This window comes from Burkholderia sp. YHN3-13, assembly GCF_055810675.1.
The window spans coordinates 1018371-1073582 of sequence record NZ_JBVVNQ010000001.1 but is presented as its reverse complement, the minus strand read 5'-3'; the positions used below and the strand labels follow the sequence as shown (position 1 = coordinate 1073582).

Below are 55212 nucleotides of genomic sequence, written 5' to 3'. Positions count from 1 at the left end.
TTGAGCGTGCGTGCGGTGCCGCCGGTCGCGCTGAAGTCCACGGCGTTGCCGCCGGTGTTCGCGCCGACCGTGATGTCGTCACCCGGATTCGCCTGTTGCACGAGACCGCTGGTCCCGCTCTCGAGCTTGCTCAGCTTGTCGTCGATGTCGCTGATCTGCGACGTATGTCCGGCGACGGTGCTGTTGGTCGACGAGAGCCCGGTGCTCAAACCCGCGACGGCGCTGTTGGTCGACGAGAGCCCGGTGCTCAAGCCCGCGACGGTGCTGTTGGTCGACGAGAGCCCGGTGCTCAGGCCCGCGACGGTGCTGTTGGTCGATGAGAGGCCCGTGCTCAGGCCCGCAACCGTGCTGTTGGTGGCCGAGAGGCCCGTGCTCAAGCCGGCGACCGTGCCGTTGGTCGACGAGAGGCCGGTGCTCAAACCCGCGACGGTGCTGTTGGTGGCCGAGAGCCCGGTGCTCAGGCCGGCAACCGTGTTGCTCGTCGTCGACAAGCCGGTGCTCAGGCTGGAGACCGTGAGGTTGGTCGCGGCGATCGCGTTGTTCGTCTTCGTGAACTCGGCCGTCATCTGGCCGAGGTTTACCGCGTCCGTGTCCTGCGTGCCGGCGGCGACGTTGGTGATCTGCCGACGCAGCGCCGACGAGCCGACCGAAACGCTGTTGTTGCGATCGGTGGCCGCGCCGGCGCCGAGCGCCACCGAGTCGGTATGGGACGCGCTTGCGTTGACGCCCAGTGCAACGCCGTGCGAGCCGCTTGCGTTCGCGCCATTGCCGACCGCGACGGCGGCGCCGCCCGCACTGCTGGCCTGGAAGCCGAGTGCCGTGCTGTTGTTGCCGCTGGCGAGTGCGCTGTTACCGACGGCCGTCGCGTAAGATCCCGAGGCGCTCGTGTTCGTGCCGATCGCAAGCGCGGCCGTACCCGCTTGCGCGGCGACCGTGCTGTTGCTCGTATCGATCTTGACGTACGTATCGTCGACCTTCGTCGACAACTCCGTCTTCATCTGGCCGACGTTCACGGCATCGTTGTCTTCCGTGCCGGCGGCGACGTTGACGATCTGGCGCGTGAACTTGTTCCCGTCGATATTGGGAACACCGGCACCCACGGATACGGTGTTGTCCCGATCCGCAACCGTGCCGAAGCCCAATGCGACGGCGTTGTTGGCGCCGGCGCTGGACGTGGTGCCGATCGCGACCGAGCCGGTTCCTGTCGCCACCGCCGCCCGGCCGGTGCCGATGGCGCTGCCGATGGCAACGCTATAGTTCCCGGTTGCCGTCGAATTGCCGCCGAGTGCCATGCTGGCAGTGCCGGTCGAGGTGGCCGACGTGCCGAACGCAGTCGAATAATTGCTGGAGGCGGACGCATTGGATCCGATGGCGGCCGAGTTCGCATTCGCCACGCGTGCGTTCATCCCGAGCGCGACGGCATTGTTTGCGCCGTTGGCGATGGCTGCTGACTGGCCGATGGCCGTCGAGCCCGTGCCGCCCGACGTTGCAGTGGCGCCGATCGCCACCGCGCCGGTGTTCGTTGCGGAAGAGGCGCGTCCGAATGCCAGAGCGTCTTCGACGGTTGCAGATGCCAGGTAGCCCATCGCGATCGTGTACCTTCCGGTGGTTTGCGCTTGGCTGCCGATTGCGATTTGCCGGTCGCTGGCGTCTGCGTTCTTTGCTCCTGAACCAAGCGCAACCGAGTGCAGGCCGCTGGCCGTCGTGTTGGAGCCGATGGCAACTGAACTCGAACCCGCGGAAGTCACGGTTTGACCGATGGCGACCGCATTGGCGCCGGTTGCACTTGCAGGATTTGCAGTAGCGTTGACCTTTACGAAGGTCGTATCGTCAGTCGCCATCGTGCCGACGGTGCCCATCATGCCGATCGCACCACCGCCTGCCTCCGTGCATACCCCCGCCGCATCGACCGTTCCGCTCGACCCGTCTGCCGTCGTGCACGCTTCCGCCGCGGCCGCGCTGCCGATCGCCGCGCCACCTAGCGCGATCGCGATCACCGCTTGCCGCGCCGCGCGCGCCGATCCCTTCGAATGCGACTTCGCCGTTTCCGCGGCGGCCGTCCATGTGTTGGTCACGGCGTTCCAGACGCTGCGATAAGTCTTGTTCATGCCCCTACTCCTTTCAGTTTGTCAGTTCACAAACCGATGGTAGGGATCGGCCTCGTCCTAATCAGTCGTCCAGGGCTGATTCGAGATAGCGACCGTGTAGGCCCAGTCCTACGCGCGCGCCGACGCGCCGCGGGCATGCGCCGCAGAACGAAAGGCGAGGGATCGGGGAGGCCGGCGCGCGAGGGCCGGCCGTGCGGGAATCAGGCAGTCGGCGCCTGCGTTGCGCGCCGTCGCAGTGCTTCCCGCGCGAGGGCGTCCGCGTCGGCGAGCCGCGCATCGAACGACGTCAGGTCGCCGCCGTGCACGATGGCTTGCAGTTCGCCGATCGCGTCGGCCACGGCATGTTCGTGAATCGTCGCGAACGCGCCGCGCAGCGAGTGCAGTTCGTGACGCAGCGCGGCGATATCGTTGCGTGATGCCGCGTCGTGCATCGCCGCGACCGATTGCGCTCGACTCGTTTCGAGCAACGCGTGCACGTCCGGCGGCAGCGGACCTTGCGCGAGATCGACGAGCGTGCGCGCGGCGGGCGCCTGCGCCGCTGCCGTCTGCGCGTAACGCCGCACGGTGCGATCGATCGTATCGAGCAGCACCGGTTTCACGAGCACGGCGGCGATGCCCGCTTCCGCGCAGCGCGCATGCTCGGCCGCGCTCGCGTGCGCGGTGACGGCGACGACCGGCAGCCCCGGATATTGCGCACGCAGCACGCGCGCGAGCGTATAGCCGTCCATCCCCGGCATGTTGAGGTCGGTCATCACGAGGTCGTGGCGCGTCTCCGCGCAGCGCCGCAACGCCGCTGCGCCATCGTCGGCGGCATCCGCCGCATAGCCGAGCGTGACGAGTTGCCCTTGCAGCAGCGTGCGGTTCACCGGGTGATCGTCGACGACGAGCACGCGCGCGGCGACGGCCGGCAGCGCGGTATCGTCGGCCCGCGCGGCGTCATGTTCGGCAACCTGCGCATCGGTGGCCGCGCGCAGCGGCAGCGTGACGACGAACGTGCTGCCCTTGCCGGGTTCGCTCTTCACGTCGACCGTGCCCTGCATCATCTGCGTGAGCTGCTTCGTCAGCGCGAGGCCGAGCCCGGTGCCGCCGTAGCGGCGCGTGATCGACGTGTCGGCCTGCGTAAACGGGCGGAACAGCGCCGCGCGCTGCGCGTCGGTCATGCCGATGCCCGTGTCGCTCACGCCGATCGCGACGGGCGATTCCGGGTTCGTGTCGTCGCGCAGGTAGACCTCGAGCGTGATTTCCCCGTGGTTCGTGAACTTGATCGCGTTGCCGACGAGGTTCGCGGCGATCTGCCGGATGCGCGTCGGGTCGCCGACGTAGCGCGACGCGAGCGCATCGTCGACGAACACGTCGAACTGCAGCCCCTTCGCGGCCGCGAGCGGCTCGAACATCGCGCCGGTCTGCCGGACCGTCTCCGCGAGATCGAACGGGATCGCCTCGATCGTCATCTGGCCGGCTTCGATCTTCGACAGGTCGAGGATGTCGTTGATCAGGTCGAGCAGCACCGACGACGCGCCCTCGACCGTATGCAGCCGCTCGCGCTGCGAATCGGCGAGCGGCTCGCGGCCGATCAGCTCGAGGTTGCCGAGGATCGCATTGAGCGGCGTGCGGATCTCGTGGCTCATCGTCGCGAGGAACGCCGATTTGGCGTCGTTCGCGGCGTCGGCGGCGCGCGCCGCTTCGTCGAGCCGGCGCTCGATGTTCTTCTGCGACGTGATGTCGGAGAAGTTGCACAGCACGACGTCCATGTCGCGAAAGCGCGTGCGCACCAGATTGACGAGCAGGTCGACGGCCTCGCCGGCGGCGGTGGGCAGCGTCACGTGCAGATCGGGTTGCCACGCGGCGGCGGCGGGCGAGCGGTCGAAGCGTGCGAGCAGCCGCGCCGGCAACGAAGGTTCGCCCGCACGCCGCGCATCGTAGTCGCGCATCGTGTCGTTTTGCAGCAGCACCGCGCCGTCGGCGAGCGACAGCAGCGCGATACCGGACGGCGCTGCCTCGACGATCGTCCGGTTCAGGTTCTCGCTGTCGATCACGCGGCGCGTGCGCGCGTCGTCGGGTTTCAATACGCGGCGGTCGAAGCGCACGAGCAGCCACCAGACTAGCGCGATCACGGCCAGCATGACCGCGACGTACCAGCCCGCGTGCAGCCCGATCGTCGCGAGCAGCGAGCGCAGCGTGAACGCCTGCACGAGCGTCCAGTCGGTTTCGGGAATGGGCTGTCTCAGCGAGAACAGCCCGTCGCCGAACGCGGTGCGCGGCCCGCTGCGATTGGCTGCCTCGTGCGTGGGCGCGCCGAGGCGTTCGAGTGCGACGCGGGTGGCGTCGTCGTCGGCCGCGATGCCCGCGCGCAGCAGCGTGCGGCCGTGCGCGTCGGCGACGATCGCGGCGTCGGTCGTGCCGCCCGTCGACAGACGGGTGCGCAACACGTCGACCGGCAGCGTCGACAGGAAGACGGCGCGGGGCGCACGCGCATCGTAGACGGCACCGGCGATCCGGAACACGTCGCGGCGCTGTACGGGATCGTAGACGGGCGCATACCATTGGTATTGGCCGGGCGGCGGCGTGTCGATGCCGGCGGCGACTTTCGCGACGAGCGTCGCTGCATCGGTGGCGGGCGACGCGGTGAGCGGATCGGGCGGGATCGGTTCGGGGATGACGACGGCAAAGCTGTGGTCGGGGCGATAGGCGTAGCCCGCGATCGCGCGGTCGGCGTCGTGCTTGGCGACGTACGCGCCGACGCGATAGCTCATGTCGCTCGCCATCGCGAGATCCTGCGCGTAGCGCGCGGCCGGTTGCGCGGGCGACAGGTCGGCCAGCACGAGCGTCGGCGGGAAGGCCGGGCTGCCCTGGATCACGAGCCGGCCGCGGCCGGCCTGGAGTGCGGCGACGCGCGCCGGATCGGTCGCGCGCGTGTTCCATACGGCTTCGTCGTGCGTGACGAGCGTGTCCATGCCCGTCGTGCGCATCTTGAATTCGATCTGGACGAGGAACTGGCGTACCGCGAACGTCGTATAGCGCGCCTGGATCGCATCGCGCGCTATCGTATACAGCATCAGGCCGCTGGCGAGCAGGATCGCGACCGTCACGGCCGCGCCGCCGGCATAGAGCAGTGCGCGCTGGCGGCGGCCGATGCGGGTCGGCGCGGCGGACGCGTGTCCGGCGGCGGCGCGGGCGTGATCGGGTGTGGCGCGGTGGTCCATCGGGAGCGGGGCGGTCGGCCTGGGTGCCCCCATGATAATGGAGTCCGATCAGCGCGCAATGGGGCCTGTCAGGGTTGCGGGGTCGCGCGGCGTCATTGCGGCGGCGCGCCATCGGAATCGAGCCCGCCCGGTTCGCACGCGACGAGCCGATACCCGACCCCGTACATCGTCATCATCCGCACGCCGTGCCGCCCGTCGAGTTCGAGCCGGTCGCGCAGATACGCGACGTGCGTGTCGAGCCGCCGGCTGGATGCCGCGACGAGCGAACCCCACACGAGCTGGCTCACGTGCGCGCGGTCGAGCGCGCGGCCCATGTTGAGGAAGAACGCGGTGATGATCTGGAAGTGTTTCTCCGTCAGCACATGCTCGCGGCCAGCGACGATGACGCTGCGCGTGGCCGTGTCGAATTCGAAGCTGCCGATGCGCCAGTGGCGATGATGGATCGCGCGATGATGGGACCAGCGCAGCCACGTTGCCATGCTGGCGACGAGCAGGTCCGGCGGCACGGCGTACGGCAGATGCTCGTTCGCGCCGGCCGTGAAGCAGGCGGATCGCGCGAGTTCCGTGTCGCGCTGACTGATCGACAGGATCGCGACGGTGCCGGCGAAACGCGCGCGCAGCGCACGGATCGCGTCCGTCGTGCGGCGGCAGGCCGTCTCGCATTGCACGATGAACAGATCGAACGCGCGCGTGTTGCAGGCTGCGAGCAGATCGGGCAGATACTCGAAGCGCGACGGCCGGTAGCCGGCGCGGCGCAGGATGTCCTCGATGCGCAGCCGGTCGTAGCCATGTCCGGCGCGGCGCAGGCGATCGTCGAACGAGCCGCGGCTCGGGTGGTCGATCGTCAGGATCGCGATGGCGGTGGAGGAAGCGTCGGTCACGATGTGGACGGCCCAGGCCGGTGTGGCGCGGTGGCGGGATGCATGCGCGATCGGATGAACGGAAGCGGGATCATGGCCGGACGGGTTCCGGGCAGGGTTCGGCGTGACGCCGTCCAAAAAAATTCCCGCCAGGGGAGGCGGGAGAAAGTATCGACTATGGAGCCTGTGCTCCCGGAGGCTCCGGAGGACAGGCAGGCCGATTGTGTTCGGTTCGGAGTGGGAAGAAAATCAGCCTGGTCTGAAATTACGCGGGGTCGGCCGCGATCGTGTTCGCGGTGCGACCCGGTGCGGGCGCCGCCGTGCGAGTGGAGGTGCGAGACGATGTCGTCGACGCGGCACGGCCATTCGCGAATGGTGGCCGGATTTGGGACGGGTCTGACGGCAAACATAACGGCATTCGGACCACGGGAAGTGCCAACTTGCCGACAATGAGCGCAATCGATCCGGCGCGCAGGGACGGCACTTTGTCCCATGCGCGCGCTCGTCGTCACCCTCAACCGCTTCGCTTGCCGCGCGGCGCGACCCGTACCCGTCGCGCATGGCCGCATTACCATCGATCATGAAACCGTCCGTCCGACTCGCCGCCTTGGCTGCGTGGCTCGCGTTGAGCCTCGCCGGCACCGCGTTGGTCGTCTCGCGCGCCGTCTCCGACGCGTACGACCGCTTCTTCCAGGATTCGAGCATCACGATTCGCCTGCTCGCGCAGAAAGCCGCGCAGCACGAGGCGATTCTCGCGACGCTCGGCGCGTCGTCGCTCGCTTCGCCGCCCGCGCATATGCTCGACAACCTGCGCGAACGCATGCCGCAACTCGGCGGGCTCGCGTACTGGCGGCCCGGCGCGGGCTGGCAGACCGATGGCGGGCCGGCGCCCGCCGCGCTGCCGCAGCGGCGGCCCGGCAAGCCGTTCACGCTGGCATTCGACGGCCCCGCTGCGTACTGGCTCGTCGCCGGGACCGGCTGGGCCGTGCGCGTCGATCCGCGCTGGATGCTGCAGCCGGGGGACTGGTCCACGACAATCTCGTCGGCGGCGCTGGAATTGCGCGACCGCCGCATCGACCTGCTGTCGCCCGCGCCCGGCGATGCGCAACCGCTGTGGACGATGCATCTCGAGAAACACCTGCCCGCGCAGCCGCAGGCCTTCGTGCTGCGCACGACGCGCACGCTGACGGCCGCCGACCTGCCGTGGCTGTCGATCGCGCTGTGGAACGCGGTGGCCGCGTTGCTCGCGGCCGGTGCGCTCGGCGCATGGCGGCTGCGCGAGGCACGGCGCCGTGCCGATGCACGTGCGCGCCTCGACCGCTTCGGCCGCCTCGACACCTTCGGCGAAATGGCCGCCGGCCTCGCGCACGAGCTGAACCAGCCGCTGACGGCGATCGTCAGCCACACGCGTGCGGCCGAACGCATGCTCGACCAGCCGGCCGAGCGCGACAGCGTGCGCCGTGCGTTGCAGACGAGCGTCGCGCAGGCGAAGCGCGCGGCGGCGATCCTGGAGCGCATGCGCGACGCGGTGACCACCGCGCACGGCGGCGAGCGCCGCACGCTCGATCCCGACGCGATCGTGAATGCGCTGCTGTTCCTGTACCGCGACGACTGCGCGCGCGAGCACATCGCGCTCGGCTGGCACAACGCGGCGGCGCGCGCGCGGCCGTTCGCCGAGCCGATCGCGGTCGAGCAGATCCTGCACAACCTGATCCAGAACGCGCGCGACGCGCTCGCCGGCGCGCGCGCATCGCGCGGCGAGATTCGCATCAGTGGCGCACGCGTCGGCGGGCATTACCGCTTCAGCGTCGTCGACAACGGCCCCGGCGTGCCGGAAGACGCGCTGCCGCGCCTGTTCGAACCGTTCTTCACGACGCGTGCACGCGGGCTCGGACTCGGGCTGCCGCTGTGCGACACGCTCGCGCAGCGGCAGGGCGGCACGCTGACGCTGCGCAATCGGCCGTCGGGCGGCGTCGAGGCCGCGCTGCTGTTGCCGCTGGCAGGGGAGGCCGCATGAACGATTCGCGGCATTCGACGCAGGACGCATCGGTCGTCGCGATCGTCGACGACGACGAAGCCGTGCGCGACGGGCTCTCGCTGCTGCTGCGCACGGTGGGTGTCGCGACGCGCCGTTATGCGGACGCATCGGCCTTTCTTGCCGATGCGGATGACGTGGCGCTCGGCTGCGTGCTGCTCGACATCCGGATGCCGGGAATGAGCGGCCTCGACGCGCTCGACGCACTGCGTGCGCGGCGCGACCTGCCGGTGATCGTGATGACGGGCCACGGCAACGTCGACGCGTGCCGGCGCGCGTTCAAGCGCGGCGCGCTCGATTTCCTGCGCAAGCCGGCGGACGACGACGAGCTGATCGACGCGGTCCAGCAGGCGCTGCGCCGGCAGGCCGCGCGGCGCGGGCAGGGCGATGCGGACCACGTGCGTGCGGCCCGTGTCGCCACGCTGAGCGCGCGCGAACGCGAGGTGCTGGACGGCATCGTGCGCGGCTGGAGCAACAAGGCGATCGCGCGCGCGCTCGGGCTGTCGCCGCGCACGGTCGAAACCTATCGCGCGAACGTGTTCGACAAGCTGCAGGTCGCGTCGCTGGTCGAGCTGGTGCGCGATTACGCGGCGCTCGCGGGCGGGTCGCCTCCGTAGCGCTACGGAGGCGCGACCCGTACGCGACCGGGTGCAACGATCGTCGCGCGGTTCCTACGATGACGGCTTCTCCGACAAGCCATTCATCGTCAAGGAACCGGATTCATCATGATCAAGCGCTTTGCCCTGCCCTCCACGCTCGCCCTGCTGTTCTCGGGTGCCGCTTTCGCCGACAACGTCGCCGTGCCGGAACCGAAGAAGGCCGCCGACACGAGCGACGCCGGCTACTACGCGACGGGCCGCATCATCGGCGCGTTCGACAACGCGGTGAACATGGAGCTGACGAGCCCGCGCGTCGCGAGCCGCGTCGGCGGCCCGGAGACGGGCTCGAACGTCACCGGCTCGCTCGGCCTCGGCTACCAGTTCGGCAACGGCTGGCGCGCGGAAGGCGAATACGTGTTCAAGCGCAACAACAACTTCGTCAGCTATTGGGCGCCGTTCGATGCGAACGCGAACGAATTCCACGTGTCGGCGCAACGCCTGATGCTGAACGGCTACAAGGATGTCGATCTCGGCCGCGGCTTCTCCGTGTACGGCACGCTCGGCATCGGTGTCGCGATCGTGTCGGCCGACGGCTGGCAGACCAACGACGCGCGCCGCTTCGCATCGAAGACGCAGACCAACCTCGCCTACTCGGCCGGCGCCGGCGTGAGCTATGCGATCAACAAGCGTTTCTCGATCGACCTCGGGTATCGCTATGTCGACATGGGCAACGTCGAGACAGGCTTCAACACGTTCGCGAACCGCATCAACGCGCGCGACGAGCAGCTGAAGGCGAAGCTGTCGTCGAACGAAGTGTTCATCGGCCTGCGCGGCCGGTTCTGACGGCGACGTCGGCGGCGCGGCGACGCATCGTCCGCTCCGGTCCCCGGGGGCGGTAGGACCAGGCTGACTGCCGGATCGGACTGAAGGTGACGCAGTCCGATTTACCGCAACCGGTGCGACGGCGATACTCGGAGCCATTCGTTCAACTACGGGAGCACGGATTGCGGCGGCGGAGGTCGCGCAATGCGTCGTCGACATCATGAGCATGCAGGACATCACCGGGCAATACGCGATTCCGCTCGCACTTCCGTTCTCGGACGTGCCGCCGCCGTACGGCCGGCGACGCCGGCCGTTCGTGGCGAGCCGTCGGCCGACGCCGGTCGTGTTCGATCTGACGCGCGCGCGTCACGCGGCGCCGCCGGCCTCGGCGCAGGCCGCGGTCGCGTCGCGCGCAACGAAGGCGCACAAGGCCGCGAAGGCCGTGCGCGCGGAGGATTTCGGTTCGGATAACCGCGCGTGGGTCAGGCCGCATCCGTTGCGCCGGCGCTGGCGGCTGACGCTGATGGCGTGCGCGCTGTTCGGCGCGGCGTGCATCTTCGCGACGCATTTCGTCGATGAACGTCAGCATGCGGCCGGGCACGGCGCGGTGTACGAGGCGTCGATCTCGGTGGCGCCCACGGCTGCGGTCGCCGCCACGGAGGTTGCGCAGGCGACCGGCCGATCCGCGGAAGTCGCGATCGTATCGGCCGATCGTGCTGCGTCGGCGGGTGAACAGGCGGCCCGTGCGGCGACCGTCGTGGCGAAAACCGTGTCCGCGGAATCGCGTGCGGCGCAGGCGGGCCGCGCGTCGGCGAGCGCGCCGGTTGCCGTTGCGATGGTCATCGCATCGGATGCCGTCGTTGCGGAAGCCGCGGCGCCGGTTGCGGAACGCGCATCGCCGGCAAGCAGGAAGCCGGTCGCGGTCGCGATCGCGGCGCGTGCGGCGGCGAAGCCTGCCGCCACGTTGCGCGGCAAGAAGGCGCGGGACGCGGCGCCGAACGCAGCCACCGCGTCCCGCGAGGCGACGCTGCAGGCGCAGCCGGCCGCACGCGTGGCGGACGCGCCGGCAGTCGCGCCGGTGTCGAGTTCGGCCCAGGCCGTCGGCATGACTGCCGCCGAGTTCACGCAATGGCTCGCGGTGACGCGCGACACGTCACGGCCGGCCGCGGGCGGCGCCGATCTGTCGGTCGATCTGCCGAGCCACACGCGATTGATCGGGCGCTGACCTAGACGCGTGGCGCGCGGGCCCGGCGCATCTCTTCTCGGGGACAGCGCGCTCTCGGGCGACGCGCGCCTCGACGCGACTTCCCTGGTTTCCATATTTCGACTATTATCGAATAATGGAAACGAACCAGACCCTTGCCGCTCTCGCGGCGCTCGCGCACGAGTCGCGCCTCGCGGTGTTTCGCGCGCTGGTGCAGGCCGGGCCGCAAGGCATGCCGGCCGGCCAGATCGCCACGCTGCTCGAGGTCCCGCCGTCGTCGCTGTCCTTCCACTTGAAAGAACTCGCGCATGCGCGGCTCGTGACCAGTCGGCAGGAAGGCCGCTTCGTGTTCTATTGCGCGAACTTCGCGACGATGAACGGCCTGCTGGCCTACCTCACGGAGAACTGCTGCGGCGGCCATCCTTGCTCGCCGGTGCCGGCATGCGCGCCGTCCGGCGCCTGCGAATCCTGAAGCGCGCTCGCGCCCGCCTTTCATGACCACGAACGTCCTGATCCTCTGCACCCACAACTCGGCCCGCAGCGTGCTGGCCGAGGGCATGCTCAACCATTGGGCCGCGAAACTCGGCAAGGACGTGCGGGCCTACAGCGCCGGCAGTGCGCCGAGCGGCCGCCTCAATCCGTTCGCGCTGGCGGCGCTGACGAACGCGGGCGTCGACGTCGACGGCTACCGCAGCAAGAACTGGGATGAATTCGTCGGCGACGGCGCGCCCCGCATGCGCGTCGTCATCACCGTGTGCGACAGCGCGGCGTCGGAGCCGTGCCCGTACTGGCCCGGCAGCCCCGTGAAGATCCATTGGGGCTATGCCGATCCGTCGAACGCGACGGGCGGCGACGAAGGCAAGCGTCTCGCGTTCGAACTGACGCGGCAGGCGATCGGTTACCGGATGCTGCAGTTGCTGGCGCTGCCGCTCGATCGCATCAGCGATGCCGAACTCCAGGCAGCGCTGGTCGAGATCTCGCAAAACTGATCATGCGCCGCGCGGCGTGCGCGACACGCGACCGCCGGCGGCTTCGAAAACGAACCTTGTCAGATGAACACGTCCCCCGTCACGCCGCCCGGAGCGGCCGCCGCGCAACCCGCGATCAGCTTCTTCGAACGCTACCTGACGGTCTGGGTCGCGTCATGCATCGTGGCAGGCATCACGCTTGGCCAGTGGCTGCCCGGCCTGTTCCAGCAGATCGGCCGGATGGCGTACGCACAGGTCAATCTGCCGGTCGGGCTGTTGATCTGGGTGATGGTCATCCCGATGCTCGTCAAGGTCGACTTCGGCGCATTGCGTGACGTGCGCCGGCACGTGAAAGGCATCGGCGTCACGCTCGTCGTGAACTGGCTGGTCAAGCCGTTCTCGATGGCGTTCCTCGGCTGGCTGTTCATCCGCCATCTGTTTGCACCGCTGCTGCCGGCGGAACAACTCGACAGCTACGTCGCCGGGCTGATCCTGCTGGCCGCCGCACCGTGCACGGCGATGGTGTTCGTCTGGAGCCGGCTGACGGGCGGCGATCCGCTGTTCACGTTGTCGCAGGTCGTGCTGAACGACAGCATCATGGTGATCGCGTTCGCGCCGCTGGTCGGGCTGCTGCTCGGCATGTCGGCGATCACGGTGCCGTGGGCGACGCTGTTCACGTCGGTCGTGCTGTACATCGTCATGCCGGTGATCCTCGCGCAGATCCTGCGCAAGCGGCTGCTCGCGCACGGCAACGCGGCGTTCGACGCCGCGATGACCAAGATCGGCCCGTGGTCGATCGCCGCGCTGCTGGCGACGCTCGTGCTGCTGTTCGCGTTCCAGGGCGAAGCGGTCCTGAAGCAGCCGCTGGTGATCGCGCTGCTCGCGGTGCCGATTCTGATCCAGGTGTTTTTCAACTCGGCGCTCGCGTACTGGCTCAATCGTGCGGTCGGCGAGCAACATGACGTCGCATGCCCGTCGGCGCTGATCGGCGCGTCCAACTTCTTCGAACTGGCGGTCGCGGCCGCGATCAGCCTGTTCGGCTTCCATTCCGGCGCGGCACTGGCCACCGTCGTCGGCGTGTTGATCGAGGTGCCGGCGATGCTGCTGGTCGTGCGCATCGTCAACCGGTCGAAGGACTGGTACGCGCGCCGGACCTGAGCACACACCAGGGAATCCAGACATGACCGACCACGTGAACGATCTGCCGCAACTCGATGCCGCGCTGTTTCGCGTGCCGGACGCCGCCCGGCTGCGGCCGGCGTCGCCCTCGACCCATCCGCCGCGACTGCTGCTGCTCTACGGTTCGTTGCGTGAACGTTCGTTCAGCCGCCTGCTGGTCGAGGAAGCCGGGCGCCTGCTGACGGCGATGGGCGCCGAGGTGCGCGTGTTCAATCCGAGCGGCCTGCCGCTGCCCGACGACGCGCCCGAGCATCATCCGAAGGTGGTCGAGCTTCGCGAACTCGTGATGTGGTCGGAAGGGATGGTGTGGTGCTCGCCGGAACGGCACGGCGCGATGACCGGGATCATGAAGTCGCAGATCGACTGGATCCCGCTGTCGGTCGGCGCCGTGCGGCCGACGCAGGGCAAGACGCTCGCGGTCATGCAGGTGAGCGGCGGTTCGCAGTCGTTCAACGCGGTGAACCAGATGCGGGTGCTGGGGCGCTGGATGCGCATGCTGACCATCCCGAACCAGTCGTCGGTGGCGAAGGCGTTCATGGAGTTCGACGAAGCCGGGCGGATGAAGCCGTCGGCGTATTTCGACCGGGTGGTGGACGTGATGGAGGAACTGGTGAAGTTCACGCTGCTGACGCGCGACGTCGGCCCCTATCTGGTCGACCGGTACAGCGAGCGGAAAGAAAGCGCGGAGGCACTGTCGAAACGCGTCAATCAAGCGCGTATTTAGCGTTCGTTGTCGAATCAACGCCGAGACGCTCAGGCACGTTTCGTTGCGCGGCGTTGGATTGGCCGGAGCGTGCTGGATCCAGCGACGTCACTGCAAACCGGGAGTGGAACCATGGTACCTGTTCGTCAAGCGACCGAGTCCGATCTGGCCTCGATCGAAGCACTGCTTCGAGCCAGCGGCTTGCCGACCGAGGGCGTCGCCTTGTCTCTGCCGCATTTCGTTGTGGCCGACGCGGCATCCGGCATCGTGGGGTGTGGCGGAATCGAGTTCCACGGACGCCATGCGCTCGTGCGTTCGATCGCCGTCGTCGAGCACGCGCGTCGCGCCGGCGTCGGGCGGATGCTGGTGGCCCGCCTGCTCGCGGAATGCCGCGCGCGGGCCGTCCGGTCGATCGGGTTGCTGACCACGACGGCGGAAGACTACTTCGCCGGGCAGGGTTTCGTCCGTATTGTCCGCGAGGATGTGCCCGAGCCGTTGTTGGCGTCCAGCCAGTTTCAGGGTGTCTGTCCGGGATCGGCCGTCGCGATGCTGATGGTCTGCGACGACAGAATCGGACTCGGCTGATTCCCTTCCCGGTTCACATTCCCGACAATTCGGTTTCTGCGGCCCGGCATACCCCGTGTGCCGGATCATGGAGATATCTCCTCTTCGCGGCCGGTCTTCTCGACTGGCCGCTTTTTTATTCCCGTTCGTCACCGGAGAGCACGATCGCGATGCAGCTCGACCGCCTGATCCCTGAAATCCTGTTCGGCTTCACGGGCCTGATCGGCATCATCAACCCGTTCGGCATGGCGTTCGTGTTTCTCGAGCGCACGCAATCGCTGACCGAAGCCGAGCGCGCGACGCTGTCGAAGCAGCTCGCGACGAACGTGTTCTTCACGCTGCTCGTGATCTTCTTCGTCGGCGCGCCGGTGCTGAACTTCTTCGGGATTTCGATGGAGGCGCTGCGCATCGGCGGCGGCTTCGCGGTGGCGGTGGCCGGCTGGTCGATGCTGAACGCGCCGGACGTGCCGGCGGGCGGCGACGTTGCCGTGCATGGTGACGACTTGCAGAAGCTGATGACGCGTGCGTTTTTTCCGCTCACGGTGCCGCTGACGATCGGGCCCGGCTCGATCGCGGCCGGTATCGCGCTGCATGCGAACCGCGCGCATACGGCCGCCGACTACCTGTTGTCGGGTGTGGTGTCGGTGGCGGTCGCGGCACTGGTCGCGTTCGCGATCTGGCAGATCTACAGCCGCGCGACGACGCTCGCGCGTTATCTCGGTGGAGAAGGCACGAAGGTCGCGATGCGCGTGTCCGCGTTCCTGTTGCTGTGCGTCGGCGTGCAGATCATGCTGACGGGCCTGTCGGAGTTCGTGAAGACGTTCGGCGGGCAGGGCGGATGACGAAGAAGGGGTTGGCACCCGTGCCGGTGGTCGCGGAGTCGAGCTGAAGCGGCCCGGTCTTATTCCGCCGGTGGCGTGGCCGGGCGTGAATCGTGCGCCGCGGCACCGGCCGCATCGTCCTTCGGCAACACGCTGCCGCAATGCGGACAACAGCCGGCACGTGCATCGCCCGCGCGCTTGCGCTCGAGCGCCGACGCGACGAGTTCCGCGCCCATGATCCCCGTCGGAAACGCGATGATCCCGTAGCCGAGCAGGATCGCGCACGACGTGATCAGCCGGCCGAGCGGCGTGACGGGCGTGAGATCGCCGTAGCCGGTCGTGCTCATCGTCACCGCCGCCCAGTAGACGCCCACCGGAATGCTCGTGATCCCGTGCTCGGGCCCTTCGACGAGAAAGATCACCGTGCCGAGAATCACGACGAGCACGAACATCCCGCCGATGAACACGAAGATCTTGCGACGCGCGCGCGCGAGTGCGCGGATCAGCATCTGCCCTTCCTCGAGATAGATCGACAGCCCGAGAATGCGGAACACGCGCAGCAAGCGCAGCAGCCGCACGTCGATCAGCGCATGCAGGCCGGGGAAGAAGAACGCGAGATAGGTCGGCAGTACCGACACGAGATCGACGATGCCGAAGAAACTGCGCGCATACGCGGCGGGCCGCTTCGCGGTGAACAGACGCAGCAGGTATTCGGCCGAAAACAGCAGCGTGAACGCCCATTCGGCCGCGTAGAGCGTGCGGCCGTATTGCGCGTGCAGTTCCTGCACGCTGTCGGCCATCACGACGAGCACGCTCGCGACGATCAGCGCGAGTACCGCGACGTCGAGCTTGCGGATGAACGACGGACGATGCACGCATTGCCGCACGGCATCGCGTACCGTGTCGAAGGCGGTCGGATTCAGCGAATTCATGCGCCCGAGTGTACGGACGACGCGCCGCAGGGCCTATCGGACGTGTCTGATTCCGGCGCCGCCCAACCGGCCGCTCCGCGGGCGTTACTGCCCGAAGCGTTGCGCGATGGCGTCCTTCAGCCGCGCGGCGGTCAGCTCGCCCATGTGCGACTCGACGAGTTCGCCTCGCGCGTTGAAGAACAAGGTGGTCGGCAGCCCGCGCGAGCCGTACGCATGCATCGCATGCAGCGACGGATCGAGCAGCACGTGATCGAAGCGCAGGCCCTTTTGTTCGAGGAATGCGCGCACGACCTGCGCATTTTCGCCCTGGTTGAGCATCAGCACCGTGATGCCGGGATGGTCGCGCTGCGCCTGTTCGAGAATCGGCATTTCGCGCTGGCACGGCGGGCACCACGTCGCCCACAGGTTCACGACCACCGGCTTGCCGACGAAGCTTGCCGGCAACACGGGCGCGGCATCGAGCGCGCGGAGTTGCAGCGCGGCCAGCGGCGCGGCGCTCTGCTGCAACGTCGCCAGCGTGCCTTGCGCGATCCCCCACGCACCGAGGCCCGCGACGATGCCGGCCAGCACCGGTCGACGCAGCGCGGGCAGGCGGCGCAAGCGCCAGCCCGCGAACACCAGGGCGGTTGCAACACCGATACGCCAGTCGAAACCGCCGTCGCCGAGCGCGACGATCGAGCGCGGCGATGCCGCATAGTCCGGCCACCACTGCGCGACGTAGCCGGCGCGCGCGGCGATCAGCCCGAGCAGCAGCACGTCCAGGATCAGGCTCGAGGCGGTCTTGTGATGTCCGTCAGGCGGGCGCCGCTGGATGAAACGCGCGACGAGCCACGCCAGCAGCGCGGCGACGGCGACCGCGACGACGCGAATCGAGAAGGGACCGATGCTCAGCATGAAAGGGATGAGTGGAGGTGAACGAGCGGGGAAGGAGAAGGGATTGTCCGCCGCGGCGATGAAACCGTCGACGGTCATGCGGCGTTTCGACCGGTTGCCGCGCAACGCGGTTCCCTTCGAGAACGTAACGGCGTGTTGCGGATTCGGTGAACGCGCGTGGAGCAGGACCGTGACCGACATTCGGAAGGGCTGCGAATCAGACTGGTCTGATGGTCAGCGGAATACCGCTCGTCAACAATACGCATACCGGCGAGATGTGGTGTCCTCCGGTATCCCGAACAGGGATCTCTCCTTGACGGCCGCTCCTTTTGCGAGCGGCCGCTTTTTCAGCGCGGTGCATGCGGGCGTGAATGCCTTGTGGCGGTCGGTGGGCGCGGCCGCAATCCGGTTCATATCGGCTGGTTCAACGGAATAGGAACGCTGCCACATGCGAGCACAGGGCATTCACTCGCGCATTGCTTGACGCCCGGCTTGCGCTCGGCGCGGCCGTTCGTCGGCGGCGGCACGGGGATGCCGCGGTGGCTCGACGCGCCGCGCATCCGCGGCCCGTCGAGCGTCGAGTCTTACAGCTTCTTCGAAGCAGCCGGTGCCGCGTCAGCCTGCTGCGCGCCGGCCGCCGGTTCGAGCGTGGTCAGCGTCTTCTCGGTGAACTTCTCGTACAGCCAGTTCATGCGCGTATCGTCCATCCCGCCGGCGATGCCGCCGAGTGCATACGATGCCGACACCTTGAAACGGTCGATCGGGTGGTTGTCGGCGTCGAGCAGCGTCACGGTGCCGTCGACGTGATCGTTGCCGGCCATGAAACCGAACATGACGGCGGAGAAGCTCGAGCGCACGCGAATACTGTTGACTTCGACGTTCAGATGCATGGCATCGGTCGAATCCGCCTTTGCCAGCAGCTTGCGTGCATCCAGCGCGCTTTCGATTTTTTCCTGCAGTTTCTTCGCGTCGAACTTCAGGTTGTCTTTCAACGCTTCCTGCGCGGCATTGTCGAGCGTGACCTTCACGATCACGGGTTTCGTGCCGAATTTCGTCGTCGATGCGGTCACGGCGGCCCCGGCCGGATCGCTGGCGTCGCGTGTCACGCTGCTGGCGCAGCCCGACAGGAAGCCGATCGTCACGAATGCCAGCGCGGCGTGGCGGAAAAGAGATTTCATGATTTGGTCTTTTGATCTGGGTTATTTGAATTGGCTCTGTGGCCGGGCGGGAATTTAACACGGGGCGACCGGATTCAATTCGACGAATAGATCGAAAATCGAATCGGTGTTTATTCGTCGCGGTGTGAGTACGCCAATGAATGGCCGGGACAATGCACGGTGAGTGGTGAACGGCGATGGGGATTCGCCATTGCGTTTGCGAGGTCGTCTATTGACGAGCGATTACTGGCCGTTGCGGGATGCCGATTCGCCTAGCCGATACGCGGTGAAGAACTCGTACCACGGCGACCCTTCCGTAACCGGTACGCCGAGTGCCGACGTCCGCCGTTTCAGCGCGCCGAATACGTCGTTGATGAGTGCGATCCGCGCCGGGTCGCCAAACGGTACCGGTTGCGCCCGCCCCGCGGCGAACGTCCCGTACGCGATTGCCAGCAGGCGTGCCGGGTCATCGGTGCCCGCGATGGCTGCGTCGATCCTTTCGACGAGACGCGGCCGGTCTTCGGCGCGCGACCCGGACAGGCACAGGAACACGAGCGCCGACAGTTCATGCAGGTCCTTGACCTGCAGCAACGCCGGCAGCCGCGCGACGATCCGCTCGACCGGTTCGTCGCGCAGCGCATCGCCGAAGTCGAGCACGGCGGTCATCGGATTGCGGTCGGCATCCAGCCGATCGAGCGCAGGCACGCTGGCGGGCGCGGCTGCCGGTGCAGATCGCAGCGCGTCGGCCACCTGCTGCGTCCATGCCGGAAAGATCATCCTGACGTTGCCGAATTGCTCACCGCCTTCCGCCGCCGGATTCCACCGGTACACGATCGTGCCACCGTGAATGAACGGCGAATACAGGTGCTCGGGCGTTTGCGGCAGCGGCCGCCGGTTGATCGGCAGCCACGCGAGCGTCAGCCAGTCGTAATGGCCCGTCGCCGGCACGGCGGGGCTCGAACTCGCGACGACCTGCCACGTGCCGCGATTCGCGTAGCGGCGGCGCGCGTCGGGCACCGGGACGGTGCGGCCTTTCGCGGTGTCGAAAACCGTCGTGCCGGTGACGTTCTGCCCGCTGTCCTTTGCCGGCGTGATGGTCGAGATGACCCACGACGCGCCGTCCGCCGCACGGTAGTCGGACGGCTTCAGCGTCGCGACGTCGCGCACCATGCGCGTTTCCGCCGCGACGGCGCTCGGCGGGAGATCGGCGGGGGCGGCCAGGATGCTCGGCATGGATTTTCCTCGGAATCGGGTGCGCATCGTCGAACGGGGCGATGCGCGGCGGCACGGGTTGTTTGCCGTAACTGTAGGACGTCGCGGCCGGAAACGGAAACCGGCCGGATGGCCAATCCGCCCGCGCCGTTCGCCGCTTCGGCTTACCATGCGCATCCTGGGCAACGACGAATACCGGGCGGAAGCGGACATGACGAACACGAAAGCCATCACCGAACACTGGACGCAGGTGGCCGACCAATGGATCGGCTGGGCCGGCAAGCCGGGCCACGACGCATTCTGGAAATACCGCGCCGGGCTCGCGGCCTACATCGGCCGCGGCACCGGCACCGCCCTGGAGATCGGCTGCGGCGAGGGCCGCGTGAGCCGCGAGCTGAAGGCGCTCGGCTACGACGTGACCGCGAGCGACGCGGTGCCCGCGATGCTCGACGCCGCGCGTCATGCCGATTCCGCGCATCGCTATCAACTGGCCGACGCGGCGGCGCTGCCGTTCGACGATGCCAGCTTCGATCTCGTGATGGCGTACAACGTGCTGATGGACCTCGACGACATGCAGCGCGCGTTGCACGAGGCGCGCCGCGTGCTGAAGCCGGACGGGCTGCTGTTCATCTCGCTCGTGCATCCGTTTCGCGATCGCGGCGGCTTCGCGGGGCCGCAGCCCGACGCGCCGTTCGTGCTGAAGGGCAGCTATTTCGGGCGCGCGCATTTCGACGGCGTGGAAACGCGCGACGGGCTGTCGATGCACTTCGCGGGCTGGTCGCTGCCGCTGCAGGCGTACATGGAAGCGCTGGAAGCGGCGGGGCTCGCGATCGTGTCGCTACGCGAGCCGCCGCCCGATCACGCCGATACGGATCAACTGAAGCAATGGGCGCGCGTGCCGCTGTTTTTGTGGATCAAGGCGCGGCCGGTGGGGTGAGCGCGGGCGGTCAAGGTCGGGCGACGACGATGGGTTCGCCTGTCCGGATGAGAACATGAATTGACGCGTTGAACGGGTAGCCGTGGGGATGCAGAAACCGATGGAATGACGGATCTCGTATCCCCTGGGCTACTGTGGCTTGTCGACGTGAGACGGCCAGCATTCCGACACCCGTTTTCATCCCTTTCAGCGCGACAACTCCTTCCGGTAGAGCACGGCCCCCGGCTTTTCCGCGACGGTGTCGTACAGCCGCATCGCCGTGTGATTCGTCTCGTGCGTCTGCCAGTACACGCGTTCGGCGCGATGCGCACGCGCGGTGTTGTACACGGCCTCGATCAGCGCGCGGCCGACGCCCTGGCCGCGCTCGCTGTCGAGCGTGAACAGGTCCTGCAGGTAGCAGGTCGGTCCGGCCAGCGTCGTGCTGCGGTGATACAGGAAATGCACGAGCCCGACGAGCCGGCCTGCGCGTTCGGCGACGAGCGCATGCATCGGTTCGTAGGCGTCGAAGAAGCGCGACCACGTGAGCTGCGTGATGCGCATCGGCAGGGCCGTGTCGTCGAAACGGCCGTAGAAGCGGTTATAGCCGTCCCACAGCGGCAGCCACTGGTCGTAGTCGTCTTCCGTGACCGCGCGTACGGTCAGTCCGGTGTCGTCGGCATTCATGTTGGCGGGCCTTTCGATGAGAAGGGCGCGCGCGGCCGATCCGGCCGACGCGTCGCAGGTCTCCACGATAGGAAGTTCACGGCACCATGGGTAGGCCCAGGCCGGCGGCATTTCATGGTGCCACGGCCAACCCGCAAGCAGCCGCGCAACAGGATCATGACGACCCGGCAACACGTTCGGGATGCGCGGACGGGTTCGGCGCGGAGGCTTACCCGCGCAGCGGCGGGTTCAACCGCGCGAACGCCGCCTGCCGGCGATACGGGAAGTACGGATAAGGCGCTTCGACCGCACTCGCCGCATCGAGCTTCGCGACCTGCGCATCGGTCAGCGCCCAGCCGACCGCGCCGAGGTTCTGCCGCAACTGTTCCTCGTTGCGCGCGCCGACGATCACCGACGACACGGTCGGCCGCTGCAGCAGCCAGTTCAGCGCGATCTGCGGCACCGTCTTGCCGGTTTCCTCCGCGATCGCGTCGAGTGCATCGACCACGTCGTACAGGCGTGCGTCGTCGACCGGCGGCCCGTAGCTGGCCGTTTCATGCAGGCGGCTGCCTTCGGGCAGGGGCGCGTTGCGGCGGATCCTGCCGGTGAGCCGGCCCCAGCCGAGCGGGCTCCACACGAGTGCGCCGAGGCCCTGGTCGGCGCCGAGCGGCATCAGGTCCCATTCGTAGTCGCGGCCGACGAGCGAGTAGTAGACCTGGTTGGCGACATAGCGCGACCAGCCGTGCCGATCGGCCGCTGCGAGCGATTTCATGATCTGCCAGCCGGCGAAGTTCGAGGCGCCGATGTAGCGCAGCTTGCCCGCGCGCACGAGATCGTCGAGCGTCGACATCACTTCCTCGACCGGCGTGCCCGCATCGAATGCGTGCAGCTGCAGCAGGTCGATGTAGTCGGTGTCGAGGCGGCGCAGTGCGTCGTCGACGGCGCGCACGAGCCGCGCGCGCGACGTGCCTGCATCGTTCGGACCGTCGCCGGTCGGCAAGCCCGTTTTCGTCGAGATCAGCACCTGGTCGCGACGCCCCTTGATCGCCGCGCCGAGCACGCGCTCGGACGCGCCGTCCGAATACACGTCGGCCGTGTCGAACAGGTTGACGCCGGCTTCGAGGCAAATGTCGACGAGGCGGCGCGCTTCATCGACGCCCGTGTTGCCCCATGCGCCGAACAGCGGGCCGGTGCCGCCGAAGGTGCCTGCGCCGAAGCTCAGGACGGGAACCTTGAGGCCGGAACGGCCGAGCGTACGGTATTCCATCTGCGTTTCCTTTGGTCGGGTGAGCGAGCGGGGCCGCATGTCGATCGTCGGCCACTCAATGTATCGTTTGCGACTTTTCCTGATAATCCTGAAGATAGCGAAAATATCCTTCGGAAGAGGCGAACAATGCTGCTCGACAATCTCGCGCTGTTCCTGCGCATCGTGGAGAAGGGCGGGCTGGCCGCGGCGGGTCGCGAGGTCGGCCTGTCGCCGGCCACGGTGTCCGAGCGGCTGACGGCGCTCGAGCGCCACTACGGCGCGGCGTTGCTCACGCGCACGACGCGCGCGATCAGCCTGACCGACGAGGGCCGCACGCTCGTCGACGGCGCGCGGCGCCTGCTGGCCGAGGCCGACGAACTCGAAAGCCGCGTGCGGCTCGGCGTGCAGACATTGTCGGGGCCCGTGCGGCTGAGTGCGCCGGCCGATCTCGGGCGCGAGCGCGTGGTGCCCGTCGTCGATGCGTTTCTGGCCGAGCATCCAGGCGTGACGGTCGACCTGCATCTCGGCGACGGCTACGTCGATCTCGTCGGCCAGGGGCTCGATTTCGCGATCCGCCGCGGCACGCTTGCGGACAGTTCGCTGCGCAGCCGTTTGCTCGGCCGCGCGCGGCGCGTGGTGTGCGCGTCGCCTGCGTATCTCGCCGCGCACGGCACGCCGGTGCATCCGGACGAGCTCGCCGCTCACGACTGCATCGTGATGCGCTTCGGGCCGGACCTGTATGCCGAATGGCCGTTCAGCATCGATGGCGAACCGAAGCGCGTGATGGTGCGTGGCCGCCGCGTGGCCAACGACGGCGCGCTCGTGCGCGCGTGGTGCATCGCGGGGCATGGCGTTGCGCTGAAGTCGCTGGTCGACGTCGAACAGGATCTGGCGTCCGGCGCACTGGTCGAGGTGCTCGGTGCGTTCTCGCCGGGCGACGTCGATCTGCAGATCGTCTATCCGGGCAGCGCCGCGCAGCCGAGGCGCGTGCGTGCGTTGATCGACAGGCTGGCGCAGGCGCTGGCGACGACGTGACACGCGAGCGACGCGGTGCCCGCGATGCTCGACGCCGCGCGTCATGCCGATTCCGCGCATCGCTATCAACTGGCCGACGCGGCGGCGCTGCCGTTCGACGATGCCAGCTTCGATCTCGTGATGGCGTACAACGTGCTGATGGGCCTCGACGACATGCAGCGCGCGTTGCACGAGGCGCGCCGCGTGCTGAAGCCGGACGGGCTGCTGTTCATCTCGCTCGTGCATCCGTTCCGCGATCGCGGCGGCTTCGCGGGGCCGCAGCCCGATCACGCCGATACGGATCAACTGAGGCAATGGGCGCGTATGCCGCTGTTTCGGTGGATCAAGGCGCGGCCGGTCGGGGTGAACGTCCGACGTGGCACACCTGGCGCAACGGCCTTCCCGTCATCCGGCCCGGCTGTTTTCGGGCGGCGGACCGACCGGTCCGCGGATCGGTGGCGTCGTATTCAGCTTCTCCGACAGCATCCGCTCGTACACGCCGAAGTGCAGGTCGACCTCCTTCTGCGTGACGGGGGTGACCGTGATGTTGATCTGCTCGGGCAGCAGGCCCAGCACGACCGCCACCGCCGCTTCAAGTTGCGGTGCACAAACCTGGTCCTCCGCCATCGTCGTGCCGACCAGCACGTCGTAGGTCCGCTCCTGCCGGCAGACGACTTCGACGAGCCGCGCCCGCGCGCTCATGTTGTGGTCGATCGCGAGCCGGACGACCTCGGTCACGGTGCGCATCGTTTCGGTCGGAAAGCCTTTCGTCGAGCGCAGCCGGACGCGATGCCTGCCCAGCGTGAGCCAGTCCGTGTCGAATTCCATGACGTTCTCCGCATGCAGTTCCGGGTCGCTGCGATGATAGGTTCCAGCACCGGAATTTCAAGTGCGAAAATCCGCCGGCCCGGCTTGAAATTTTCCGCGGAGTGCCTATCTTGATTTTCGCTTAGGCAGACGCGCGAGTGACCTCATCCCGCGCGCTGCGTGTTTCGATTTGTTTGCCGGCAGTCCGGCAGGCGAACTGGAGCGCGTAGGCCCGTTCGCCTCCCGGCTGCACTCGAGGAGGATACGATCATGAGCGATCTTTACTTCGGAACCGACTTCTTCGGCGAGTTGGACCGCCTGCAGCAGCAGATGGCGCAACGCTTCGGCGGCTTCCCGTCCAGCATCCGCGCCGGCCGGTCCGGCACGTTTCCGCAGATCAACATCGGCGCGACCGACGAGTCGATCGAGATCGTCGCGTTCGCGCCGGGAATCGATGCCAACGAACTCGATGTGTCGATCGACAAGGGACTGCTGATCATCAGCGGCGAGCGGCGGTCGACCCAACCCGACACGGGAAGCGAGACGCGCACCTATGCGCAGGAGCGCTTTGCCGGCACCTTTCGGCGCGTCATCGAGTTGCCCGACACGGCCGATCCCGACAAGGTCCAGGCGCGCTACGACAACGGCTGCCTGTCGATCAGCGTCGGCAAGCGCGAGTCGTCGAGGCCGCGCGCCATCTCTGTCCAGTAACGCAAGGAGGCGATCATGAACGACACGACCCAACTGGCTGAACGCGACCCGTCCGCCCTCACGCGTCGCGCCACGGAACAGCCCGCGCGCCGGATCACCCTCACGCCGGCCGTCGACATATACGAGGACAGCCAGGGCATCACCCTGTGGGCGGATCTGCCCGGCGTGACGAAGGACAAGCTGGACGTCAAGGTTCACGACGGCAGCCTCTCGATCGAGGCCGAGGCGGCGGTGCCGACGCCCGCCCAACTGCGCCTGCAGCATGCGGAGGTCCGGGAGCCGCACTTCGCCCGGACGTTCACGCTGTCGCCGGACTTCGACACGTCGAAGATCGAGGCGAGCCTCCGGGACGGCGTGTTGAAACTGACCCTCCCACGTCGCGACGAGGCGCGCCCGCGGCGCATCGAAGTCAAGACCGGTTGACCTTCGGCAACGGCAAATCGGGAGCCTGGGCGGCCGCGACCGTGCGGCCGCCCGTCGCGAACCGGACGCAGGGGGCACCGGCGTCCGCTGTCACGCGGCAATCCCGGGAAAGGACATCATCGGAGGACGCCATGAATACCGATCCGAAAAAATGGAACCCGTTCAAGTTCCTGCGCGGCGCGGCCCGCAAGTCCGACGGGGACGGCCCGGAAAACCCGCAAACGAGCGAACCGTGGCAGGCCTCGTGGCCCGACATTCCGCGACTGCTCTCGCGGGAGCCGTGGCGTGTCGTGGAGACGTTCCTTCATGACCCGTTCGCCGGCCGTGGCGCGCTCGAACGATGGTTCGGCGACTTCAGTTCGTCGCGCTTCCAGCCGCGCATCGACGTCGTCGATGAAGGACCGGTGCTTCGCGTGACCGCCGAACTGCCCGGAATGGCGCGCGAGGATCTGAAGGTGAGCGTCGAGGACGGCGCGATCGTGCTGCGCGGAGAGAAAAAGCAGGACGTGCGCAGCGAGGAAAACGGCTGTTACCGGCTGGAGCGTGCCCATGGAAGCTTCGTGCGCACGATCCCGATGCCGGAAAACGCCGACCCCGACCGTACCTTGGCGAAGTTCGACAACGGTGTGCTGACGCTGACCGTGCCGAAATCCGAGCCGGCGCGGACCCTGAGTCGCACGATCGAGATCCACTAGGCCAGACCGGCAACGTGCCGGGGCGGCGGCCGGATACCGGGCGCGCCGGGCGGTTGGCGCAGGCCGCGGCGCGGCCGGTTTTTTGTCCGCCGGTCAGGAGTGACGCACGGGCGTGAAGCCGGCGACGCTCGACGCATGTCTCACGGCATCGTCCTTCGGCCCCGGTGCGATCTCGCACCAGAATTCCTGATGACGGGCACCGAGCCGACGGGCCGCCTCGTAGCGGTGAAAGTGACTGGCGAGCCAGAACCGGCAGCCGTCGAAGAACACTTTCATCGCCGGCCGTGCCGCGCGCATGGCGCCCAGCCGGATCGCGGTTTTCGCTTCTTCCAGCGCTTCGACGTCGCTTGACGCGTTGCCGAGAAGCGCGTCATCGACTGCCAGTTGCAAGAACGTCAGGTAGTCCCGCCCGAGCACGCCGGCAGGCAGCCCCATCGACGAGCGGACGGACGAACGAGGTTCGCTGGGCATGGTGATGTCCGATTCAGCGGGATGGCAGGACGATCGAGGCGCGCGCCTGTGACGCCGCAGCCTCGGCTCCGGCCCGATGGGCCGGTCGAGTTCATTCGCCGGCCATGAGATGCCGGATGACCAGCGCCGGGTCGGCGATATCCAGAATCAGGCGGCGAAGGATGCGCCTGCGCATGTGCTCTTCGTCGAGGCTCCAGGGCTCGCCCTGTTTGCCGAGATAGCGCGCGAGCGCGTCCCGGTTGTCCGTGCCCGCGGGCAGGTTCAGCCGGGCGGCCAGCAGTCCGGCCACGACGTCGTCGAGTTCGATGTCGAGCCGTTTCGAGTCGATGCAGAGTTCGAGTTTCATGTCGGTCGCCGGAAAAAAAGCGGCGCCGCGTGAATGGCAGCGTGCGGCGCCGAACGAATGGCGCCGGCCGCGACTGTTGGCCGGCGCGTGCACGACCCGCTGCCGGGTCAGTACTCGAGTTCCGGTGCGGCGGCTTGCACCGGCTTTTCGTCCTTCGGGGCGTCGGCGACCGTTGCATCCGTCGTCAGGATCAGCCCCGCGATCGACGCGGCGTTCTGCAGCGCCGTACGCGTGACCTTGGTCGGGTCGACCACGCCTGCCTCGACGAGATCGCCGTACTCGCCGGTCGCCGCGTTGTAGCCGAAGTTGCCCTTGCCCTCGAGCACCTTCGCGATCACGACCGACGGTTCGTCGCCCGCGTTCGACACGATCACGCGCAGCGGTGCCTCGAGCGCGCGCAGCACGATCCGGATGCCGGCATCCTGATCGGCGTTCGCGCCCTTGAGGTCCGACAGCGCCGCGCGTGCGCGCAGCAGCGCGACCCCGCCGCCGGGCACGATCCCTTCTTCGACCGCCGCGCGCGTCGCATGCAGCGCATCGTCGACACGGTCCTTCTTTTCCTTCATTTCGACTTCGGTGACCGCGCCGACCTTGATCACGGCGACGCCACCCGCGAGCTTCGCCACGCGCTCCTGCAGCTTCTCGCGATCGTAGTCGCTCGTCGCTTCGTCGATCTGCACGCGGATCGACTTCACGCGCGCATCGATGCGCGCCGCGTCGCCCGCGCCGTCGATGATGATCGTGTCGTCCTTGCGCACCTCGACGCGCTTCGCGCGGCCGAGATCGTCGAGCGTGGCCTTGTCGAGCTGCTTGCCGGTTTCGTCGGAGATGACCGTCGCGCCGGTCAGGATCGCGATGTCCTCGAGCATGGCCTTGCGCCGGTCGCCGAAGCCCGGCGCCTTGACGGCGGCGACCTTCAGGATGCCGCGCATCGCATTCACGACGAGCGTCGCGAGCGCTTCGGCCTCGACATCTTCCGCGACGATCAGCAGCGGCTTGCCGGCCTTCGATGCGGCCTCGAGAATCGGCAGCAGATCGCGAATGCTCGAGATTTTCTTGTCGTGCAGCAGGATCAGCGCGTCGTCGAGATAGGCGGCCTGCTTGTCCGGATCGTTGATGAAGTACGGGCTGACATAGCCGCGATCGAACTGCATGCCTTCGACCACGTCGAGCTCGTTGTCGAGCGACTTGCCGTCCTCGACCGTGATCACGCCTTCCTTGCCGACCTTCTCCATCGCGTCGGCGATGATCTTGCCGATCGCCTCGTCCGCGTTCGCGGAAATGGCGCCGACCTGCGCGATTTCCTTGTGGGTCGAGATCGGCCTCGACAGCGTGCGCAGCTCGTCGAGCACCGCGCCGACGGCCTTGTCGATGCCGCGCTTCAGGTCCATCGGATTCAGGCCGGCCGCGACATGCTTCATGCCTTCCTGCACGATGGCCTGCGCGAGCACGGTGGCGGTCGTCGTGCCGTCGCCGGCCACGTCGGCGGTTTTCGACGCGACCTGCTTGACGATCTGCGCGCCCATGTTCTCGAAGCGCTCCTTCAGCTCGATTTCCTTCGCGACCGACACGCCGTCCTTGGTGATCACGGGCGCGCCGAAGCTGCGCTCGATCACCACGTTGCGGCCCTTCGGACCGAGCGTCACCTTCACCGCATCGGCCAGCACGTTCACGCCCTTGACGATGCGGTTACGCGCGCCGTCGCTGAATTTCACGTCTTTTGCAGCCATTTTGATTGCTCCGGAAAAAGTCGTTGATCGGAATGCCGCGCACACCGGGCCAACACCGGTGCGGCGCGGTCGAAGCGGGTGTCAGGCCGCTTGTCGGGCGGCTTGCGAGCCGGGTTCGAGTACGCCCATGACGTCCTCTTCGCGCATGACCAGCAGTTCCTCGCCGTCCACCTTGACGGTCTGGCCCGCGTATTTGCCGAAGAGCACCTGGTCGCCGACTTTCAACTGGAGCGCGCGCAGCGTGCCGTCCTGCAGCAGCCGGCCGTTGCCGACTGCGACGATTTCGCCTTGTTCCGGTTTTTCCGCCGCCGAATCGGGTATCACGATGCCCGAAGCCGTCGTCCGCTGCGTTTCGATTCGCTTGACGATAACCCGGTCGTAGAGGGGACGAATCTGCATTTCCATCTCCTGAGCGATTAAAGGATCACCAATAAGGGAATCCGGCTGCGGGTAGCGGGGCGCGTGGAACGCCGCCATGCAGCCGAGCCAATGTCTGGCGGATTGCGAAATAGAGGCGCCCGTCGCGCGCTTCAAGAGGGGGTGAAAACGGCTGTTTGTAACAAATTGTTTCGTGGCGATGGCAAGAGGTGAGGGACCGTGCCGAGGGCATATGAGGCGCGATCGCGTCGCATGGCGGTGCCCCTGAACGGCGAACGACATCGCCCGCCGACATCGCCGTTCGCCCCCTTGCCCACGTTTCGTCATTTAGCTAATATTCAAAACGTCAAACGAAACCGCATCTCATGGACGACGTCTCCCGCATCAGCGCCCTGGCCAACGAAAGCCGTCTGGCCGTGCTGCGCTGGCTCAAGCAGCCGCGCGAGCATTTCCCGCCGCAGCCGCACGGCGATATCGACGCGCTCGGCGTGTGCTGCACGTACATCACCGAGAAGCTCGGCATCGCGCCGGCCACGACCACGCGCCACATGCGCATCCTCGCGGATGCCGGGCTCGTGCGGGCCACGCGTGTCGGCAAGTTCACGTACTACAAGCGGATCGACGGCGCGCTCCAGCAGCTCGGCCGCGATCTCTCGCAACTCTGACGCACCGCTGATTCCCACCGAGGCAACCGACATGGACGAACTCGCACTGCTGGCCGACGCCGACCGGCGCGCGCACGCGTATCTGGCTGCAACCGCCGACCGGCGCGCGTTTCCCGACGCGGCCGCGCTGGCCGGCCTCGCCGCTTTCGACGAACCGCTGCCCGATACGGGCCGCCCGGCCGACGACGTGCTGCGCCTGCTCGACGAGCGCGGCACGCCCGCGACGGTCGCATCGAACGGCCCGAACTACTTCGGCTTCGTGATCGGCGCGACGCTGCCGGCTGCCGCCGCGGCCGAACGATTGATGCTTGCGTGGGACCAGTGCGCGTCGTCGTATGCGAATTCGCCGGTGGCCGCGACGCTCGAACGGCAGGCCGCGCGCTGGGTCGTCGACGTGCTCGCGTTGCCCGAAGGCAGCGCGGTCGGCTTCGGCACGAGCGCGACGGCCTGCACGCTCGTCGCGCTGGTGGCCGCGCGGCGCGCATTGCTCGCGCGCAAGGGCTGGGACATCGACGAGGACGGCCTGACCGGCGCGCCGGAAGTGAAGGTCGTGATCTCCGCGCTCGCGCACATCACGGTGAAAAAGGCGCTGCGCGTGCTCGGTTTCGGGATGAAGCGCATCGTCGTCGCGCCGGTCGATGCGCACGGCCGCATCGACCCCGCGCAGTTGCCGCCGCTCGACGACATGACGATCCTCTGCGTGCAGGCCGGCGAAGTGAACACCGGCGAATTCGATCCGTTCGCGGCGCTGATTCCGCCCGCGAAGGCGGCCGGCGCCTGGGTACACGTGGACGGCGCGTTCGGCCTGTGGGCGCGCGCGTCGGCGAAGCGCGCGCTGACCGACGGCATCGACGGCGCGGACAGCTGGACGACCGACGGCCACAAGTGGCTCAACACGCCGTACGACGGCGCGATGGTGATCTGCCGCGACCCGGCCGCGCTTGCCACCGCGATGAACAGCGACGCCGTCTACCTGAGCGGCGCGCACGATGCGCAGAAGAACCTGAACCTCGAATTCTCGCGGCGTGCGCGCGGCATCCCCGTCTGGGCCGCGCTGCGTGCGCTCGGCCGCGCCGGCGTGGCCACGATGGTCGAACGGCATTGCGCGCAGGCGGCGCGGGTCGCGGACGGGCTGCGGGCGGCCGGCTACGACGTGTTGAACCGCGTCGTGCTGAACCAGGTGCTCGTGCGCGCCGGCACCGACGCGGAAACCGCGGCGGTCCTCGACGCCGCGCAGGCCTCGGGCGACGTATGGTTCGGCGCGACCGTGTGGCAGGGGCGGCCGGCGTTCCGGATCAGCGTGTCGTCGTGGCGCACGGAAGATGCGCACATCGACCGGCTCGTCGCATTGCTGACGGAGCTGCGCGGCGTGCACGTGCGCTGAGCGTCACGCGTCGGCCGTGGCCGTGATGGTTGCGGATGCAACTTTCAGGCATTCGATGAGGTGTAGCGCGGCCGGTGTCAGCCATGCATGCCGCCGCATCACGATCGCAACCGTCAACGCGGGCATCGGCTCGGCGAGATCCAGCGTGACGATTCCGCGCGACTTGCGTTCGACGTCCGCGAGCGGCCGCGCGAACACGCCGAGCGCATCCGTCTGCGACACGAGCCCGAGCGTCGCGGCAAACGACGGGCAGTGAACCACCCGCTTCGGCACGTCGAGGCCGAACGGCGTGAAGATCGAGCACACCAGATCGTCCCCGCCTTCGCCGTAGCGCGGCACGCACCAGTGCGCATCGACGAGCTCGCGCAGCGAGCGGGCGCGCGCGAGCCGATGCCGGTTTCTCGCGACGACCGCGAACGCGGTCCGGAACAACGGAATGCTCGCGAACGCGTCGGGGTCCGGCATCGCGTTCGACAATTGATGCGTGACGATGAAATCGAGCGAACCGTCGCGCAGCCGCGCGAGATCCGTCGCGGTGAGCGCGTCGTCGACGTTCAGTGTCGCGTCGGGCAGGTCGCGCGTGAATGCGGCGAACGCGCGCGGCAGGATCGTCAACGCGACGGTCGGACTGACCGCGATCGACACCGAGCCGGTCGTGCCTAGCCGCAACTGCTCGATCTCGTCGCGCGTGCGCTGGATCTCCTCGACGATCAGCCGCGCGCGAATCGCGAACGCGCTGCCGTAGTCGGTCAGTTCGATCCCTTTCACGCTGCGCACGACGAGCGGCACGCCCAACTCCTGTTCGAGCTCGCGCACGATGCTGCTGATGGCCGGTTGCGTGACGCCGAGCGCGCGCGCCGCGCCGCGAATGGTGCGATGCTCGGCGACCGCGAGAAACGCATCGAGTTGCTTGAGCTTCATGACCGATCGATCCGGTTGCGGGGAAGGCGCGGGGTGTCGGGTGGAACCCCGAGTGACAAGGAAAAGTTATCGTCCACAACGAAATCTTGGATTTTTCTTATTGGGTCGAGTGTATATGCTCGGGGCTTTTCAGGAGCGGTCGCGATGATTCTCGTTAACCAGCAACGGCTGTGGGATTCGCTGATGGAGATGGCGACGATCGGCGCGACCGCGCACGGCGGGAGCTGCCGGCTCGCGCTGACCGACGACGACGCGCGGGGCCGGCGCCGCTTCATCGCATGGTGCGAGGCAGCCGGCTGCGAGGTCCGCATCGATCCGATCGGCAACGTGTTCGCGCGCCGGCCCGGCACGCAGCCCGACCTGCCGGCCGTGATGTGCGGCAGCCATCTCGACACGCAGCCGCTCGGCGGACGTTTCGACGGTGTCTACGGCGTGCTGGCGGGCCTCGAAGCGATCCGCACGCTGAACGAGCACGGTATCGAAACGCGGCATCCGATCGACGTCGTCGCGTGGACCAACGAAGAGGGTTCGCGCTTCACGCCGGGCATGATGGGCTCGGCCGTTTATGCCGGCTCGCTGGATCTCGACTACGCGCTGGCCCGCCCGTGCATGCAGACGGGCGTGCTGCTGCGCGACGAACTCGAACGCACCGGCTTCGCCGGCCCCGCGCGCGAGCGGCAGATGCCCAACGCGTATTTCGAAGCGCATATCGAACAAGGGCCGGTGCTGGAGCAGGCCGGCTTGCCGATCGGCGTCGTGATGGGCGTGCAGGGCATCTACGAACTCGACGTCACGGTGAGCGGCTTCGAATCGCATGCAGGCACGACGCCGATGAGCGTGCGCCGCGACGCGATGGGCGCGGCGGCCGCGATGATCGCCGCGATCGTCGAGCACGGCCACGCATTCGACGCCGATGCGCGCGTGACGGTCGGCCATGTCGCGTGCCAGCCGAATTCGCCGAGCACGATACCGGGCAAGGTCCGCTTCAGCGTCGACGTGCGTCACCCGTCGCGGCCGGCGTTGCAGCAGCTCGTCGCCGACATCGAAGCGATCTGCTTGCGGCGCACCGCGCTGCGCGGTACGACGGTGGAAGTGCAGACCATCGCCGAATACGAGCCGGTGGTGTTCGATGCGGAATGCGTCGCACGCGTGCGGCGTGCGGCGGCCGCCGCCGGCTATCCGTACCTGGAGATGTGCAGCGGCGCGGGGCACGACGCGGTGAACCTGTCGTACGTCGCGCCGTCCGCGATGGTGTTCGTGCCGTGCAAGGCCGGCCTGAGCCACAACGAAGCGGAAGACGCCGATCCGGTGCACCTCGCGCAAGGGGCGTCCGTGCTGGCGAACCTGCTGGCCGATTGCGCGCGTTAGCCCGCGTTGGCCGGGTCGCAGGGGCGGCCTGACGCGCCTTGCAAGCGTGAAAATGTCGGACAATGACCGCTGCGCGCGCCGCGCCGGCGCCGCATTCAACTGACGCATTCACGCTTGCGAGATTCCCATGTCGACTCCCTTTCCCCGGGAACTGCTGAAGGCCGCCGATATCGAGAAGATGGAACCGACGCGCGCGGTGCATTCGCTGAATCCCAATGCCGTTCGTCTCAAGCGACAACTCAGCGACCTGACCGGCCTGACGCAATTCGGTGTTCACCTGCTCACGCTGATGCCCGGTCACGAATCGGCCGAATATCACCGCCACCTGTACGAAGAGGAGTTCGTCTACGTGCTGGCCGGCACGGGTTTGGTCACGATCGGCGAACGCGCCAGTGAAATCGGGCCGGGCGATTTCATCGGCTTCCCGCGCGGCGGCGAAGCGCATACGGTGCAGAACACCGGCGATGCGCCGCTGGAACTGCTCGTCGGCGGGCAGCGGCTCGAACACGACGTCTGCGAATACCCGCGAATTGGCAAGCGGCTTTATATCGCCGGGGAACTCGAGGATTACGTCGATCTGCCGAAGCAGTCGTCGTGACTGGTCACGTCATCAATACCGGATCCCGTATAAAAATCGAATCAATTGACTTTTGTTTAGATAAACAAAATAAAAATTCGTAAAAACACGGGGTAGAGAAATCACGTTTATTTGGGCACGCTTGTGCGCGTTGTCCGTTCCCGGGCGCCGGCATGTCGACATGCCGGTGCGTCCTTTTCGGGCACCCAGAATGCGGCAATAAATACATGCGTCCGGCAGTTTCGACCGATTGACCGCGTACGCGACAAGTCACGAAAAGATTCCTGATCTAAAGCTCAGTAGTTCGAACCAGCAGCTTGATTCAAGAACGAAACGGAGACAGGCGATGTCGAGGAACTGGGGGTGGCGAGCGGCGCTGCTGGCGCTGTGCGTTGTGCTGGCTTCGTGCGGCGGCGACGGCGATTCGCCGTCGGTCGCGATGTCGAATCTGTCGGCCGCGGCGCATGGGCAACGCAATGAAAACGATGACAGCACCGGCAACGAAGCATCGAAGAAAAACGCCGACATGCGCGTCGTCCAGTACGTCGATCCGCTGATCGGCACCGACTACGCGACCGATCAGCCGGCCGACCCGGTCGGCTCGGGGCTCGGCGGCGGCACGTTCCCGGGGCCGACGGTCCCGTTCGGGATGATGCAGTGGAGCCCGATGACGCCCACCGCGCAATACGACAGCCGCAAGGGCGACGGCTCCGGCTTCTCCGGCGGCTACTGGTACGGCGACACGTCGATCAACGCATTCAGCATCCTGCACCTGAGCGGCACCGGCTGCTGGGCGAATGGCGGCTACCTGAACGTGATGCCGCAGCTCGCACCGGGCGATGCCGGCACGCCGGCCAGCTTCAGCCACGCGGACGAAACCGCGCAGGCCGGCTACTACGGCGTAACGCTCGGCAACGGCATCAAGGCCGAACTGACGACGACGGTGCGCACCGGCTTCGCGCGCTTCACGTATCCGGTACTCGCGCGGGGCCAGCAGGCGACGATCGCGATCGATCCGACCGTGCTGAACAACCGTGCACAGGGCACGACGCGCGACACGATCCGCCAGGTCGGCGACCGCGCGCTGTCGGGCACGATCGCGGGCGGCGGATTCTGCTGGGCCGGGCATGCGGTGCCCGTCTACTACTACGCGGAGTTCAGCCAGCCGTTCGCGGCGAAGCCCGCGTTGTCGAACGACAGCCCCGTGACGTTGACGTTCCATGTCGACCGCAAGCAACCGGACGTGATGATGAAGCTCGGCATTTCGTTCGTCAGCGAAGCGAACGCGAAGGCGAACCTCGACGCGGAAAACCCCGGCAACGCGATGCACGGCCGGGCAGGCTGGAACTTCGACAAGGTGCGCCGCGCGGCGAGTGCCGCCTGGAACGCCCGCCTGAACGCGATCCAGGTCACCGGCGGCAGCGATGCCGACAAGACCAGGTTCTACACCGCGCTGTATCACGCGTCGCTGCATCCGAATGTATTCAACGACGTGAACGGCCAGTATCCGGACTTCCATGCATCGAACGGCGCGCCTGATGCGCCGACACGTCAGGTCGACCGGGGCCGCACGATGTACGCGAACTTCTCCGGCTGGGATATCGACCGCTCGTTCATCCAGTTGCAGGCGCTGCTCGATCCGGTGCGCACCAGCGACATCGTGCAGTCGCTCGTGCTCGACGCGAAGGCCTGCGGCGCCTTCCCGCGCTGGGCATACTTCAATACGGAAACGGCCGTGATGCCGGGCGACGCGGGATCGATCATCGCGGCGAACGCGTATGCATTCGGCGCGACGAATTTCGATACGCAGGCCGCGCTGTCGATCATGAAGCGCAGCACGGCGCCCGGCGCCGCGTGTGCCGGCACACCCGTGATGGGCAGCCGAGCGGACTACGACCGGCTCGGCTACGTGCCCGCGTCGGGCAGCGGCGACAACCAGACCGCGTCGAACACGCTCGAATACGCCGTGCGCGATTTCGCGGTGTCGCGCTTCGCGACGGCACTCGGCGATACGGCGACGGCCGGCACGCTGCTGAAGTCGAGCGGCAACTGGCGGAACCTGTTCGACAGGACGGCGATCCAGCCGAAGACGTCGGCCGGCGCGTGGGTTACCGACGGCTCCGGCTTCATGGAAGGCAACGCCGAGCAATACACGTGGTACGTGCCGCACGATCTCGCGGGCGTGATCGCGCGGGCGGGCGGCGCCGCACCGGTCGTCGAGCGGCTCGACACGTTCTTCACGCACCTGAACGTCGGCACCGTGCAGCCGTATTTCTACGTCGGCAACGAAGTGACGATGGCCGTGCCGTGGGTCTATGCGTGGGCCGGCGCACCGTCGCATACGCAGCGCGTGCTGCACGCGTCGCTCGCGAACGCGTTCGGCACCGGCGCGGCGGGGTTGCCCGGCAACGACGATCTCGGCGCGCTCTCCGGCTGGTACGTGTGGGCCGCGCTCGGTCTCTATCCGGTCGTGCCTGGCGTGAGCGGCGTCGCGCTGTCGAGCCCGCAGTTCGAGAAGATCACGGTGCGCGTCGGGCAGCAGGACGGCAGCTACCGTCTGCTGCGCATCGCCGCGCCGGGGGCGGGCTCCAGCGACGGCGCGTCGTTCTACGTGAAGTCGCTGAAGCTGAACGGCGCACCTTACCCGACCGCATGGCTGCCGTTCGAACATATCGCGCAGGGCGGGACGCTGTCGTATTCGATGACGGCCGACGCGAACGCCGCGACGTGGGGCACCGATGCGTCCGCGATGCCGTCGTTCCCGCAGGCGGCCGGCGCGCAGTAAGGCTGGACGATCAACGAGCGGTCCTTGCCAACGGGATCGACGCAAAGAGAGAGGGAGGGACGAACGGATGAAGCTACGTCATGTGGTGGGTATCGGGTGCCTTGCCGTGTTGTCGGGGTGCGGGGGCGACCAGGGTTCGACGGATGCGAGCGTGTTGGCGCAGATGTCGAACCCGCAGGGCAACCAGAACGATCGAACCGACCAAGGCGATCAAAACGACCAGGGCGAGAACGGCGGCGCGGGCAAGCGGTCGGTGCTGCGCAGCGTCGATCCGATGATCGGCACCGCGAATCTCGACATCAACGCGGACTGGGCGAGCGGCGTGCGCGGCCACGGCCACGTGTATCCGGGCGCGACCGTGCCGTTCGGGATGGTGCAGCTCGGGCCGGACACGACGGGCGGCGCGCATACGCTGCCGTGGAACTGGGATCGCACGTCGGGCTACCAGTACGACGATCCGTTCGTCACCGGCTTCACGCACACGCACCTGTCGGGCACGGGCATCGGCTCGGGCGGCGAAGTGCGGTTCCTGCCGACGCTCGCGCCGGTCGACAAGGCAACCCTGGCGAAGGTCGCGGCCGATGCGTCGATCACCTACAACGCATCGTTCAGCCACGACGACGAAACCGCGAGCCCCGGCTACTACCGCGTGAAGATGGCGCCGGTCGGCAGCGGTAACACGCCGTGGAACGTGCAGGGCGCGACGATCCTCGCGGAGATGACGGCGACCGCGCATGCGGGTGTGCATCGCTATACGTATTTCCCGGGCGCGGCGACGCAGAAGCGCAGCATGATCGTGAGCATCGACAACCCGATCGGCGGGTCGACCGCGAGCGGCAGGATCCAGATCGTCGACGCGCGGACGATCGCCGGCTGGCAGTTCACGAACAACTGGGCCAACCACAAGCCGACGTATTTCGTCGCGCGCTTCTCGAGGCCGTTCGATACGAAGAACGTCGCGTTCAGCACGGACGGCTTCAAGGCCTACCTGACGTTCGCCGACGGCAGCGACGGCGGCGCGGTCACGGTGAAGGTCGGCATCTCGCCGTCGAGCGTCGCGGATGCGCAGGCCAACCTCGCGGCGGAAGTCGGCGCGCAGTCGTTCGACCAGGTGCGCGGTGCGGCCGAGCGCGCGTGGCACGCCGCGCTCGACCGCATCCGGATCAAGGGCGGCACGGCCGACCAGCGGACGATGTTCTACACGTCGCTGTACCGCACGATGCTCGCACCGACGGTCTACAACAACGCGGACGGCAGCTACGTCGGCATGGATTCGGCCAACGACGGCACGACGTCGCCGCCGACCACGAGCAAGCATGCGAACCCGGGCTTCGACTATTCGTCGACGTTCTCGCTGTGGGATACCTTCCGCGCCGAATCGCCGTTGATGACGCTCGTGCAGCCCGAGCGCGTCGACGGCTGGGTGAAGTCGCTGCTCACGCAGTTCCTGCAGAACGGCAAGGGCGAGCTGCCGGTGTGGCCGCTGGCGCAAACGGAAACCTTCACGATGGCCGGCCACCCGTCGATTCCGATGATCGCGGATGCGTACCTGAAGCACCTGACGAGCGCGGGCATCGACGACATCTGGACCGCGCTGACGACCACGCAGGGCGCGAGCGCGCACGGCTTCGATCAGTATCGTCAAAGCGGCTATGTGTTCGCGGGCGACAACGCGTCGGTGTCGACGACGCAGGACTATGCGTTCGACGACTGGGCGACGGCCGCGGTCGGCAAGGCGGCCGGCAAGCGTGCGGCCGACTACCGGCCGTACCTGCAACGCAGCCGGAACTACCGGAACGTGTTCAACGCGGTGCCGAACAACGGCTGGACGTTCTCGCAGCCGAAGGATGCGCAAGGCAACTGGGTCGCCGGCTTCGATCCGACCGCCGCCGAGAAGACGGACTTCTCCGAATCGAATGCGTGGGTCGATACATGGAACATCTTCCACGACTTCCCCGGCCTCGTCGCGCTGCTCGGCGGCAAGCGCCAGTTCATCGCGCAGCTCGACCGCACGTTCGATCCGGCCAACCCGCTGACCTTCCAGTACAACCAGGGCTTTCCGGACCTGACCGGCCGCAGCGGCCAGTTCTTCGCGGGCAACGAACCGGCGAACCACCTGCCGTACCTGTACGCCGTCGCGGGCATGCCGTCGAAGACCCAGGACCGCGTGCGCACGGTGATGGACGACATGTACTCGCTGACGCTGACGGCCGGCGATCGCGCGTTGCTGAGCGGCGACAGCCTGAAGGCCGCGCTGAGCGATCCGCGGCGCGTGCGCGATGCGGCGATTCCCGGCAACGACGATTGCGGCCAGTTGTCCGCGTGGTACGTGCTGTCCGCGCTCGGCATCTATTCGCTGAATCCGGTCGGCGGCGTGTTCTACTTTGGCACGCCGCTGTTCGAGGAAGCGACGATCGATATCCCGGTCGCGTCGGCAAGCGCGGCGGGCGGGGCGTTGAGGTTCGGTGCGACGCGGCGCTTCAAGGTGACCGCGCATACGGCGAGCGGCGGCGCGCCGTCGTCGGTGAATCGCTACGTGCAGTCGGTCAGCCTGAACGGCACGCCGCTGCACCGGCCGTACATCACCTATGACGAGATGAAGGCCGGCGGCACGCTCGACTTCGTGATGGGCTCGACGCCGAACGATACGTGGGTCGGCCAGTGGAACGGCCAGGACCCGAACAGCGCGCTCGCGCCGTCGCTGGTGGCGGCCGGCCATACGACCGGCGTGCAGTAGCCGCGCGCGGCGGCGCCATGGGGCGCTGCCGGTCGTGCCGCCCGCTCGCCGGCTGGCGCGGCCGGCACGCGCGTGGGGGCGGATCGATTGCGCTTCGATTCTATGCCCCGTCGCGCTTATGATGCGGGAACGCCACTGACAGGGTTCCCCGCCATGGATGCGCCGCTTCCGCCGATGTCTGCCCCGATTGCCGAGACGGCCCCCGAAACCGAAACCGCCGCCGAGCCGCGCGCGTCGCGCCTGCACCGGCCGGTCGCGCTCGTCACCGGCTCGACGTCGGGGATCGGCGCGGCCGTCGCGCGCCGCCTGGCGGCGGACGGCTACGCGGTGATCCTGCATTCGCGCAGTTCGGCCGACACCGGGCGTGCGATGGCGCGCGAACTCGGCGGGGCCTACGTGCAGGCCGATCTCGCGGACGATACCGAGCGCGTGCGATTGATCCGCGACGCGCTGGCCGTGCACGGCCGGCTCGACGTGCTCGTCAACAACGCGGGCGTCAGCCGCGTGATTCCGCATGACGACCTCGCGGCGGCCACGCCTGACGTGTGGCGCGAGATGCATGAGATCAACGTGATCGCGCCGTTCCGGCTCGTCGCCGAAGCGGAGGCCGCGCTGCGCGAAGCGGCGTCGCACGGGCGAGCCGGGTGCGTCGTGAACGTCAGCTCGCATGCGGGCGTGCGGCCGAAGGGCGCGTCGATTCCGTATGCGGCCGCGAAGGCCGCGCTCAATCACACCACACGGCTGCTCGCGCGGACGCTCGCGCCGGCGATCCGCGTCAATGCGGTCGCGCCGGGGCTCGTCGATACGCCGCTGACCGCCGACTGGACGGAAGCGCAGCAGCTGTGGCGCGAGCGCGCGCCGATGCGCCGCGCGGCGGCGCCGGACGACATCGCGCAGACGGTCGCGATGCTCGTCGCGTCCGATTACGTGACGGGCGAGATCGTGATGCTCGACGGCGGGTTGAACCTGACGTGACGCGGTGACGCGGCGATGCGCGCGTGTCGCGCGTGTCGCGCGCGACCGCCGGGGCCTTCGGGAGGCGCGGACGATCAGCCGAGGCTGGACCGCAGTCGCGCGAGCGCCTGATCGTGCGTGCGCTCGAACTTCAGCGGCGTGACGGCGACATACCCTTCGCCGAGCGCGACGGTTTCCGAATCTGCGTCGTCGTCGCGCGGCGCGCGCGCGAGCTTCAGCCAGTGATAGTCGATCTCGCGCGGATCGCGCCCCGACACGATCTCGACACCCTGCAGCGTGCCGGCGCCCTGGTTCGTCACCTTCAGGCCGCGCACGTCGTCGGCCGGCCGCGCCGGGAAATTCACGTTGAGGCACGCATCGCTGTCCCAGCCGGCGGCGACGAGCCGGCGAATGACGTCCGGCGCGTGCGTGAGCGCCGTGTTCCATGGCACCGCGTTGCGATCGACGAAGGCCTGGCTCAGCGCGATGGCCGGCACGCCGACGAGCATGCTCGTCATCGCCGCGCCGACCGTGCCGGAAAACACCGTTTCGGTGCCGAGGTTCGCGCCGCGATTCACGCCGGACAGCACGACGTCGGGCCGCGCATCCTTCATCAGGTGGCTGACCGCGATCGCGACGCAGTCGCCGGGCGTGCCGCGCACCGCGAAGCGGCGCTCGCCCTTGCGATGCACGCGCAGCGGTTCGTGCAGGCTCAGCGAATGCGACGTGCCGCTCTGGTCTTCCGCCGGCGCGACGATCCACACTTCGCGTGCCAGTTGCGTGGCGACCTGTTCGAGTACTGCCAGGCCGGGGGCGTCGAATCCGTCGTCGTTGGTGAGCAGGACACGGTCGAACAGCGGGCGGGCTTCTTGCATCGGGACGATCCTCGCGGAGATGGGCAATGACAGGGGCGTACGGCGCCGCGCCAGCGTGGCGCAAGCCACAAGGCTAGCACTCCGGCGTGAGGAGCGTCGTGTCACGCGCTCGCCGCACGCCGGCGCGGACGTGAAAACGGGCGCATCGCGCGCCCGTTCGTCGTTGGAGGGGGGGCCGGCGCGGCGGCCCGGCACCGTTCAGCCGAGCAGGTGCCGCAGCAGGCCGGCCGACACGACGCCGACGATCACGGTCGGCAGGATCGACAGGCGCGTCGCCGCGGCGAGCGTGATCGCGAGCGCGAGCAGGTCGGCGGGGCGCGTCGACACGAAGGCCGGCGCGATCACCGAGATCAGCACGCAGCCGGGCACGTTCTCCATCACCGACGCCATCCGCGGGCTCAGCGTGCGGTTGCGCAGCAGCACGTAGCCGAGGATGCGCGACAGATAGGTCGTCGACGCCATCAGCACGATCGTCGCGACGGTACTGAAATCCGGCAGCTCAGGCATCGCGCGGCTCCCACAGCAGCGCGGCGATCAGCCCCGCGCATGCCCCTGCCGCGACGTACCAGGCGCCGGGCACGGCGAGGTGCGTGGCCGCCGCGACGACGAGGCTCACGAACCACGGCCGGCTCGCACGCATCCCTTTCCACATGCCGCGCAGCAGCACCAGAAACACGGCGGTGAACGCCATGTCGAAGCCGTACTGCTCGACGTTGCCGATCGTCGGGCCGACGGCCGCGCCGAGCGTCGTCATCGAGATCCACGTCAGGTAGAGCCCCATGCAGATGCCCGCGTAATAGGGCACGCTGATGTGCGTGGCCGAGCGCGCCCTCGCGTCGGCGAGCGACATCGCCCAGCTCTCGTCGCACATGAAGAACAGCGCGACGAACGCACGGCGGCGCGGCAGGCGCCGGATGTACGGCGCGAAGGCGGCGCCCATCAGGATGTGGCGCGAATTCACGAGGAACGACATCGCGACGATCAGCGCGATGTGCGGCGGCGACGTCCACAGATGGATCGCCGCGAATTCGGAGCCGCCGCCGAAATTGAGGCCCGTCATCATCGGCACCTCGAACAGGCTCAGCCCTTTCTGCGCGGCCTGCGCGCCCAGCACGAGCGCGAACGGCACGAAACCCAGCATGACGGGCAGCGCCGCGCGCAATCCGCGGCCCATCTCGGCGACATAGGCGGGCTTGTCGCGAAGCCCGGACGACGTTGAAACGCTACTGCTCATGACTCCTCCTTCGGGGGGGAGGGATTGTCTGCTTTTTTGACTCGAATCGGGTTGCGTTGTGGCCAGATTTTCCTCAGAATTTGGCATTGAACGCGCGATGCGAGAATTTTTTGGAATCGGATGCCAAATGAAACTTGACGCTATCGATCGCCGCATCCTGAGCGCGCTGCAGCGCGACGGCCGCATGCAGAACGTGGAGCTCGCGCACGAGGTCGGGCTGTCGCCGTCGCCGTGCCTGCGGCGCGTGCGGCTTCTCGAGGAAGCCGGTGTGATCGAGAAATACGTGGCCGTGCTGAATCCCGCGAAGGTCGGCAAGGGGCTGACGATCTTCACGCGGGTGTGGCTGAAGGGGCAGGACGCGGAATCGGTGAACCGTTTCTCGGAGGCCGTCCAGCAGATGCCGGAAGTCGTCGAATGCCACCTGATGGCCGGCGATTGCGATTTCCTGCTGCGCGTCGTCGCGGCCGACATCGACGACTACCGGCGCTTCCAGATGGAAACCCTCACGCGCATTCCCGGCGTGCTCAGCGTGAAGACCGACATTCCGATGCAGAAGATCAAGCTCACGTCGGCGCTGCCGACGTAGCGCGACGCGGGCGCACGGTGCCCGTCGACGAATGGTCATTGCGCGGTGACAATCGCCGGATAAACTGGCGACGCAGGCCGCATCGCCCGTCTCGCCGGCGCGGTGATGCGACGTTCGATGTGCAAGCAACTAACGGTCAATGTCGACGCGATCGGGCACGCGGCGCTGCGCGCCGGACATGCGTTGCCGTGAATGCGTTTCTTCTTGTCGGGCCATTCATGCAGCCAATCAACAATCCGTGGAATTCGCTGGAAATCGTCAAGCTCGTGCTCGGCGTGCTGACGCCGTTGTCGGTCGCGTGTCTCGGCTGGCTCGTCGCGCGCCGGCTGAAGCGGCTCGAACTCGTGCAGTGGACCAACCAGCGGCTGATCGAGAAGCGGCTCGCGCTGTACGACGCCGTTGCGCCTCAGCTCAACATGCTGCTGTGCTTCTACACGTGGATCGGCTACTGGAAGGACATCTCGCCGGACGACGTGATCCGTGCGAAGCGCGAGCTCGACCGCACGTTCCACATCTACCGCTACCTGTTCGACGACGACGTGTACGACGCCTATCACACGTACATCCACGCGCTGTTCGACGTGCATACGGGCCCGGGCCGCGACGCGCGGATCCGCTCGCTGATCCAGGCGCCCGACGGCGATCGCAGCGTGCACGGTTCGTACGAGTGGAAGCCCGCGTGGTCCGACCGTTTCGCGACGGCGAATGTCGTGCCGAGGGACGACGTGCTGCGCCACTACACGCAGTTGATGGAGCGGCTGCGCGTGGCGCTGGGCGCGACGCGCTGAAGGCCGCGGCGCCCGCGCGCCGCTTCACGCCGGTATCGGAATCCGCCACCGGGCGGCGCGAATATCCGCCCTCGCACAGGAAGCGGATGCGAAGCCCGGCCGCTGCTGACATGCTCGCGCCATCACCACTCGCGCGAGGTCCGTATGGTCGTCGACACCGGCCGCCAGCCGCTCATGATCCGCTCGCCCGGCGCGGGCCGGCGGCGTCTCTTCTTCGTCGGTTCTCCCGAAACGCGTGATGTGTCGTTGCCGGTCGAACCGGAGATCGGCGACATCGTGTTCATTCGTGTGACCGTGCGGCCGTTCCTCGAGGTAGCGAGCGCCACGCGCTCATGGACGAATCATGTCGGCATCGTGGTCGGCGCGCGCGGCGGTGAAACGCTGATCGCGGAGAGCACGTTCCCGCTGTCGCGCGTCACGACGATGTCGCGGTTTCTCGCGCGTTCCGATCGCGGCGCATGCGTGATCGCGCGGCTCAAGCAGCCGCTCGACGCCGCGCAGCGACGCCGGCTCGTCGACGCGGCGATGCGCCGGATCGGCGTGGTCTACGACACGGGTTTCAATCTCGCGTCGCGCCGGCAGTTCTGCTCGCGGTTCGTGCGCGAAGTCGTGCGCGATGCGACGCGGATCGTGCTCGGCGACGTCGAGACCTTCGACATGCTGCTGCGCCGGAATCCCGATCATCCGCTCGGCTTCTGGAAAATCTGGTATTTCGGGCGAATCCCGTGGCGCCGCCGCACGGTGACGCCGGCGAGCTTGCTCGAGAGCGGCGCGTTGCGGGTGGTGGCGGATACGCGCGGGTGCGGGGCCGATTGACGGGCAAGTGCGATACGGAATCGGCGGCGCGTCCGCTGACGCGATGCAGGGCTTGAAGGAGGGCAGGAGAAATCGATCGTGTCGCGGGCGCGTGACTCAGGCAAACGAGATGACGAGCTGCTTGCCGCAAGCCGCCGCATACTTGCGCAGCGTATCGATGGACGGGGAGTGCCGGCCCGTCGCGAGCGCTCGTTCGAGCCGGGCAATGGCGGGCGCTTTCGTGCCCATCCGTTCCGCCACGTCGGCTTGCGACAAGCCGGCCGCTCGCCGAGCCGCCAGCATCGCGTCGAGCAGCGCGAATTCTTCGCGATTCAGCCGTTCGTATTCGGCGCGCACCTTGGGAGCGGCCAACGCACGCTCGCGCAGTTCCTTATACGTTGCCATCTCGAACCTCCTTCAATCGACGACGGGCGGTTTCCAGTTCCTTCCGCGGCGTTTTGGGCGTCTTCTTCACGAAAGAGGGGAGCATGACGATACGCCGGCCGACAATCGCGCGGTAAAACACCCGGGCGATACCTTCCGCGCGCTTCAATCGCATTTCGTACAGCCCGTTTCCCATCGGTCGGGTGTGGGGCTCGCCCAGATTCGGGCCGTACTGCGCCATGCGGTCGGCGAGTGCAAGGAACCGGGCAAGCAAGGTCGCGGGCAACGACGCTACCCCAACCTCGACACGCTCATTGAAAAAGCGAATCTCACAAGCATGATTCAACACGGTAACAAATATGTTATGTATTCGCGAGAACAGTGACCGACCGCGGATGCGGGTACAGGCGGTTGGTCAGCGGTGAGGGAACGTTCGAGACCTTGTTGCTGCGGTCGGAGATAGCGGAGACGGCGTTCGGACCCGACGGCTGTCAGGAAATTCGGGTCCGGCAAGTAGCGCGATCCGGTGTCAGGGTGGGGCAGGCACCACGGCCGGATGACGGAGTTAGTTTCGCCCTGCCACCGCAAGCCGTGCCGCCAGCCCGACGAACACCGACCCAAGCAGATACTGAGGCAGCTTCGACGGCCGGCGGCGCGCGCCGATCCGCCGGCTCAGCCGGCTCGCGGAGAGAATGACCGCGCCGTTCACGACGAGCCCGATCAGGTTCAATACCGTCGCGAGCACGAGAATCTGCGCGGCGATCGAACCGTGCTCGGGGCGCACGAACTGCGGAAACAGCGCGAGCACGAACAACGCCATCTTCGGATTCAGCAGGTTCGTCGTCAGGCCCTGACGGAAGATCGTCGCGGTCGAGTGGCGGCGTGGCGACGCGACGGGCGACAGCGCGGTCGCATCCGAACGGAAGGTCTTCCACGCGAGATACAGCAGATACGCGGCGCCTGCGAAGCGCACGGCGTCATACGCGAGCGGCACCGCGACAAAGAGCTGCGACAAGCCCAGCGCGGCCGCGAGCGCGTGGCAGTAGGTGCCGGCCTGAATGCCCGCGAGCGTCGCGAAGCCTGCACGCCGGCCCTGGCTCACGCTGCGGGACGCGATCAGCAGCATGTCGGGGCCGGGCGTGGCCGTCAGCGCGAGACATGCGCCGGAGAACAGCGCGAGCGTGGAGAAGTCGATCATGGCAGTCCCTTTTGTCGGTGCGGCGTAAAAGGGAGGTCAGTTTAGGAGGGCACGTGAGCGCGGTCAATCGAGCGAACGGACGATGGCCGGACGGTGTGGATCGCATGACACAGGCATCATGCTCGCGCGATCAGCGCGCCCCCTGCTTGCGACACGCGACCTGGTAGTCGATCACGGTATTCGCCGAAGGCTTGTCCGGCTCGCCGCCGACCGTCGTCACGCCGAGCACGCCGGCCGCATTCCGGTAGCGCAGCGCGCAATACCCCATCCCGGTGCCCGAACACGCTTCGGCTTCGATGATGCCGTGCTTCGCGAGCGTTGCCGCGCCATCCGTGGCTTCCGGCTTCTCGCGCGGGGGCAGCGGTTGCCAGCCATGCGCGATCAGGATCCTGCGTGCCGCGTCGAGCGGCTTGCCGTACACGTTCGGCACGACCGCGCGGCCGCCGCAGTGCGTGCTTTCGGCGGCGACGCCGGTCAAGCGCAGGCCGCCGTTCTCTTCATGCAGCTCGCCGACGGGCGGTGCCGGGCCGTCGCCGCCCCAGATCAGCAGCGCGCCGTTTTCCAGCCGATCGACCGAGCCGAGCTGCCAGCCGGCCTTGCGCGCGGTATAGCCGAGCGCGACGAGCGTCGTGCCGTCGAATACGCCGATGTTGCCGTTGCGCGCGAAGCAGATCGCGCTCGTGCCGGCGCCGAAGCCGCTCGAGAACGTGACGACCGTGTAGCGCCCGAGCGGCGCCTCGGACGTCACGATCCAGTCGCGCTTCGCGACTTCGCGGCCGGCCGCGGTGGTCGCCTTCGCGCGATATCGCGTGCAAAACGGATCGAGCGAACCGTTCTCGGGTGAATGCGGCAGCACGCCGAGCGGCACGAGCGATGCGCCGGCAATATCGGACGCCGTCCGCGGCGGGGCGGCCGATGCCGTGCCGCCGAGCGCGGCCCAGGCAACAGTGGCGATCGTGGTTGCCGTCGCGAAACGGCGGCCCGAGGCCAGCGCACCGAAGCGCGACACGCGAGCGGTTTCCGGAGAAGCGGATACGGATGCGACGATTGCGGTGTTCCGCACGCGTGCCGCCAACGACTCAGTCCTTCGCGACGACGTCGATGCGCAGCGCTTCGCCGCCGTCGACGATCGCCAGCAGACGATCGACGTTCGGGTGCGCGCCCGGGCGGTTGCGTGCGTCGGCCGTATGTTCGGCGAACACGGCGAGGCCATGCTCGGCCGCTTTCGCGTCGAGCGTGCCGAATGCCTGCTGCAGATAGTGGTACACCGCGAGCGAGCCCTGCTTGCCCGGCTGGTTCTCGATGGTCGCGACCACGTCGCCGTTCGCGCCGGCGAGATCGATGCGCGCGATACCGTCGATGGCCGGCAGTTGCGCGAGGTTGTCCTTGAATACAGGGGTCGGTTGAATCACTGAAAACGCTCCGTCGGTTTGATCGTGGAAAGGTGGCGGCCCGTATGTTATCTGATTCGCCGGGATGCATTCTTCGACGCAACCGGGCGATTCGCACGGAGTCGGATCATCCGGTCGTAGACGCGCACGGCGGCCGATTGCGGGCACGCGCGAATGCTCCGCGAGACGCAGTCGGCCGGTTTGCGATGCCTGCTTCTCGTGCCGCCGCCACTTCAGCGTGACGGTCGCGATCGCAATCTCAAGACATGCCCGTCGTCAATTGTTGCCATCAAGACAACATGGTGAACGCGTGGGCGACGCTACCGACGTTGGGAATCGAAATCTACAATTTGCGTCAACGCCGGTTGTACAACGCTTGTTTCATGTTTCAACCCGGCGTATCTGCCGCAAGGAAGCCGGCAACCCGCGCGCTTCGTTCGGCTGGATCGTTTGCCTGCCGCGGAAACGCCCTCCTTTTCAACGGAGCACACCATGACATTCAATTTCCTTTCGCGATCGACCCTCTGCTCCGCGATGCTCTTGTCGATCGTGCCGACAATCGCCGTCGCGGGAACGTTCTCCGTCAAAGTCGATGACCTGAACCACGGCCGGTTCGGGAACGAACAGGTCTACGGCGGATTTGGCTGCCATGGCGAAAACGTCTCGCCGCGCATTTCGTGGTCCTATCTTCCTCGCGGAACGAAGAGCATCGTCGTGACCATTCACGACCCCGATGCCCCGACGGGCGGGCTCGGCTGGACGCATTGGGGCGTCGTCAATATTCCGGCGTCGGAAGCGTCGATCGAAAAGGGCGCGTCCGGCAATCCGAAGCGGATGCCTGCAGGCGCCATCGAAACGCTGACCGATTTCGGGACGGCGAACTACGGCGGGCCTTGCCCGCCTCAGGGAGAGTCGCACCGATACGTCGTCACGGCGTCGGCGCTCTCGGTTCCAGGTATCGACGTGAACGCCACGTCGAGCCCGGCTCTCGTTGCATACCAGATGCACGGAAAAGTGATTGCACGGGCTCGCTACGTTGCGATGTATCACCGAGCGGCGGAGTGAGCGTCGTGGCGGGAGGTCATCGCAGCGCATCCCGCCGTCGGCATTCCGGTTCATGCCGTTGACGAAGCGCCCTTCGCTGCTGACGAGAAACAGTGCGGCGCGAGCCAGTGACCTGCGGCCGAATGTCATGACCGGTCAGGCGGGGAGTCGCGCGTCGATCGGATGCGCTTGGGTTTCCTTGTGACTAGCCCGGACCATCGCTGGCGGCAGCGAGAAGCGGCACGACCAGATCGCTGATCGGCGTCGGAATGCCGTGCGTTCGTCCGTATCGCTGCACGACGCCGTTCCGGCAGTCCCATTCGAGCGGATGGTTGCCCTGCCGGTCGGCCAGGATGGACGTACCCAAGTCCGGCGGATAGCCATGCAGTCCATCGACGATTTCCTGCGGCACTTCATCACCCAGCTTCGCACCTTCGGCCCGCGCGACCTCGAGACATTCCCGCAGGTAGGCGAGCGACAGTGCGGTGATGTCGCCGCGCGCGTACATGCCGGCGCGGCGACCGGTCAGCACCATCAGTCCCGCTACTGCGTTCTGCAAAAGCTTGCGCCACGCGAGCGAGATGAAATCCTCCGCGACCTCCGGCGAGCAGCACGTGCCGTGCAACGCGGCGACCACCACGTTGCTCGCCGGCGTATCGGGCAGCGTGAGCCGAGGCTTGCCCCGCAGCAACACCGATGCGCCCGATTCGCGCTGCGCCGGAAACCAGACGACCGACGGCACGACCGTGGCGCCGGCCGCGTACGGCGCGAACGCGGCTTTTTGCTCGACGCCGTTTTGCAGCACGCAGACGACGGTATTCGCATCGCATAGCGCGGAGACCCAGGGTGCCGCGCTCGCTATCTGCGTCGACTTCACCGCAACGAACACGAGATCGAACCGCTCCTTGACCGCGTGCGGATCGGTCAGGACGGGCCCGGGCACGACGATCTCGCCGCCGTCGAAGCGCAGCTTCAGCTGCGCGTGGGCCGAGCGGCCGCAGATCACCGGTGTGCGGCCGGCTTCGTGAAGGGCCGCGGCGACGGTCGTTCCGATTGCGCCCGGACCGACGAGTGCGACGGTCGGGGAGTCAGCGTTCGTCATGGTGTTCATCCTGTTCAGTCATCCGCCAGATGCGGGCGCAGTGCGAGGGCGAGCGGAAAGATCGCGAGGGCGGTCAACGCGGTCGCATACGTGGCGCCATGCACACCGATCCTGTCGCCCAGGAAACCGTAGAGAACGGGCGAGATCGCGCCCGATGCGATCGTCCCCGTGTAGAAAATCGCGAATGCGCGCTCGGTACGCTCGGGTGCGGACATCTCCGGAACGGTTCCGTACAGCACCGACGAAGTGCCGTTGAGCATCATACCCAGAATCGGCAGCAGCACCATGGTAAGTGCCAACGGGAGATACATCACCGCGACGATGCACGCGGCCGTACCGCCCTCCGTGAGCAGCACCGTCCTGACCATGCCCAGGCGCGCGCCCAGCCAGCCGCACATGAATTTGCCGGCCGCACCGCCTATGAAAACGAGTGCAAGCGCCGTTCCCAGCAGTTGCGGCGAGACACCCTTTGCCTTGAGCAGGAAAGGCAGAAAGGTAAGCAGTCCCATGCGTACCGCCGTATCGAGCACGCCGATGGAAAACAGCGTGGTGAATCCGCTTCCGCCGGTGCCGCTGCGTTGAGCGGACGCCTGCCCTTTGGCCGCCGTCTTGCCGGCGCCACGCGGCACGGCGGGAAACCAGAGCGCGATGACGGCGGCCACGACGCAGCCCAATCCGGCGACGATCCATAGCGCGTGACGCCACGGCATCAGGGTCACGAGCAGCGAAATGGCGGCCGGCAGTGCGGATTTCCCCAGATCGCCGGCGAAGTTGTAGATGCTGAGCGGGCCTCTCGCGTCGCGTCCATAGAGGCGGGACACGGCGCCCGATGCGATCGGATGCTGCGTGCTGGATCCGCCGCCCGAAATCGCCAGCGCCACGCCCAGACCGAGCAGGCCGCCCGACAGGCCCGCGAGCGCATAGCCGAGCGCGGCGAGCAGCGTGCCGAATGCGAGGGTCGTGCGGCTGCCCAGGTGTTGCGCGAGGCGCCCCGCCGACAACTGCAGCGTCGCCATCGTGCCGGCATAGACGCCGCGCAGGATCGCCAGGGCCGCAAAGTCGAGCCCGAATTCCGACTGCCACACGGGCAGCAACGCGTAGATCATGTCCGTATAGCCATCGTGCATGGCGTGCGCAAGGCACGACAGCCACAGCACACGCCGTCGGGGTGACGCGGTCTCCCGCATCATGGGCGGGGAAAAATCCGGCAGGCGCATCGTCGTTCGCTCCGTGCGAGCGGTTGGTGGAAGCCGTTCGTGGCTTCGCTTTCGCGCTCGAAGTGTCAATTTTATGGTTGAGGTAGCGGCCATTTCAATTGAACTAAAATTGCGTCAACAGAGAGAAAAAGTCACGTCATGAACGACAACCAGGACACGGCGAAGCACCGGGGCGAGTTGCCCCCGCTCAATGCGCTGCGCGCGTTCGACGCGGTCGCGCGGCACGGCAGCTTCGCGGGGGCGGCGCTGGAGCTGCATGTCACCCACTGGGCCGTAGGCAAGCAGATCAGGCTGCTGGAGGACTGGTTCGGCCTGCCGTTGTTCGACCGTCGTCCGCGCGGTGTCGTGCTGACCGACGAAGGAGCCGCGCTGCTGAATGACGTCAGCCACGTGTTCGAGCGCCTCGGTACCGCGGTGGGGCGGCTGCGCCACGACACGTTCAAGCACCGGATATCGGGCGTCGTGCGGGTGAATGTGCCGATGAGCTTTGCGCTGTGCTGGCTGCTGCCGCGGCTCGCCGATTTCCATTCGCGGTACCCCGACATCGACGTCAGGGTATCGACGACATCGCGCAAGTTGCGCTATGTCGCCGACGCTTTCGATATCGGGGTCCGTTCCGGTCCCGAGCAGGGCGCGGGCGTCGTATCGCGTCCGCTGATGCCCGACCTGCGCGTGCCGGCCTGCAATCCCGCGTTGCTGCGCCGGCATCCGATACAAAGCGTGGCCGACCTGCGCCATCACACCCTGCTGCATTCGGCCACGACGCGCTCCGCCTGGTCGCACTGGTTGCAGGAGGCGGGTGCTTCCGATCTGCGCGCCGCGCGTCATGTCGAATTCGATCATGTGAATCTTCAGCTCGGCGCGGCCGTCGAGGGGCTCGGCGTGGCCCTGGCGTCGTTGCCGCTGATCGGGCGCGACCTCGCCGAGGGGCGCCTCGTGTGTCCGATCGCGTCGCCCGTATGGCGTGCTGACGACTACATGCTGGTGACGAGCGCCGATCGTGCCGACGATGCCGCGGTGTCCGCGTTCGAGCGATGGATGGAAGGCGTGGCGAGCCGAGAGGCGGGATAGGCTCGCGGTGTCGGTCCGCGCGATCGGCACGGCGATGCACAGGGCCGGCGGTGCGGGGGCGGCGCAGCCGAGTCGATACCGCCGGTGGAGGCACGACGAAGCGCCGGCTTCGCTGCCATTGCGCCGGGCGTTTCGTTACCGTCCGGCGCCGGTCAAGATGCCCGCTTCACGCGAACGCTCGATGTCGGGGCTGCGATACGCGCGCTCCGGAATCTCCGCGAGCCGCGACGCATGCACCTGCCGCGGCGCCAGCCCGTAGAACTTCTGGAAGCTCATGATCAGCGGCGACCACTTGTCCGGATCGATGCGGTCCGCATGGCCGTCCATCAGCAGGTCGGGATGCGCGTGCACGCGCTGGATGCGCAACTCGAACACGCGGATATGGCCGCGCAGGTCCGGCGCCTCGTCGCCGATCCCGTGCGCGGCCGCGACGACCGCTTCCATGTGCACCGGGCATTCGAGCGCGCGCGGCGGCGCGACGGTTTGCGACGCGGCTGCGGTGAGCCCGGCCGTGCCGAACTTGTCGGGTTCGAATACGTAGCCTTTCGCGCGCTTGCCGTCGGGCACCGGATACGTGCCCGTCGTGCGCGCGATCCGGTCGACCGCGTCCGCCTGCGCCGACGACGGCAGGTTCAGCACGCATTCGCCGGTGCGCAACAGGTTGCGGGTGGTCTGCGAGCTGGCGGCGATGCCGATCACGCCGCGCCAGCCGAGCCAGAACGCGGACGAGATCGGCGCGAGATTGGGCGTGCCGTTTTCGTTCAGCGTGCTGACCAGCACGACGGGCGTGCCGAAATAGAGGATGTTCGGTTCGGTGACGCAGTGCGGCGCATTCATGGCGGGTGCCCTCGGTGACGGATCAGTCCGCATGCTGATCCGGTTGCGGCGGCGCGGCGCTCCGAATCTTGTCGTGTCATTCCCGAAGGACGCGGGCGCCGCGACCGGCCGGCATCGCGCGCGCTTTTCCGCTAGAGTAGGAAATCGTCGGCCGCGACCGCCGCACCACGCTCGCGGGCGCGGCCCCGTTCCGCCAACGCACACGAGGGCCCGATGGACACCGAACAACGCTACACCGCCAATGCGCCGACGCGCGCGGAAGTCGACGCACTGGGCGGCGCAACCGTCATCGAATTCGGCGCGAACTGGTGCGGGATCTGCGCAGGCGCGCAGCCCGCGATCGCCGCGTCGTTCTCCGCGCATCCTGCGGTGCGGCATCTGAAGATCGAGGATGGCCCGGGCCGCCCGCTCGGCCGCTCGTTCGGCGTGAAGCTGTGGCCGACCCTCGTCTTCCTGCGCGACGGCGTCGAGGTCGCGCGCGTCGTGCGCCCCGCCGACGCGAAACAGATCGAAGCCGACGGCTTCGCCGCGCTGGCCTGAGGTGGCCGAGATGCAACAGGCCCTCACGCACATCGGCGTCGACACGCGCGGCGGCGGCCTCGTCGAATTCACGCCGCAGGTGCGCGCGTTCGTCGACCAGCAGGCGATCCGCACCGGCCTCGTCACCGTGTTCTGCCGCCATACATCGGCGTCGCTGCTGATCCAGGAGAATGCCGATCCGTCGGTGCGGCGCGACATCGAACGCTATTTCGCGACGCTCGCGCCCGAGGACGACACGCGCTACGAGCACGACACCGAAGGCGCGGACGACATGCCCGCGCATCTGCGCACGGCGCTCACGCAGGTGCAGCTGTCGATTCCGGTCGAGCACGGGCGCATGGTGCTCGGCACGTGGCAGGGGATCTACCTGTTCGAGCATCGCCGCGCGGCGCACCGGCGCGACATCGTGCTGCATCTGATCGGCGAGTAGGCGGGAACGGGGAACGGGCGATGCGCCTGCTCAGGCGAGCAGCTTCTCGACGAGCGTGCCGAGCTCGCGCAAATGGACGGGTTTCGGCAGGAATGCATCGAACACCTGCTTGTTCTCGCGCAGCGCGGCCGACTCATATGCGCTGACGCCGAGGATCGCCGGATGGCGGCCGTCGTGGTCGGGTTCCGCCGCCGCGCGAATGCGCCGCGCGACCTCGAAGCCGCTCAGGTCCGGCAGTTCGAGATCGAGCACGACGATGTCGTAGCGGCCCGTGCCAAAGCGCGCGACGCCTTCCTGCCCGGTGCCGCACAGATCGGCCTCGATGCCGAGGGCCGACAGCATCGCGCCAAGCGTTTCGCGCGCGTTGTCGTTGTCGTCGACCACCAGCGCGCGCCGGTCGCGGAGCGCGATCGCGGGCGGCAGTGCGGGCACGTCGCCGGCCGCGTGGCCGGCCGTGTCGATGCCCGGCACTTCGGCCGGCAGCGTCACGACGAACTCGCTGCCTTCGCCGACCACGCTGCGCACGTCCACATGCCCGCGCAGCGTCGTCACGATTTCGCGCACGACCGCGAGCCCCATGCCGATCCCGTCCACATGCAGCCCGACCGCGTCGTTCGCGCGATAGAACGGCTCGAAGATCTTCGACAGGTGTTGCTTCGCGATGCCGGCGCCCGTGTCGTGCACGGCGATCTTCACCTGCTGGCCGGCCGGCGTGTCGGCGAGCGTGATCGACACCTTGATCGATCCGCCGTGCGTGTACTTGACCGAGTTCTCGATCAGGTTCGACAGCACCTGCCGCAGCAGCTTGCGATCGGAGCGGATCGCGAGGCCCGGCGGCTCGATCCGCTGTTCGACCGTGATCCGCTTGGCCAGGATCTTCTCGCGCAACGGTTCGATCGCTTCGGCGAGCAGCGGCGCGATTCCGACGGTATCCAGTTCGGCCAGGCGTTTCGTCGAGCGCAGCTTGATGTAGTCGGTGAGGTCCTTGACGAGTGCTTCGAGCGACAGCGCGGAATTCTGCAGCCGCCGGATCGTCTTCAGGTTCGCGTCGGACTGCGGGCGCGCGAGCAGGATCTCGATCGACCCGCAGATGGCCTGCAGCGGCGTGCGCAGCTCGTGGCTGACCATCCCGAGGAACGCGTTCTTCGCCTCGATCATCTCGAACGCGCGGTCGGAGGCCTTGCGCTCGGCGTCGAGCGCCGCGTTTTGCCGTTCGAGCAGGTCGTCGCGCGTGCGCATCGTGTAGAACAGCAGCAGGAACAGTGCGCACAGGATCACGCCGAGCACGATGCCGAGGATCAGGATCGCACGCTGCTTTTCCTTCAGCTGATGGAAAGTGAAATCGCGTTGCGCCATCTCGATCGCGCGGAAGTAGTTCGCGAGGCCGTTGACCTTCGGCCAGTATGCATTGACTTCGTCGATCACCTGCCGCGCGTTCTTCGGCGTGTCGCGCAGCGGCGGCACTTCCTGCTTCAGGCGCGTCATGAATTCACCGAGCGCGTCGATCTCGTTGCGCGCGCGCGGAATGCGCAGCCAGTATTCGGATACTTCGGACGGCCGCTGCAGGAACCCGAACGACACCGACAGGCTGTCGAGCTGCATCCGCACGTGATCGAAGTCGTCGTCCTCGCGCGTCGCGTAGAGGATCAGTTGCCGGTCGAATCGCGTATAGACGTTGCGGTATTGCGC

Annotated in this window: 57 protein-coding genes and 1 pseudogene (2 of these 58 running past the window's edge); 31 read left to right on the top strand and 27 right to left on the bottom strand. The window is 67.6% G+C overall.

Annotated elements, in window-relative coordinates:
• From AC0KUR_RS04865 to AC0KUR_RS04855, 3 genes are all read right to left on the bottom strand, one after another.
• Positions 1-2108, bottom strand: the 5' end (the start) of a protein-coding gene (locus AC0KUR_RS04865) for a beta strand repeat-containing protein (RefSeq protein WP_473375457.1). 2683 nt of this gene lie to the left of the window's left edge; the window shows 2108 of its 4791 coding nt (coding positions 1-2108); it begins with the start codon at positions 2106-2108; its stop codon lies beyond the left edge, outside the window.
• A gap of 200 nt (positions 2109-2308) precedes the next feature.
• Positions 2309-5344 (bottom strand): hybrid sensor histidine kinase/response regulator, encoded by a 3036-nt coding sequence (locus tag AC0KUR_RS04860; protein ID WP_301741257.1) that lies wholly within the window; start codon positions 5342-5344, stop codon positions 2309-2311.
• Positions 5345-5403: 59 nt separating this feature from the next.
• The gene (locus AC0KUR_RS04855) at positions 5404-6192 is read right to left on the bottom strand and encodes a response regulator transcription factor (protein ID WP_245169501.1); all 789 of its coding nucleotides are present in this window, start codon (positions 6190-6192) and stop codon (positions 5404-5406) included.
• Between the two features lie 559 nt (positions 6193-6751).
• Between AC0KUR_RS04855 and AC0KUR_RS04850 the strand changes: the two genes are divergently transcribed.
• From AC0KUR_RS04850 to AC0KUR_RS04805, 10 genes are all read left to right on the top strand, one after another.
• Positions 6752-8188, top strand: coding sequence for a sensor histidine kinase (locus AC0KUR_RS04850; protein ID WP_473375456.1), 1437 nt, complete (start codon positions 6752-6754; stop codon positions 8186-8188).
• A complete protein-coding gene (locus AC0KUR_RS04845) occupies positions 8185-8823 on the top strand; it encodes a response regulator transcription factor (protein ID WP_034189620.1) in 639 nt (212 codons plus the stop codon). Before AC0KUR_RS04850 ends, AC0KUR_RS04845 begins: the two co-directional genes overlap by 4 nt.
• Before the next feature lie 108 nt (positions 8824-8931).
• Entirely contained in the window at positions 8932-9648 is a 717-nt protein-coding gene (locus AC0KUR_RS04840) for an outer membrane protein (protein ID WP_034189619.1), read from the top strand.
• A 205-nt stretch (positions 9649-9853) separates the two neighbouring features.
• Positions 9854-10852, top strand: a complete 999-nt coding sequence (locus tag AC0KUR_RS04835) for a serine protease (protein ID WP_473375455.1) — start codon at positions 9854-9856, stop codon at positions 10850-10852.
• Between the two features lie 115 nt (positions 10853-10967).
• Positions 10968-11303 (top strand): ArsR/SmtB family transcription factor, encoded by a 336-nt coding sequence (locus AC0KUR_RS04830; RefSeq protein WP_473375454.1) that lies wholly within the window; start codon positions 10968-10970, stop codon positions 11301-11303.
• A gap of 22 nt (positions 11304-11325) precedes the next feature.
• Positions 11326-11820 (top strand): arsenate reductase ArsC, encoded by a 495-nt coding sequence (locus tag AC0KUR_RS04825; protein WP_473375453.1) that lies wholly within the window; start codon positions 11326-11328, stop codon positions 11818-11820.
• Between the two features lie 63 nt (positions 11821-11883).
• The gene (gene arsB / locus AC0KUR_RS04820) at positions 11884-12957 is read left to right on the top strand and encodes an ACR3 family arsenite efflux transporter (RefSeq protein ID WP_473375452.1); all 1074 of its coding nucleotides are present in this window, start codon (positions 11884-11886) and stop codon (positions 12955-12957) included.
• Positions 12958-12979: 22 nt separating this feature from the next.
• Complete coding sequence (gene arsH, locus AC0KUR_RS04815) at positions 12980-13702, top strand: arsenical resistance protein ArsH (RefSeq protein ID WP_034189614.1); 723 nt, start codon at positions 12980-12982, stop codon at positions 13700-13702.
• 111 nt (positions 13703-13813) lie between these two features.
• A complete protein-coding gene (arsN2, locus tag AC0KUR_RS04810) occupies positions 13814-14266 on the top strand; it encodes an arsenic resistance N-acetyltransferase ArsN2 (protein WP_226252049.1) in 453 nt (150 codons plus the stop codon).
• A 149-nt stretch (positions 14267-14415) separates the two neighbouring features.
• Positions 14416-15087 carry a MarC family protein gene (locus AC0KUR_RS04805; RefSeq protein WP_124610189.1) on the top strand — a complete coding sequence of 224 codons (672 nt, stop codon included), beginning with the start codon at positions 14416-14418 and terminating at the stop codon, positions 15085-15087.
• Between the two features lie 59 nt (positions 15088-15146).
• Here AC0KUR_RS04805 and AC0KUR_RS04800 read toward each other — a convergent pair whose 3' ends face one another.
• Together AC0KUR_RS04800 and AC0KUR_RS04795 are read right to left on the bottom strand one after the other, a co-directional pair.
• The gene (locus AC0KUR_RS04800; protein ID WP_034189611.1) at positions 15147-15998 is read right to left on the bottom strand and encodes an ion transporter; all 852 of its coding nucleotides are present in this window, start codon (positions 15996-15998) and stop codon (positions 15147-15149) included.
• Positions 15999-16082: 84 nt separating this feature from the next.
• Entirely contained in the window at positions 16083-16892 is an 810-nt protein-coding gene (locus AC0KUR_RS04795; RefSeq protein WP_124610188.1) for a TlpA family protein disulfide reductase, read from the bottom strand.
• Here AC0KUR_RS04795 and AC0KUR_RS04790 point away from each other — a divergent pair.
• Complete coding sequence (locus AC0KUR_RS04790; RefSeq protein WP_124610187.1) at positions 16882-17307, top strand: hypothetical protein; 426 nt, start codon at positions 16882-16884, stop codon at positions 17305-17307. The genes AC0KUR_RS04795 and AC0KUR_RS04790 overlap by 11 nt on opposite strands.
• Before the next feature lie 148 nt (positions 17308-17455).
• Here AC0KUR_RS04790 and AC0KUR_RS04785 read toward each other — a convergent pair whose 3' ends face one another.
• Positions 17456-18049, bottom strand: a complete 594-nt coding sequence (locus tag AC0KUR_RS04785; RefSeq protein WP_034189610.1) for a DUF4410 domain-containing protein — start codon at positions 18047-18049, stop codon at positions 17456-17458.
• A 222-nt stretch (positions 18050-18271) separates the two neighbouring features.
• Positions 18272-19261, bottom strand: coding sequence for a hypothetical protein (locus AC0KUR_RS04780; RefSeq protein WP_473375451.1), 990 nt, complete (start codon positions 19259-19261; stop codon positions 18272-18274).
• Between the two features lie 190 nt (positions 19262-19451).
• Between AC0KUR_RS04780 and AC0KUR_RS04775 the strand changes: the two genes are divergently transcribed.
• A complete protein-coding gene (locus tag AC0KUR_RS04775; protein ID WP_059560115.1) occupies positions 19452-20177 on the top strand; it encodes a class I SAM-dependent methyltransferase in 726 nt (241 codons plus the stop codon).
• Positions 20178-20363: 186 nt separating this feature from the next.
• On the opposite strand, the gene AC0KUR_RS04770 is transcribed toward AC0KUR_RS04775, so the two are convergent.
• Together AC0KUR_RS04770 and AC0KUR_RS04765 are read right to left on the bottom strand one after the other, a co-directional pair.
• Positions 20364-20840 (bottom strand): GNAT family N-acetyltransferase, encoded by a 477-nt coding sequence (locus tag AC0KUR_RS04770; RefSeq protein ID WP_473375450.1) that lies wholly within the window; start codon positions 20838-20840, stop codon positions 20364-20366.
• Positions 20841-21048: 208 nt separating this feature from the next.
• Positions 21049-22086: an aldo/keto reductase gene (locus tag AC0KUR_RS04765; RefSeq protein ID WP_124670189.1), complete on the bottom strand. Its 1038-nt coding sequence runs from the start codon at positions 22084-22086 to the stop codon at positions 21049-21051.
• A gap of 126 nt (positions 22087-22212) precedes the next feature.
• Here AC0KUR_RS04765 and AC0KUR_RS04760 point away from each other — a divergent pair, with 126 nt between their 5' ends.
• Both AC0KUR_RS04760 and AC0KUR_RS04755 read left to right on the top strand, forming a co-directional pair.
• Positions 22213-23100 carry a LysR family transcriptional regulator gene (locus tag AC0KUR_RS04760; protein WP_034191147.1) on the top strand — a complete coding sequence of 296 codons (888 nt, stop codon included), beginning with the start codon at positions 22213-22215 and terminating at the stop codon, positions 23098-23100.
• Positions 23101-23103: 3 nt separating this feature from the next.
• Positions 23104-23439, top strand: a pseudogene (locus tag AC0KUR_RS04755) (class I SAM-dependent methyltransferase); the annotation flags it as partial.
• A 45-nt stretch (positions 23440-23484) separates the two neighbouring features.
• Here AC0KUR_RS04755 and AC0KUR_RS04750 read toward each other — a convergent pair.
• Positions 23485-23907: a hypothetical protein gene (locus AC0KUR_RS04750; RefSeq protein ID WP_473375449.1), complete on the bottom strand. Its 423-nt coding sequence runs from the start codon at positions 23905-23907 to the stop codon at positions 23485-23487.
• 249 nt (positions 23908-24156) lie between these two features.
• Between AC0KUR_RS04750 and AC0KUR_RS04745 the strand changes: the two genes are divergently transcribed.
• The 3 genes from AC0KUR_RS04745 to AC0KUR_RS04735 all read left to right on the top strand — a co-directional run bounded on the left by AC0KUR_RS04745 (position 24157) and on the right by AC0KUR_RS04735 (position 25715).
• Positions 24157-24597 carry an Hsp20/alpha crystallin family protein gene (locus AC0KUR_RS04745; RefSeq protein WP_473375448.1) on the top strand — a complete coding sequence of 147 codons (441 nt, stop codon included), beginning with the start codon at positions 24157-24159 and terminating at the stop codon, positions 24595-24597.
• A 15-nt stretch (positions 24598-24612) separates the two neighbouring features.
• Positions 24613-25020, top strand: a complete 408-nt coding sequence (locus tag AC0KUR_RS04740) for an Hsp20/alpha crystallin family protein (RefSeq protein ID WP_069704381.1) — start codon at positions 24613-24615, stop codon at positions 25018-25020.
• A gap of 131 nt (positions 25021-25151) precedes the next feature.
• Positions 25152-25715 (top strand): Hsp20/alpha crystallin family protein, encoded by a 564-nt coding sequence (locus AC0KUR_RS04735; protein WP_034188577.1) that lies wholly within the window; start codon positions 25152-25154, stop codon positions 25713-25715.
• 93 nt (positions 25716-25808) lie between these two features.
• On the opposite strand, the gene AC0KUR_RS04730 is transcribed toward AC0KUR_RS04735, so the two are convergent.
• From AC0KUR_RS04730 to AC0KUR_RS04715, 4 genes are all read right to left on the bottom strand, one after another.
• Positions 25809-26150, bottom strand: a complete 342-nt coding sequence (locus AC0KUR_RS04730; protein WP_034188576.1) for a hypothetical protein — start codon at positions 26148-26150, stop codon at positions 25809-25811.
• A gap of 127 nt (positions 26151-26277) precedes the next feature.
• On the bottom strand, positions 26278-26532 hold the full coding sequence (locus AC0KUR_RS04725; protein ID WP_034188622.1) for a hypothetical protein: 255 nt from the start codon (positions 26530-26532) through the stop codon (positions 26278-26280).
• Positions 26533-26639: 107 nt separating this feature from the next.
• Entirely contained in the window at positions 26640-28262 is a 1623-nt protein-coding gene (groL, locus tag AC0KUR_RS04720) for a chaperonin GroEL (protein WP_059560015.1), read from the bottom strand.
• 81 nt (positions 28263-28343) lie between these two features.
• On the bottom strand, positions 28344-28661 hold the full coding sequence (locus AC0KUR_RS04715; RefSeq protein ID WP_034188621.1) for a co-chaperone GroES: 318 nt from the start codon (positions 28659-28661) through the stop codon (positions 28344-28346).
• Between the two features lie 344 nt (positions 28662-29005).
• On the opposite strand from AC0KUR_RS04715, the gene AC0KUR_RS04710 reads away from it, so the two are divergent.
• Positions 29006-29305 carry an ArsR/SmtB family transcription factor gene (locus AC0KUR_RS04710; RefSeq protein WP_473375447.1) on the top strand — a complete coding sequence of 100 codons (300 nt, stop codon included), beginning with the start codon at positions 29006-29008 and terminating at the stop codon, positions 29303-29305.
• 31 nt (positions 29306-29336) lie between these two features.
• Entirely contained in the window at positions 29337-30689 is a 1353-nt protein-coding gene (locus AC0KUR_RS04705; RefSeq protein ID WP_473375446.1) for a pyridoxal phosphate-dependent decarboxylase family protein, read from the top strand.
• A gap of 3 nt (positions 30690-30692) precedes the next feature.
• On the opposite strand, the gene AC0KUR_RS04700 is transcribed toward AC0KUR_RS04705, so the two are convergent.
• On the bottom strand, positions 30693-31610 hold the full coding sequence (locus tag AC0KUR_RS04700; protein WP_473375445.1) for a LysR family transcriptional regulator: 918 nt from the start codon (positions 31608-31610) through the stop codon (positions 30693-30695).
• Between the two features lie 144 nt (positions 31611-31754).
• Between AC0KUR_RS04700 and AC0KUR_RS04695 the strand changes: the two genes are divergently transcribed.
• From AC0KUR_RS04695 to AC0KUR_RS04675, 5 genes are all read left to right on the top strand, one after another.
• Positions 31755-32978, top strand: coding sequence for a Zn-dependent hydrolase (locus AC0KUR_RS04695; RefSeq protein WP_124608175.1), 1224 nt, complete (start codon positions 31755-31757; stop codon positions 32976-32978).
• Between the two features lie 127 nt (positions 32979-33105).
• The gene (locus tag AC0KUR_RS04690) at positions 33106-33576 is read left to right on the top strand and encodes a cupin domain-containing protein (RefSeq protein ID WP_473375444.1); all 471 of its coding nucleotides are present in this window, start codon (positions 33106-33108) and stop codon (positions 33574-33576) included.
• A 325-nt stretch (positions 33577-33901) separates the two neighbouring features.
• Positions 33902-36340 (top strand): GH92 family glycosyl hydrolase, encoded by a 2439-nt coding sequence (locus AC0KUR_RS04685; RefSeq protein WP_473375443.1) that lies wholly within the window; start codon positions 33902-33904, stop codon positions 36338-36340.
• Between the two features lie 67 nt (positions 36341-36407).
• A complete protein-coding gene (locus AC0KUR_RS04680; protein ID WP_473375442.1) occupies positions 36408-39077 on the top strand; it encodes a GH92 family glycosyl hydrolase in 2670 nt (889 codons plus the stop codon).
• A 153-nt stretch (positions 39078-39230) separates the two neighbouring features.
• Positions 39231-40052 (top strand): SDR family NAD(P)-dependent oxidoreductase, encoded by an 822-nt coding sequence (locus AC0KUR_RS04675; protein ID WP_473375441.1) that lies wholly within the window; start codon positions 39231-39233, stop codon positions 40050-40052.
• Between the two features lie 74 nt (positions 40053-40126).
• On the opposite strand, the gene surE is transcribed toward AC0KUR_RS04675, so the two are convergent.
• From surE to AC0KUR_RS04660, 3 genes are all read right to left on the bottom strand, one after another.
• Positions 40127-40906, bottom strand: a complete 780-nt coding sequence (gene surE, locus AC0KUR_RS04670; RefSeq protein ID WP_049032964.1) for a 5'/3'-nucleotidase SurE — start codon at positions 40904-40906, stop codon at positions 40127-40129.
• A gap of 198 nt (positions 40907-41104) precedes the next feature.
• The gene (locus tag AC0KUR_RS04665; protein WP_080287849.1) at positions 41105-41413 is read right to left on the bottom strand and encodes an AzlD family protein; all 309 of its coding nucleotides are present in this window, start codon (positions 41411-41413) and stop codon (positions 41105-41107) included.
• Positions 41406-42140, bottom strand: a complete 735-nt coding sequence (locus AC0KUR_RS04660; protein WP_049032963.1) for an AzlC family ABC transporter permease — start codon at positions 42138-42140, stop codon at positions 41406-41408. The genes AC0KUR_RS04665 and AC0KUR_RS04660 overlap by 8 nt, the downstream gene beginning before the upstream one ends.
• Before the next feature lie 127 nt (positions 42141-42267).
• On the opposite strand from AC0KUR_RS04660, the gene AC0KUR_RS04655 reads away from it, so the two are divergent.
• The 3 genes from AC0KUR_RS04655 to AC0KUR_RS04645 all read left to right on the top strand — a co-directional run bounded on the left by AC0KUR_RS04655 (position 42268) and on the right by AC0KUR_RS04645 (position 44330).
• A complete protein-coding gene (locus AC0KUR_RS04655; RefSeq protein WP_034188562.1) occupies positions 42268-42726 on the top strand; it encodes an Lrp/AsnC family transcriptional regulator in 459 nt (152 codons plus the stop codon).
• Positions 42727-42944: 218 nt separating this feature from the next.
• A complete protein-coding gene (locus AC0KUR_RS04650) occupies positions 42945-43514 on the top strand; it encodes a hypothetical protein (protein WP_034188561.1) in 570 nt (189 codons plus the stop codon).
• A gap of 144 nt (positions 43515-43658) precedes the next feature.
• Positions 43659-44330, top strand: a complete 672-nt coding sequence (locus AC0KUR_RS04645) for a YebB family permuted papain-like enzyme (RefSeq protein ID WP_049032962.1) — start codon at positions 43659-43661, stop codon at positions 44328-44330.
• Between the two features lie 96 nt (positions 44331-44426).
• On the opposite strand, the gene AC0KUR_RS04640 is transcribed toward AC0KUR_RS04645, so the two are convergent.
• The 5 genes from AC0KUR_RS04640 to AC0KUR_RS04620 all read right to left on the bottom strand — a co-directional run bounded on the left by AC0KUR_RS04640 (position 44427) and on the right by AC0KUR_RS04620 (position 47303).
• Positions 44427-44714 carry a helix-turn-helix domain-containing protein gene (locus AC0KUR_RS04640; protein WP_226252036.1) on the bottom strand — a complete coding sequence of 96 codons (288 nt, stop codon included), beginning with the start codon at positions 44712-44714 and terminating at the stop codon, positions 44427-44429.
• Positions 44701-45042 (bottom strand): type II toxin-antitoxin system RelE/ParE family toxin, encoded by a 342-nt coding sequence (locus AC0KUR_RS04635; protein WP_473375440.1) that lies wholly within the window; start codon positions 45040-45042, stop codon positions 44701-44703. The genes AC0KUR_RS04640 and AC0KUR_RS04635 overlap by 14 nt, the downstream gene beginning before the upstream one ends.
• Before the next feature lie 216 nt (positions 45043-45258).
• On the bottom strand, positions 45259-45891 hold the full coding sequence (locus AC0KUR_RS04630; protein ID WP_034188558.1) for a LysE family translocator: 633 nt from the start codon (positions 45889-45891) through the stop codon (positions 45259-45261).
• Between the two features lie 130 nt (positions 45892-46021).
• Positions 46022-46882, bottom strand: coding sequence for a hypothetical protein (locus AC0KUR_RS04625; protein WP_264166220.1), 861 nt, complete (start codon positions 46880-46882; stop codon positions 46022-46024).
• A gap of 88 nt (positions 46883-46970) precedes the next feature.
• Positions 46971-47303, bottom strand: coding sequence for a DUF2322 family protein (locus tag AC0KUR_RS04620; protein ID WP_034188557.1), 333 nt, complete (start codon positions 47301-47303; stop codon positions 46971-46973).
• A 471-nt stretch (positions 47304-47774) separates the two neighbouring features.
• Between AC0KUR_RS04620 and AC0KUR_RS04615 the strand changes: the two genes are divergently transcribed.
• Complete coding sequence (locus tag AC0KUR_RS04615; RefSeq protein WP_473375439.1) at positions 47775-48347, top strand: YbhB/YbcL family Raf kinase inhibitor-like protein; 573 nt, start codon at positions 47775-47777, stop codon at positions 48345-48347.
• A gap of 184 nt (positions 48348-48531) precedes the next feature.
• Here the strand turns inward: AC0KUR_RS04615 and AC0KUR_RS04610 are convergent, their stop codons facing one another.
• Entirely contained in the window at positions 48532-49428 is an 897-nt protein-coding gene (locus AC0KUR_RS04610) for an oxidoreductase (protein WP_473375438.1), read from the bottom strand.
• A gap of 14 nt (positions 49429-49442) precedes the next feature.
• Positions 49443-50645 carry an MFS transporter gene (locus tag AC0KUR_RS04605; RefSeq protein WP_124670175.1) on the bottom strand — a complete coding sequence of 401 codons (1203 nt, stop codon included), beginning with the start codon at positions 50643-50645 and terminating at the stop codon, positions 49443-49445.
• A 138-nt stretch (positions 50646-50783) separates the two neighbouring features.
• Here AC0KUR_RS04605 and gcvA point away from each other — a divergent pair, with 138 nt between their 5' ends.
• Positions 50784-51716, top strand: coding sequence for a transcriptional regulator GcvA (gene gcvA / locus AC0KUR_RS04600; protein WP_034188554.1), 933 nt, complete (start codon positions 50784-50786; stop codon positions 51714-51716).
• Positions 51717-51851: 135 nt separating this feature from the next.
• Here the strand turns inward: gcvA and AC0KUR_RS04595 are convergent, their stop codons facing one another.
• The gene (locus AC0KUR_RS04595) at positions 51852-52553 is read right to left on the bottom strand and encodes a flavin reductase family protein (protein ID WP_034188553.1); all 702 of its coding nucleotides are present in this window, start codon (positions 52551-52553) and stop codon (positions 51852-51854) included.
• A 213-nt stretch (positions 52554-52766) separates the two neighbouring features.
• Here AC0KUR_RS04595 and AC0KUR_RS04590 point away from each other — a divergent pair, with 213 nt between their 5' ends.
• Complete coding sequence (locus AC0KUR_RS04590) at positions 52767-53093, top strand: thioredoxin family protein (protein ID WP_049031120.1); 327 nt, start codon at positions 52767-52769, stop codon at positions 53091-53093.
• A 10-nt stretch (positions 53094-53103) separates the two neighbouring features.
• Positions 53104-53523, top strand: a complete 420-nt coding sequence (locus AC0KUR_RS04585) for a secondary thiamine-phosphate synthase enzyme YjbQ (RefSeq protein ID WP_034188617.1) — start codon at positions 53104-53106, stop codon at positions 53521-53523.
• A gap of 30 nt (positions 53524-53553) precedes the next feature.
• Here the strand turns inward: AC0KUR_RS04585 and atsR are convergent, their stop codons facing one another.
• A protein-coding gene (atsR, locus tag AC0KUR_RS04580; protein ID WP_034188551.1) for a hybrid sensor histidine kinase/response regulator AtsR crosses the window boundary here: on the bottom strand, positions 53554-55212 show its 3' portion. Its footprint extends 162 nt past the window's final position; 1659 of the gene's 1821 nt are visible here — the last part of the coding sequence; its start codon lies off the right edge, out of view; its stop codon occupies positions 53554-53556.

Coding starts and splice junctions, on each gene's coding strand:
- AC0KUR_RS04835 (WP_473375455.1), top strand. CDS start 9,854: ATGCAGGACATCACCGGGCAATACGCGATTCCGCTCGCACTTCCGTTC.
- AC0KUR_RS04590 (WP_049031120.1), top strand. CDS start 52,767: ATGGACACCGAACAACGCTACACCGCCAATGCGCCGACGCGCGCGGAA.
- AC0KUR_RS04830 (WP_473375454.1), top strand. CDS start 10,968: ATGGAAACGAACCAGACCCTTGCCGCTCTCGCGGCGCTCGCGCACGAG.
- AC0KUR_RS04725 (WP_034188622.1), bottom strand. CDS start 26,532: ATGAAACTCGAACTCTGCATCGACTCGAAACGGCTCGACATCGAACTC.
- AC0KUR_RS04775 (WP_059560115.1), top strand. CDS start 19,452: ATGACGAACACGAAAGCCATCACCGAACACTGGACGCAGGTGGCCGAC.
- AC0KUR_RS04800 (WP_034189611.1), bottom strand. CDS start 15,998: ATGAATTCGCTGAATCCGACCGCCTTCGACACGGTACGCGATGCCGTG.
- arsN2 (WP_226252049.1), top strand. CDS start 13,814: ATGGTACCTGTTCGTCAAGCGACCGAGTCCGATCTGGCCTCGATCGAA.
- AC0KUR_RS04795 (WP_124610188.1), bottom strand. CDS start 16,892: ATGCTGAGCATCGGTCCCTTCTCGATTCGCGTCGTCGCGGTCGCCGTC.
- AC0KUR_RS04730 (WP_034188576.1), bottom strand. CDS start 26,150: ATGGGGCTGCCTGCCGGCGTGCTCGGGCGGGACTACCTGACGTTCTTG.
- surE (WP_049032964.1), bottom strand. CDS start 40,906: ATGCAAGAAGCCCGCCCGCTGTTCGACCGTGTCCTGCTCACCAACGAC.
- AC0KUR_RS04705 (WP_473375446.1), top strand. CDS start 29,337: ATGGACGAACTCGCACTGCTGGCCGACGCCGACCGGCGCGCGCACGCG.
- groL (WP_059560015.1), bottom strand. CDS start 28,262: ATGGCTGCAAAAGACGTGAAATTCAGCGACGGCGCGCGTAACCGCATC.
- AC0KUR_RS04640 (WP_226252036.1), bottom strand. CDS start 44,714: ATGGCAACGTATAAGGAACTGCGCGAGCGTGCGTTGGCCGCTCCCAAG.
- AC0KUR_RS04605 (WP_124670175.1), bottom strand. CDS start 50,645: ATGCGCCTGCCGGATTTTTCCCCGCCCATGATGCGGGAGACCGCGTCA.
- AC0KUR_RS04700 (WP_473375445.1), bottom strand. CDS start 31,610: ATGAAGCTCAAGCAACTCGATGCGTTTCTCGCGGTCGCCGAGCATCGC.
- AC0KUR_RS04695 (WP_124608175.1), top strand. CDS start 31,755: ATGATTCTCGTTAACCAGCAACGGCTGTGGGATTCGCTGATGGAGATG.
- AC0KUR_RS04645 (WP_049032962.1), top strand. CDS start 43,659: ATGGTCGTCGACACCGGCCGCCAGCCGCTCATGATCCGCTCGCCCGGC.
- AC0KUR_RS04845 (WP_034189620.1), top strand. CDS start 8,185: ATGAACGATTCGCGGCATTCGACGCAGGACGCATCGGTCGTCGCGATC.
- AC0KUR_RS04610 (WP_473375438.1), bottom strand. CDS start 49,428: ATGACGAACGCTGACTCCCCGACCGTCGCACTCGTCGGTCCGGGCGCA.
- AC0KUR_RS04790 (WP_124610187.1), top strand. CDS start 16,882: ATGCTCAGCATGAAAGGGATGAGTGGAGGTGAACGAGCGGGGAAGGAG.
- AC0KUR_RS04585 (WP_034188617.1), top strand. CDS start 53,104: ATGCAACAGGCCCTCACGCACATCGGCGTCGACACGCGCGGCGGCGGC.
- gcvA (WP_034188554.1), top strand. CDS start 50,784: ATGAACGACAACCAGGACACGGCGAAGCACCGGGGCGAGTTGCCCCCG.
- AC0KUR_RS04825 (WP_473375453.1), top strand. CDS start 11,326: ATGACCACGAACGTCCTGATCCTCTGCACCCACAACTCGGCCCGCAGC.
- AC0KUR_RS04840 (WP_034189619.1), top strand. CDS start 8,932: ATGATCAAGCGCTTTGCCCTGCCCTCCACGCTCGCCCTGCTGTTCTCG.
- AC0KUR_RS04655 (WP_034188562.1), top strand. CDS start 42,268: ATGAAACTTGACGCTATCGATCGCCGCATCCTGAGCGCGCTGCAGCGC.
- AC0KUR_RS04690 (WP_473375444.1), top strand. CDS start 33,106: ATGTCGACTCCCTTTCCCCGGGAACTGCTGAAGGCCGCCGATATCGAG.
- AC0KUR_RS04765 (WP_124670189.1), bottom strand. CDS start 22,086: ATGGAATACCGTACGCTCGGCCGTTCCGGCCTCAAGGTTCCCGTCCTG.
- AC0KUR_RS04685 (WP_473375443.1), top strand. CDS start 33,902: ATGTCGAGGAACTGGGGGTGGCGAGCGGCGCTGCTGGCGCTGTGCGTT.
- AC0KUR_RS04680 (WP_473375442.1), top strand. CDS start 36,408: ATGAAGCTACGTCATGTGGTGGGTATCGGGTGCCTTGCCGTGTTGTCG.
- arsB (WP_473375452.1), top strand. CDS start 11,884: ATGAACACGTCCCCCGTCACGCCGCCCGGAGCGGCCGCCGCGCAACCC.
- AC0KUR_RS04850 (WP_473375456.1), top strand. CDS start 6,752: ATGAAACCGTCCGTCCGACTCGCCGCCTTGGCTGCGTGGCTCGCGTTG.
- arsH (WP_034189614.1), top strand. CDS start 12,980: ATGACCGACCACGTGAACGATCTGCCGCAACTCGATGCCGCGCTGTTT.
- AC0KUR_RS04740 (WP_069704381.1), top strand. CDS start 24,613: ATGAACGACACGACCCAACTGGCTGAACGCGACCCGTCCGCCCTCACG.
- AC0KUR_RS04675 (WP_473375441.1), top strand. CDS start 39,231: ATGGATGCGCCGCTTCCGCCGATGTCTGCCCCGATTGCCGAGACGGCC.
- AC0KUR_RS04615 (WP_473375439.1), top strand. CDS start 47,775: ATGACATTCAATTTCCTTTCGCGATCGACCCTCTGCTCCGCGATGCTC.
- AC0KUR_RS04780 (WP_473375451.1), bottom strand. CDS start 19,261: ATGCCGAGCATCCTGGCCGCCCCCGCCGATCTCCCGCCGAGCGCCGTC.
- AC0KUR_RS04760 (WP_034191147.1), top strand. CDS start 22,213: ATGCTGCTCGACAATCTCGCGCTGTTCCTGCGCATCGTGGAGAAGGGC.
- AC0KUR_RS04735 (WP_034188577.1), top strand. CDS start 25,152: ATGAATACCGATCCGAAAAAATGGAACCCGTTCAAGTTCCTGCGCGGC.
- AC0KUR_RS04595 (WP_034188553.1), bottom strand. CDS start 52,553: ATGAATGCGCCGCACTGCGTCACCGAACCGAACATCCTCTATTTCGGC.
- AC0KUR_RS04805 (WP_124610189.1), top strand. CDS start 14,416: ATGCAGCTCGACCGCCTGATCCCTGAAATCCTGTTCGGCTTCACGGGC.
- AC0KUR_RS04860 (WP_301741257.1), bottom strand. CDS start 5,344: ATGGGGGCACCCAGGCCGACCGCCCCGCTCCCGATGGACCACCGCGCC.
- AC0KUR_RS04710 (WP_473375447.1), top strand. CDS start 29,006: ATGGACGACGTCTCCCGCATCAGCGCCCTGGCCAACGAAAGCCGTCTG.
- AC0KUR_RS04770 (WP_473375450.1), bottom strand. CDS start 20,840: ATGAATGCCGACGACACCGGACTGACCGTACGCGCGGTCACGGAAGAC.
- AC0KUR_RS04750 (WP_473375449.1), bottom strand. CDS start 23,907: ATGGAATTCGACACGGACTGGCTCACGCTGGGCAGGCATCGCGTCCGG.
- AC0KUR_RS04785 (WP_034189610.1), bottom strand. CDS start 18,049: ATGAAATCTCTTTTCCGCCACGCCGCGCTGGCATTCGTGACGATCGGC.
- AC0KUR_RS04665 (WP_080287849.1), bottom strand. CDS start 41,413: ATGCCTGAGCTGCCGGATTTCAGTACCGTCGCGACGATCGTGCTGATG.
- AC0KUR_RS04660 (WP_049032963.1), bottom strand. CDS start 42,140: ATGAGCAGTAGCGTTTCAACGTCGTCCGGGCTTCGCGACAAGCCCGCC.
- AC0KUR_RS04630 (WP_034188558.1), bottom strand. CDS start 45,891: ATGATCGACTTCTCCACGCTCGCGCTGTTCTCCGGCGCATGTCTCGCG.
- AC0KUR_RS04650 (WP_034188561.1), top strand. CDS start 42,945: ATGCAGCCAATCAACAATCCGTGGAATTCGCTGGAAATCGTCAAGCTC.
- AC0KUR_RS04715 (WP_034188621.1), bottom strand. CDS start 28,661: ATGCAGATTCGTCCCCTCTACGACCGGGTTATCGTCAAGCGAATCGAA.
- AC0KUR_RS04745 (WP_473375448.1), top strand. CDS start 24,157: ATGAGCGATCTTTACTTCGGAACCGACTTCTTCGGCGAGTTGGACCGC.